The 55,937-nt window shown below is 41.0% G+C and carries 67 protein-coding genes, 1 tRNA gene and 1 pseudogene (2 of these 69 running past the window's edge); 59 read left to right on the top strand and 10 right to left on the bottom strand.

From position 1 onward, the window contains the following. From IGI77_RS09355 to dcm, 12 genes are all read left to right on the top strand, one after another. Nucleotides 1-260: the 3' portion of a DUF1351 domain-containing protein gene (locus IGI77_RS09355; RefSeq protein ID WP_438769913.1), read on the top strand. 655 nt of this gene lie to the left of the window's left edge; only the last 260 of its 915 coding nucleotides appear in the window; the start codon falls outside the window, past its left edge; the stop codon is at nt 258-260. Next, a complete protein-coding gene (locus tag IGI77_RS09350) occupies nt 260-970 on the top strand; it encodes a putative HNHc nuclease (protein ID WP_438769912.1) in 711 nt (236 codons plus the stop codon). The genes IGI77_RS09355 and IGI77_RS09350 overlap by 1 nt, the downstream gene beginning before the upstream one ends. Nucleotides 971-974: 4 nt before the next feature. Then, complete coding sequence (locus IGI77_RS09345; RefSeq protein WP_438769911.1) at nt 975-1,793, top strand: helix-turn-helix domain-containing protein; 819 nt, start codon at nt 975-977, stop codon at nt 1,791-1,793. Continuing rightward, complete coding sequence (locus IGI77_RS09340) at nt 1,765-2,085, top strand: hypothetical protein (protein WP_438769910.1); 321 nt, start codon at nt 1,765-1,767, stop codon at nt 2,083-2,085. The genes IGI77_RS09345 and IGI77_RS09340 overlap by 29 nt, the downstream gene beginning before the upstream one ends. Continuing rightward, nucleotides 2,078-2,386: a hypothetical protein gene (locus IGI77_RS09335; RefSeq protein WP_438755380.1), complete on the top strand. Its 309-nt coding sequence runs from the start codon at nt 2,078-2,080 to the stop codon at nt 2,384-2,386. Before IGI77_RS09340 ends, IGI77_RS09335 begins: the two co-directional genes overlap by 8 nt. A 225-nt stretch (nt 2,387-2,611) precedes the next feature. Further along, nucleotides 2,612-2,935 (top strand): hypothetical protein, encoded by a 324-nt coding sequence (locus IGI77_RS09330; RefSeq protein WP_438769908.1) that lies wholly within the window; start codon nt 2,612-2,614, stop codon nt 2,933-2,935. After that, complete coding sequence (locus tag IGI77_RS09325) at nt 2,923-3,048, top strand: hypothetical protein (RefSeq protein WP_325815863.1); 126 nt, start codon at nt 2,923-2,925, stop codon at nt 3,046-3,048. The genes IGI77_RS09330 and IGI77_RS09325 overlap by 13 nt, the downstream gene beginning before the upstream one ends. Next, nucleotides 3,045-3,188: a hypothetical protein gene (locus tag IGI77_RS09320; protein WP_271812165.1), complete on the top strand. Its 144-nt coding sequence runs from the start codon at nt 3,045-3,047 to the stop codon at nt 3,186-3,188. Before IGI77_RS09325 ends, IGI77_RS09320 begins: the two co-directional genes overlap by 4 nt. Continuing rightward, complete coding sequence (gene xerA / locus IGI77_RS09315) at nt 3,185-4,183, top strand: site-specific tyrosine recombinase/integron integrase (RefSeq protein WP_438769907.1); 999 nt, start codon at nt 3,185-3,187, stop codon at nt 4,181-4,183. The genes IGI77_RS09320 and xerA overlap by 4 nt, the downstream gene beginning before the upstream one ends. Before the next feature lie 35 nt (nt 4,184-4,218). Next, nucleotides 4,219-4,404 (top strand): hypothetical protein, encoded by a 186-nt coding sequence (locus IGI77_RS09310; protein ID WP_086333157.1) that lies wholly within the window; start codon nt 4,219-4,221, stop codon nt 4,402-4,404. A 22-nt stretch (nt 4,405-4,426) separates the two neighbouring features. Continuing rightward, on the top strand, nt 4,427-4,660 hold the full coding sequence (locus tag IGI77_RS09305; protein ID WP_086333158.1) for a hypothetical protein: 234 nt from the start codon (nt 4,427-4,429) through the stop codon (nt 4,658-4,660). Nucleotides 4,661-4,706: 46 nt separating this feature from the next. After that, the gene (gene dcm, locus IGI77_RS09300) at nt 4,707-5,627 is read left to right on the top strand and encodes a DNA (cytosine-5-)-methyltransferase (RefSeq protein ID WP_086333159.1); all 921 of its coding nucleotides are present in this window, start codon (nt 4,707-4,709) and stop codon (nt 5,625-5,627) included. A 277-nt stretch (nt 5,628-5,904) separates the two neighbouring features. Here the strand turns inward: dcm and IGI77_RS09295 are convergent, their stop codons facing one another. Beyond that, complete coding sequence (locus IGI77_RS09295) at nt 5,905-6,543, bottom strand: CPBP family glutamic-type intramembrane protease (RefSeq protein WP_429966699.1); 639 nt, start codon at nt 6,541-6,543, stop codon at nt 5,905-5,907. Between the two features lie 220 nt (nt 6,544-6,763). Here IGI77_RS09295 and IGI77_RS09290 point away from each other — a divergent pair, with 220 nt between their 5' ends. The 3 genes from IGI77_RS09290 to IGI77_RS09280 are packed head-to-tail and all read left to right on the top strand — an operon-like array spanning nt 6,764 to nt 7,797. Further along, complete coding sequence (locus tag IGI77_RS09290) at nt 6,764-7,033, top strand: hypothetical protein (RefSeq protein WP_128432940.1); 270 nt, start codon at nt 6,764-6,766, stop codon at nt 7,031-7,033. Beyond that, on the top strand, nt 7,005-7,322 hold the full coding sequence (locus IGI77_RS09285) for a hypothetical protein (protein ID WP_429966698.1): 318 nt from the start codon (nt 7,005-7,007) through the stop codon (nt 7,320-7,322). Before IGI77_RS09290 ends, IGI77_RS09285 begins: the two co-directional genes overlap by 29 nt. Nucleotide 7,323: 1 nt before the next feature. Next, entirely contained in the window at nt 7,324-7,797 is a 474-nt protein-coding gene (locus IGI77_RS09280) for a YopX family protein (RefSeq protein WP_422705318.1), read from the top strand. Between the two features lie 74 nt (nt 7,798-7,871). Here IGI77_RS09280 and IGI77_RS09275 read toward each other — a convergent pair whose 3' ends face one another. Beyond that, entirely contained in the window at nt 7,872-8,072 is a 201-nt protein-coding gene (locus IGI77_RS09275; protein ID WP_438769906.1) for a KTSC domain-containing protein, read from the bottom strand. 547 nt (nt 8,073-8,619) lie between these two features. Here IGI77_RS09275 and IGI77_RS09270 point away from each other — a divergent pair. The 32 genes from IGI77_RS09270 (at nt 8,620) to IGI77_RS09115 (ending at nt 37,106) form a co-directional block, all read left to right on the top strand. Then, nucleotides 8,620-9,036 carry an ArpU family phage packaging/lysis transcriptional regulator gene (locus tag IGI77_RS09270; RefSeq protein WP_413156152.1) on the top strand — a complete coding sequence of 139 codons (417 nt, stop codon included), beginning with the start codon at nt 8,620-8,622 and terminating at the stop codon, nt 9,034-9,036. Nucleotides 9,037-9,459: 423 nt separating this feature from the next. Next, nucleotides 9,460-9,532 (top strand) — tRNA-Ile (locus IGI77_RS09265). A 136-nt stretch (nt 9,533-9,668) separates the two neighbouring features. After that, a complete protein-coding gene (locus tag IGI77_RS09260; RefSeq protein ID WP_413156153.1) occupies nt 9,669-10,190 on the top strand; it encodes a ParB N-terminal domain-containing protein in 522 nt (173 codons plus the stop codon). A 5-nt stretch (nt 10,191-10,195) separates the two neighbouring features. Further along, complete coding sequence (locus IGI77_RS09255; RefSeq protein WP_429966697.1) at nt 10,196-11,221, top strand: DNA cytosine methyltransferase; 1,026 nt, start codon at nt 10,196-10,198, stop codon at nt 11,219-11,221. Nucleotides 11,222-11,356: 135 nt separating this feature from the next. Next, nucleotides 11,357-11,563, top strand: a complete 207-nt coding sequence (locus IGI77_RS09250) for a hypothetical protein (RefSeq protein ID WP_438769905.1) — start codon at nt 11,357-11,359, stop codon at nt 11,561-11,563. 45 nt (nt 11,564-11,608) lie between these two features. Next, entirely contained in the window at nt 11,609-12,505 is an 897-nt protein-coding gene (terS, locus tag IGI77_RS09245; RefSeq protein ID WP_438769904.1) for a phage terminase small subunit, read from the top strand. Next, nucleotides 12,480-13,775, top strand: coding sequence for a PBSX family phage terminase large subunit (locus IGI77_RS09240; protein WP_438769903.1), 1,296 nt, complete (start codon nt 12,480-12,482; stop codon nt 13,773-13,775). The genes terS and IGI77_RS09240 overlap by 26 nt, the downstream gene beginning before the upstream one ends. Before the next feature lie 14 nt (nt 13,776-13,789). Next, nucleotides 13,790-15,328, top strand: a complete 1,539-nt coding sequence (locus tag IGI77_RS09235) for a phage portal protein (protein WP_438769901.1) — start codon at nt 13,790-13,792, stop codon at nt 15,326-15,328. 4 nt (nt 15,329-15,332) lie between these two features. Continuing rightward, the gene (locus IGI77_RS09230) at nt 15,333-16,481 is read left to right on the top strand and encodes a phage minor capsid protein (RefSeq protein WP_413156160.1); all 1,149 of its coding nucleotides are present in this window, start codon (nt 15,333-15,335) and stop codon (nt 16,479-16,481) included. A gap of 537 nt (nt 16,482-17,018) precedes the next feature. Beyond that, nucleotides 17,019-17,609, top strand: a complete 591-nt coding sequence (locus IGI77_RS09225; protein WP_074932830.1) for a phage scaffolding protein — start codon at nt 17,019-17,021, stop codon at nt 17,607-17,609. A gap of 13 nt (nt 17,610-17,622) precedes the next feature. Beyond that, nucleotides 17,623-18,510 (top strand): capsid protein, encoded by an 888-nt coding sequence (locus IGI77_RS09220; RefSeq protein WP_074932828.1) that lies wholly within the window; start codon nt 17,623-17,625, stop codon nt 18,508-18,510. 56 nt (nt 18,511-18,566) lie between these two features. Next, nucleotides 18,567-18,671, top strand: coding sequence for a HeH/LEM domain-containing protein (locus IGI77_RS09215; RefSeq protein WP_101699006.1), 105 nt, complete (start codon nt 18,567-18,569; stop codon nt 18,669-18,671). Between the two features lie 29 nt (nt 18,672-18,700). Then, the gene (locus IGI77_RS09210) at nt 18,701-19,156 is read left to right on the top strand and encodes a hypothetical protein (RefSeq protein WP_413156161.1); all 456 of its coding nucleotides are present in this window, start codon (nt 18,701-18,703) and stop codon (nt 19,154-19,156) included. Continuing rightward, nucleotides 19,153-19,488 carry a putative minor capsid protein gene (locus IGI77_RS09205; protein WP_413156162.1) on the top strand — a complete coding sequence of 112 codons (336 nt, stop codon included), beginning with the start codon at nt 19,153-19,155 and terminating at the stop codon, nt 19,486-19,488. Before IGI77_RS09210 ends, IGI77_RS09205 begins: the two co-directional genes overlap by 4 nt. Continuing rightward, nucleotides 19,488-19,853 carry a minor capsid protein gene (locus IGI77_RS09200; protein ID WP_434233507.1) on the top strand — a complete coding sequence of 122 codons (366 nt, stop codon included), beginning with the start codon at nt 19,488-19,490 and terminating at the stop codon, nt 19,851-19,853. Before IGI77_RS09205 ends, IGI77_RS09200 begins: the two co-directional genes overlap by 1 nt. Beyond that, nucleotides 19,853-20,251, top strand: a complete 399-nt coding sequence (locus IGI77_RS09195; protein ID WP_434233505.1) for a phage tail terminator protein — start codon at nt 19,853-19,855, stop codon at nt 20,249-20,251. Before IGI77_RS09200 ends, IGI77_RS09195 begins: the two co-directional genes overlap by 1 nt. Continuing rightward, complete coding sequence (locus tag IGI77_RS09190; RefSeq protein WP_438769900.1) at nt 20,252-20,770, top strand: phage tail tube protein; 519 nt, start codon at nt 20,252-20,254, stop codon at nt 20,768-20,770. A gap of 54 nt (nt 20,771-20,824) precedes the next feature. Further along, nucleotides 20,825-21,205, top strand: a complete 381-nt coding sequence (locus tag IGI77_RS09185; protein ID WP_438769899.1) for a hypothetical protein — start codon at nt 20,825-20,827, stop codon at nt 21,203-21,205. Nucleotides 21,206-21,209: 4 nt separating this feature from the next. Then, a complete protein-coding gene (locus IGI77_RS09180) occupies nt 21,210-21,791 on the top strand; it encodes a Gp15 family bacteriophage protein (protein ID WP_270290199.1) in 582 nt (193 codons plus the stop codon). Continuing rightward, nucleotides 21,778-26,508 carry a tape measure protein gene (locus IGI77_RS09175; RefSeq protein ID WP_438769898.1) on the top strand — a complete coding sequence of 1,577 codons (4,731 nt, stop codon included), beginning with the start codon at nt 21,778-21,780 and terminating at the stop codon, nt 26,506-26,508. Before IGI77_RS09180 ends, IGI77_RS09175 begins: the two co-directional genes overlap by 14 nt. After that, complete coding sequence (locus tag IGI77_RS09170) at nt 26,505-27,263, top strand: phage tail protein (RefSeq protein ID WP_438769897.1); 759 nt, start codon at nt 26,505-26,507, stop codon at nt 27,261-27,263. The genes IGI77_RS09175 and IGI77_RS09170 overlap by 4 nt, the downstream gene beginning before the upstream one ends. Further along, complete coding sequence (locus IGI77_RS09165) at nt 27,260-30,445, top strand: phage tail spike protein (RefSeq protein WP_438769896.1); 3,186 nt, start codon at nt 27,260-27,262, stop codon at nt 30,443-30,445. The genes IGI77_RS09170 and IGI77_RS09165 overlap by 4 nt, the downstream gene beginning before the upstream one ends. Next, complete coding sequence (locus IGI77_RS09160) at nt 30,442-30,882, top strand: DUF1617 family protein (RefSeq protein ID WP_438769895.1); 441 nt, start codon at nt 30,442-30,444, stop codon at nt 30,880-30,882. Before IGI77_RS09165 ends, IGI77_RS09160 begins: the two co-directional genes overlap by 4 nt. Then, a complete protein-coding gene (locus tag IGI77_RS09155; RefSeq protein ID WP_016612289.1) occupies nt 30,869-31,090 on the top strand; it encodes a hypothetical protein in 222 nt (73 codons plus the stop codon). The genes IGI77_RS09160 and IGI77_RS09155 overlap by 14 nt, the downstream gene beginning before the upstream one ends. Nucleotides 31,091-31,103: 13 nt before the next feature. Continuing rightward, nucleotides 31,104-32,525 carry a BppU family phage baseplate upper protein gene (locus IGI77_RS09150; protein ID WP_016612290.1) on the top strand — a complete coding sequence of 474 codons (1,422 nt, stop codon included), beginning with the start codon at nt 31,104-31,106 and terminating at the stop codon, nt 32,523-32,525. A gap of 5 nt (nt 32,526-32,530) precedes the next feature. Continuing rightward, nucleotides 32,531-32,845 (top strand): hypothetical protein, encoded by a 315-nt coding sequence (locus IGI77_RS09145; protein WP_438769894.1) that lies wholly within the window; start codon nt 32,531-32,533, stop codon nt 32,843-32,845. Then, entirely contained in the window at nt 32,838-32,975 is a 138-nt protein-coding gene (locus IGI77_RS09140; protein ID WP_016612292.1) for an XkdX family protein, read from the top strand. The genes IGI77_RS09145 and IGI77_RS09140 overlap by 8 nt, the downstream gene beginning before the upstream one ends. 79 nt (nt 32,976-33,054) lie before the next feature. Then, on the top strand, nt 33,055-33,501 hold the full coding sequence (locus tag IGI77_RS09135) for a phage holin family protein (protein WP_438769893.1): 447 nt from the start codon (nt 33,055-33,057) through the stop codon (nt 33,499-33,501). Nucleotides 33,502-33,536: 35 nt separating this feature from the next. Further along, nucleotides 33,537-33,800, top strand: a complete 264-nt coding sequence (locus IGI77_RS09130) for a DUF6275 family protein (protein ID WP_016612294.1) — start codon at nt 33,537-33,539, stop codon at nt 33,798-33,800. Nucleotides 33,801-33,820: 20 nt separating this feature from the next. Continuing rightward, a complete protein-coding gene (locus IGI77_RS09125; RefSeq protein ID WP_438769892.1) occupies nt 33,821-34,858 on the top strand; it encodes an N-acetylmuramoyl-L-alanine amidase in 1,038 nt (345 codons plus the stop codon). Between the two features lie 94 nt (nt 34,859-34,952). Then, nucleotides 34,953-35,954: an N-acetylmuramoyl-L-alanine amidase gene (locus IGI77_RS09120; protein WP_438769891.1), complete on the top strand. Its 1,002-nt coding sequence runs from the start codon at nt 34,953-34,955 to the stop codon at nt 35,952-35,954. A 195-nt stretch (nt 35,955-36,149) separates the two neighbouring features. Next, nucleotides 36,150-37,106, top strand: coding sequence for a hypothetical protein (locus IGI77_RS09115; RefSeq protein WP_016612297.1), 957 nt, complete (start codon nt 36,150-36,152; stop codon nt 37,104-37,106). 177 nt (nt 37,107-37,283) lie between these two features. On the opposite strand, the gene IGI77_RS09110 is transcribed toward IGI77_RS09115, so the two are convergent. The 5 genes and pseudogenes from IGI77_RS09110 to IGI77_RS09090 all read right to left on the bottom strand — a co-directional run bounded on the left by IGI77_RS09110 (nt 37,284) and on the right by IGI77_RS09090 (nt 40,739). Continuing rightward, nucleotides 37,284-37,811 carry a DUF308 domain-containing protein gene (locus IGI77_RS09110; protein ID WP_016612299.1) on the bottom strand — a complete coding sequence of 176 codons (528 nt, stop codon included), beginning with the start codon at nt 37,809-37,811 and terminating at the stop codon, nt 37,284-37,286. A 105-nt stretch (nt 37,812-37,916) separates the two neighbouring features. Then, nucleotides 37,917-38,318 (bottom strand): VOC family protein, encoded by a 402-nt coding sequence (locus tag IGI77_RS09105; protein ID WP_016612300.1) that lies wholly within the window; start codon nt 38,316-38,318, stop codon nt 37,917-37,919. 799 nt (nt 38,319-39,117) lie between these two features. Then, a pseudogene (locus tag IGI77_RS09100) lies at nt 39,118-39,329 on the bottom strand (hypothetical protein). 40 nt (nt 39,330-39,369) lie between these two features. Next, the gene (locus tag IGI77_RS09095) at nt 39,370-39,639 is read right to left on the bottom strand and encodes a hypothetical protein (RefSeq protein ID WP_016612302.1); all 270 of its coding nucleotides are present in this window, start codon (nt 39,637-39,639) and stop codon (nt 39,370-39,372) included. Nucleotides 39,640-39,989: 350 nt separating this feature from the next. Further along, on the bottom strand, nt 39,990-40,739 hold the full coding sequence (locus tag IGI77_RS09090) for a peptidylprolyl isomerase (protein WP_010748413.1): 750 nt from the start codon (nt 40,737-40,739) through the stop codon (nt 39,990-39,992). 182 nt (nt 40,740-40,921) lie between these two features. Between IGI77_RS09090 and IGI77_RS09085 the strand changes: the two genes are divergently transcribed. Both IGI77_RS09085 and IGI77_RS09080 read left to right on the top strand, forming a co-directional pair. After that, nucleotides 40,922-42,013 carry a DUF871 domain-containing protein gene (locus IGI77_RS09085; RefSeq protein ID WP_060791964.1) on the top strand — a complete coding sequence of 364 codons (1,092 nt, stop codon included), beginning with the start codon at nt 40,922-40,924 and terminating at the stop codon, nt 42,011-42,013. Nucleotides 42,014-42,191: 178 nt separating this feature from the next. Then, on the top strand, nt 42,192-43,142 hold the full coding sequence (locus IGI77_RS09080; protein WP_231435259.1) for an alpha/beta hydrolase: 951 nt from the start codon (nt 42,192-42,194) through the stop codon (nt 43,140-43,142). Nucleotides 43,143-43,192: 50 nt separating this feature from the next. On the opposite strand, the gene gap is transcribed toward IGI77_RS09080, so the two are convergent. Then, nucleotides 43,193-44,203: a type I glyceraldehyde-3-phosphate dehydrogenase gene (gap, locus tag IGI77_RS09075; protein ID WP_005226174.1), complete on the bottom strand. Its 1,011-nt coding sequence runs from the start codon at nt 44,201-44,203 to the stop codon at nt 43,193-43,195. A 248-nt stretch (nt 44,204-44,451) separates the two neighbouring features. Between gap and obgE the strand changes: the two genes are divergently transcribed. The 7 genes from obgE (at nt 44,452) to IGI77_RS09040 (ending at nt 51,745) form a co-directional block, all read left to right on the top strand. Continuing rightward, nucleotides 44,452-45,765 (top strand): GTPase ObgE, encoded by a 1,314-nt coding sequence (gene obgE / locus IGI77_RS09070; protein WP_005226173.1) that lies wholly within the window; start codon nt 44,452-44,454, stop codon nt 45,763-45,765. 180 nt (nt 45,766-45,945) lie between these two features. Beyond that, entirely contained in the window at nt 45,946-46,521 is a 576-nt protein-coding gene (locus IGI77_RS09065) for a DUF456 domain-containing protein (RefSeq protein WP_010748409.1), read from the top strand. A gap of 72 nt (nt 46,522-46,593) precedes the next feature. Beyond that, a complete protein-coding gene (gene rnz, locus IGI77_RS09060) occupies nt 46,594-47,550 on the top strand; it encodes a ribonuclease Z (RefSeq protein ID WP_034857404.1) in 957 nt (318 codons plus the stop codon). Next, entirely contained in the window at nt 47,534-48,322 is a 789-nt protein-coding gene (locus IGI77_RS09055; RefSeq protein ID WP_438769890.1) for an SDR family NAD(P)-dependent oxidoreductase, read from the top strand. Before rnz ends, IGI77_RS09055 begins: the two co-directional genes overlap by 17 nt. A 12-nt stretch (nt 48,323-48,334) precedes the next feature. Further along, nucleotides 48,335-48,772, top strand: a complete 438-nt coding sequence (locus IGI77_RS09050) for a lipopolysaccharide assembly protein LapA domain-containing protein (protein WP_015509760.1) — start codon at nt 48,335-48,337, stop codon at nt 48,770-48,772. A 148-nt stretch (nt 48,773-48,920) separates the two neighbouring features. Then, nucleotides 48,921-51,221, top strand: coding sequence for a single-stranded-DNA-specific exonuclease RecJ (gene recJ / locus IGI77_RS09045; RefSeq protein WP_438769889.1), 2,301 nt, complete (start codon nt 48,921-48,923; stop codon nt 51,219-51,221). 11 nt (nt 51,222-51,232) lie between these two features. After that, complete coding sequence (locus IGI77_RS09040; protein WP_005226167.1) at nt 51,233-51,745, top strand: adenine phosphoribosyltransferase; 513 nt, start codon at nt 51,233-51,235, stop codon at nt 51,743-51,745. A 76-nt stretch (nt 51,746-51,821) separates the two neighbouring features. Here the strand turns inward: IGI77_RS09040 and IGI77_RS09035 are convergent, their stop codons facing one another. Together IGI77_RS09035 and lexA are read right to left on the bottom strand one after the other, a co-directional pair. Then, entirely contained in the window at nt 51,822-52,034 is a 213-nt protein-coding gene (locus IGI77_RS09035) for a hypothetical protein (protein WP_005236082.1), read from the bottom strand. A 129-nt stretch (nt 52,035-52,163) separates the two neighbouring features. Further along, a complete protein-coding gene (lexA, locus tag IGI77_RS09030) occupies nt 52,164-52,784 on the bottom strand; it encodes a transcriptional repressor LexA (RefSeq protein ID WP_005226165.1) in 621 nt (206 codons plus the stop codon). Nucleotides 52,785-52,920: 136 nt separating this feature from the next. Here lexA and IGI77_RS09025 point away from each other — a divergent pair, with 136 nt between their 5' ends. The 3 genes from IGI77_RS09025 to IGI77_RS09015 form a co-directional block, all read left to right on the top strand. Next, nucleotides 52,921-53,160 (top strand): DUF896 family protein, encoded by a 240-nt coding sequence (locus IGI77_RS09025; protein WP_005226164.1) that lies wholly within the window; start codon nt 52,921-52,923, stop codon nt 53,158-53,160. A gap of 100 nt (nt 53,161-53,260) precedes the next feature. After that, nucleotides 53,261-55,258 (top strand): transketolase, encoded by a 1,998-nt coding sequence (tkt, locus tag IGI77_RS09020; RefSeq protein WP_438769888.1) that lies wholly within the window; start codon nt 53,261-53,263, stop codon nt 55,256-55,258. 381 nt (nt 55,259-55,639) lie between these two features. Next, nucleotides 55,640-55,937, top strand: the start of a protein-coding gene (locus IGI77_RS09015) for a hypothetical protein (RefSeq protein WP_438769887.1). Its footprint extends 710 nt past the window's final position; the window shows 298 of its 1,008 coding nt (coding positions 1-298); the start codon lies at nt 55,640-55,642; its stop codon lies off the right edge, out of view.

Here is a 55,937-nt window from a genome sequence, read left to right as displayed (position 1 = left end):
AGCAAGTAGTAGCAGAAAAACAACGACGCCTCGCGGCGGCGGCAAAGGTTATTCAGGAAGTGGAACAAAATGAGCCTGTTCGCTCAGTGAGACACGATGAAGAAACTGGTGAGATTCTTGAGAATTCAGTTGAAAAAAATGAAATAGTTAAAGATGGAAAAACTGTGACATTAAAACTTAGAGGAACCGATGATCAATTCTTTTTGTTAAATAAAAGCATTGTTGAGTTTGGGATTGAAGTCGTTAAAGTGAGCGAATAATGCTTGGAAAGGTTGTTTATCACGAAAATAAGCGCTTGATGCTTGAGTTTGAAGAAGAAATCAATCCGGAATTTTTGAAATTACTTGCTCGAGAAAAAGAGAACTTAGTGGAAGTCAAATTGATCGATAATGAGCCGAAGTCTGCCAAGCAGAATGCTTTGGCTCATGCGTTGATCAAGGATATTGCAAAGCATCAGGAATTGCCATTGCACAAGGCGAAGCAGATGATGAAAGATTTGTACAAAGAAGGGCATGGGATCGAATTTAGCCACGCTGAAGCGTCAATGACTGAAATGAACCGATGGATCGAATTCTTGATTGAACAAGTATTAAGCGAAGGGATTCCGCTTCCCAAACGTTATGACTATCTGCTCGAGTACGAAAAATTCTTTTACTTTTGCTGCAAGTACCGCAGGTGTTGTATATGTGGGAAGCCACATGCTCAAATTCATCATGTAAAAGCGGTAGGGAAGAGAAAACGAAATAAGGTCGATCACCGGCTGTTTCCTTTTTCGAGTCTATGCTGGGTGCATCACAATATCGCTCATACGATTGGAGAGATCCAGTTAATAACCGAGTTTTTGATTTCCCCAGTTTATTTAGACAGAGAAGCATTGATCAAGATTGGAATCATGTCTAACGCCCAAATTATCAGTTTTGATCAAAAATATGAAGATGAAGAATTATTCAGGAAAACATTTAAGGAGTGATAGTGTGACAAGCCACAGAGGATATTTTGCCATCATTCCAGCAAACGTTCGGTATGATCAGCGGTTAAAAGCTAATACGAAGCTACTTTATGGTGAAATAACAGCTTTATGTAACGAAAGAGGGTTCTGTTGGGCAACAAATGATTACTTTGCTGATCTGTATGGTGTCAGCAAGGAAACAGTCAGTAGGTGGATCAGTCAGTTAATAAAATTTGGTTATCTGAAGAGGGAAATAGTTTTTAAAGATGGTACAAAAGAGATTACTCATAGATACCTACGGATAAATCATCACCCTATTGACGAAAATGTCAATACGTACCCTCAAAAAGATCAAGAACCTATTGATCAAAACGTCAATCACCCTATTGACCAAAAAGTCAAAGATAATAGTACATCTATTAATAATACAATTAATAATACAAATGAATATATAAGAGATTTGCCGACTTCGAAAAAACCGAAGTCTCAGCCAACCCGTCATAAATACGGTGAGTATAAAAATGTTCTCCTGAGTGACGACCAAATGAAGAAACTCAAATCGGAATTTCCAAACGATTGGGACCAACGAATAGATCGAGTTTCTGAGTACTGTGAAGTCACAGGAAAGACGTACAAGAATTATTTAGCCACAATCAGAGCATGGGCGAAGAAGGACAAACAGCCGAACAATCAAGTTGTTCGGAAAGAACAAATATTTACGAGAAAAGAAACATTGCCAGAATGGGCAGCCGAACCAATTGATTATTCTAGGAATAAGCCGAAAGTGACTGATGAAGATCGGAGGAGATTCTTAAATGTCTCAGACAGAGAAGAGGGATTTTAGCAAGCCTGTCAAGCTTATTCATAATCTCTTGCCCAAAGAACAGCAAAATTTGATGGAGTTCCCATTGGATTCTATGATTGGGTACGTTGAGGAGACTGGTGATACTGAGGGTAAAGGTGCTGAAGCAAATTTTCGAACATTTATGTTGCTATACCGTCATTGGTTAATCTCAGAAAAAAAAGTACCAACGGATTTTTTTGGCAATAGTTTTGTTCAAGCGACCACAGATGAACTATGGGATGAGGCTCAGCGAGTATACAAGAAGTTAAAAGGGGAGAAAACAGATGGATAAAAAAAATCGTAAACGACGGCGTGAGAAACTCTATCGTTTAGTTGCTTTAGCCGAGCATCCTGATTTTGAAACTAATCCAAATATAAGAGCGGAGTGGAAACGTCTCAAGGGTGGCAACGATTATCCTTCACCCAATACGGCAAATGTTCAAGTAGAAGTGCTATTCCAGGGAGATGTTATTTTCACAGGTAATAGGGAAGAGGTCCGAAAAGAATTTGGAATGAGTCACTCGAATATGAGCAGGAAGTTGCGGGAGAATCGACCTGACCGAAAAAAGCGGTATTACCGGATAAAGGATTAATTCAAAAGGTGTCCCACCCTAACATAGGAGGTGTCCCACCTAGTGCCTACAAAGAAAAAACGCCCTAGATATGCGCTGGATGATCACACAATAGAGAAGCTTGAGTGGTTATGTAAGCAGCATCAGAAGCGTGCAGGAAAACAGAAAGTGTATCCAAAGGATACTTTGACCGAACTCATAAACAACGATTATCAAATCAGGAAACGATTTGGATAGGAGGAGCGCATGTTAACCAAACAGCAAAAAACACTTTATCGACGTAAAATGATTTTTATCATCGGGGATCGATCTGTTGAGGAGATCCCCAAAAACGAGTTGAAACAAGTTCAACGAATCGGAAATTTGATCGGATCGCCAATTATGGACCATTCAAAACCATTAGAGCCAATCGATTTTTACACATTTACCTACGTAGATTATATGAGTTTGATTGATGAGGGCTACAGTGTGAAAGCAATTGTCAATGCATTAGGTATCAGTAAATATCGATGGATGCAATGGCGGTTAGAGAATGCGCCAAAGGAGGAAGAAGTTGAATGTCCCAAGTAGTGAATGATATGTTGGATGGATTTATTTGCCAGACGTGTGGCAGTTTTGTCGACGGAGAAGCACCTGGCTATCCAAGAGACTGTGAGGACTGTGAAAGTGAGGCAGATGAATGAATCTATTTTTGCTCTTCTTAGGAATTATCGTTCTTACTAGCGTTTACAATCTTGCCGAGGAGCGAGAGCATCGAAACAAAGCAGTTCACGCCATCGTGATTTTGGTCACATTAGTGATTATGTGGAGCTTGATACGATGAACACAAAAGAATCATTGATTAAATGGGTCGTAGCAGATATGGAAAATGACATCGATGGGGAGAAGTTGAGAAAGCTACAAATCATCTTAACGATGCGCTTGGACCATTTTGAACTAACTAAGCCTTCAAGAGAGCTCGTTTTGTATGACGAGACATCGGACGTCGCCGCATATCGTCAATTTGTGGTCTCAAAGAAGATTCAGGGGCTTTCAGACGGAACTTTGAATCTGTACATGCAAACAATCAATCTCTTTATGAGGACGCTTAGAAAGCCATATAAAGATATCACCACAAATGACATTCGATTGTTCATTGCAAATCGTGAAATGACTGACAAAGTCTCGAAAGGGACATTGGCGAGAGAGCGTGGTTGCATCATACGATTTTTCCGATGGTTGTATGTTGAAGAATATATCCCTCGTGATCCGGGAATACGAGTAGAGATGATAAAGGTGCCGAAACGACGCAAGCAAGAATTCAGCGAACTTGAAGTTGAAAAGCTGAGAAGCGCGGCAAACAATACAAAAGAAACGTTAATTGTTGAGCTGCTCCTGAGTACAGGCTGTCGTGTATCGGAATTGGTTTCATTGGATTTTAGTGACTATGACCAAGAAAACGATTCGATCGAAGTGATTGGAAAAGGCGGCAAACAAAGAATTTTGTACTTTAATGCAAAAGCAAAGTTGGCGTTGAATCATTACTTGAGGGAAGTTCCTCACATCACTGGTCCATTATTTTATGGACAGACAAAAGGAAAAAAGATGACTTCAGCAGGTGTCCAGAAGTTGGTGAAGCGAATAGGTGAGCGTGCGGGTGTTTTTAATGTACACCCTCATCGATTTAGGAGGACAGCTGCAACTCTTGCGAGAAGGCATGGCATGCCGATAGAGCTTGTATCTAGATTCCTTGGTCATGAAAATATTGAAACGACGATGGCCTATTCGATGATCGATGATGAGGAAGTTAAAAATTCACATCAAAAATTTGTGAGTTGAGAATTGGAAGAGATAACGGAATAGGAGGAAAAAATATGAGATACAGTCAAATGGATCATAAAAAAATGTGGGTAGAAAAGTTGGAAAGAGATTTGTCAGAACTCGAATCATTAGGGTATAGCAAAGAATCTGAAGTGTATAAATCCGCTGTAAAACGGACTGACAAAGCCCGAAAAGATCTTAATAATTCACTTAATTTAGTCACTGATGGGAAGAAATAGAAAACTAGAAAGGAATTTATTCATGAGATCGAAAAAAGAGCAGCACCATTTTGACGAGGGATATTTTTCGGCAATGAGAGACGCAATGTCACTTGATATAGAACATTATGGCAATGGTGCAGGGGCAGAACTAATACAAGAATTTAATTTGAGACGTTCCGATTTTTTGAAGTATTTTGAAGCTGAAGATATTCAATTTATAGATAACTATGTTGAAGAAGGATCAAGGCGATATAAAGAAATTTGGTTATCATAATTGTTCTTCTATCCCACCAAAATAATCAACCGGAGGAGTGAAGCCAGTGCTTCAGATTTTAGAACTGTTCGGAGGGATTGGCAGCCCTCGGATTGCATTAAGAAATTTAGGGATACCGACTAAGTCAATAGACTACGTTGAAATCGATCAGAAAGCCGTTGATAGTTACAATGCTATCTTTGCAAACGAGTTACCGTTTAGTACTCAGTCAGTTGTTAATTGGAACCTTAAGCCAGATATTTTGATTCACGGATCGCCTTGCCAGGATGTATCTATTGCTGGTCATCAAAAAGGTGCTGATGAGGGATCGGAAACTAGATCTAGCTTGATGTGGGAAACAATTAAAATCATAGCTGATATGGGTATGTGGAAACCAAGGATTGTGATTTGGGAGAATGTCAAAGGTGTATTGTACAAACACATGCGAAAGAATTTCAATCGGTATCTCGATGAAATGGAAAAACTAGGGTATTCGAATTCATTTGAATTGTTAGACGCAAGAGATTTCGGTCTACCGCAAGCAAGGCAAAGGGTATTTACGATTTCAGTTCTTAATCAAGAACCTTTTAACTTTCAAATTTTGAATCGTAAACCTATGAAAGATATCAAAGAGTTTTTGCTTAATAACGACCAGGTTGATCCAATCTACAACGTAACGCAGCCTAGTGTCTTATCCGTTATCGGAAAAAAAGGAATCAAACGTGCAACAGTGATTCAAGATTATGCTTACACGATAACAACTCGACAGGATCGTACACCAGCACAAGTTATTGACTGTGGGAAAGAACGTTATAGATATCTTACTGAACTGGAGTGCTGGCGACTACAAGGTTATTCAGACGATGATTACTTTGCTGCTGCTTCGACCGTTGAGAGAAACGGAAGATTTCGAATGCCAATGTATAAGCAGGCCGGGAATAGTATTCCAGTTGGTATCTTTGAAAGTCTGTTTGAAACACTAATTTAGTTAGGTATCCACCAAAATTGTGGAATTAAAAAAAACTACCCTAAAAGAGTAGCAACAGAATCATAAATTATTTTTTTTGGAATCTGAAATTCCGTGTTTAACTGCCAATCTGATGATTCCATAAAGCATAAATCCTATAAAAATATACCAAATAAAAGCTAAAAAAGTTCCCAAAGCAATACCTCCTTTTAGGTATTGTAACATATTTATATTTTACCAAGTCAGTTATCCGACGAAATAAAAAAGCCAGCCCTAATTAGGCTGGATAGTATGAATATTAACCGAAATAAAAAGCTAACAAAATAGCAGTGAAATCAAATATTAAATGAGTTGCATAACTGGTAACTATAGAATTACTCTTAATAGCAGCTTGGTTAAAGAGAATCCTTGCCGCTCCTTGTATTAATAAGATATGACCTAATGTATGGATAATATTACCATTATCATAAGTGGAATAATGTATTAGCCCAAATATGATCGCTGACAATATGCTGGCAATTGGAAGACGAAATTTGCTGGAGAAAATGGATAAAATGAAAATAGAAAAGAGTTCTTCACCCAATATCATTATTGGCAAAATAAGAAAAAGTAAAGGCTGAACAGCTTCTGTAGCAGAATTTCCTTTGAGATCCCATTTCAATACATGTTCTAATATCACAGAGACAATGAAACTCAAAATCAGATTTAAAAAGAAGTACAGAAGGAAGTTTTTAATTGGTGCAGTGGGTTTAGAAAAAAGGGACTTTATACTACCCGGCCCATAAACATAGCGAAAAGCAATAAAACCTGTGACTGTCAGTGCAAGTATACTGACTATTGATGGTCCCCATAACAGTCCCCAAAGGCCTAATAAAACTATAAGAGTACCTACTATTACTTTTTTTAATTCTAAATTTCGATTTAATAATTTATCCATTTTTATAGCTCCTAATAAGTTATTGTGAAACAAAATTCAATATACTCTTAAAAATAAAATAAACAATATTATTTTATTTCCGAGCTTAAAAAAAACGCTTTAATGAGAGTAAATTTATCTAATTATACTTTAATTGCCAGTATAGAGGAAATAATAAAGTTTAAAAAAATATAAAAGGGAATTCCGTAATCGTCAGCGATAAATGAATGGAGGAATAAACATGGAGAGGGCCTTTGGTTATAGTCAAATGAGATTCAACTACATTACTGATTATGCTAACAGTATTGCAGAAAGTGCAGTACAGATGGAAATGGCATGGCAAAACAGGAAAAATTTTAGAGATGATGTTGATTTGGAAAAATGGTTAAAAGGACAAGCAGAAGACATTGAAAGAAAAGTTAGTGAGTTATCTACTTACCTTAGACCTTTAGATGCTTTCTATGAAAAACAGGAGGGATCAGATGTTAGGATTATTCAAGAAAAAAATTGAGTACGTTGAAGTCGAAAGAAATAATTTTGATGCATATGACAAGGCCATATTAGGAGGAAACTTACGCATAACATTGGGATATTGCCGCTTATACGAGTATTCAGGGCTAGTGATAACCATTTACGTACTCATCAGTACGTCTCACAAAGACACCGCTGATTTTTGGCGGAAAAGTCTTGAAAGTCAAGGGCTGGGACAGTGCGATAACATAAATTGTTTCAAGAAAGTTATGCATTTAAAAGAATTTGATGACTTCATTTCTGAGACGTTTGATAAACAGGAGGGATAAGATGGTACCAAAATTTAGAGGTAAAAGAAAAGACAATGGAGAGTGGGTTGTAGGAGTTCCGATTCCAAATAGCTTTTGCAACGTGGTCCACATGATTCCTATTATTTTGACAGACAAAGTAGCCTATCCGCCAGAAAGACTACATGAATATTTAATTGAAATAGTGCCTGAAACGCTTGGGCAATCCACTGGCTTGAAAGACAAGAACGACGTGGAGATTTTCGAGGGAGATGTTCTTTTGCACACAAGTTCATCCGTTAATTACAGTGATACTTACTGGCATAGCTATGTACAAGCATACCGAATAGATAACGGAGCGTTTAGAATTAAAGGCAAGCATATTTATGATACAGATTTGATGAGTGCTAGAAGAAGAATAGAGGTAGTAGGAAATATTTATCAACATCAAAAATTGTTAGAAAAAGAATACTTTAGCACATCTGATGGCGTTGTGGTGCAAGCCAATGAAAACTAGTCATGCAATCATGTTGATACTGCTGACAATCGCAGGTCTAAGTTGGCTATCCTATACAATAGCAGAAAAAGGATTTAGATTTTGTTATATGGATGAATCCTTTTGATTCGTGATAGAGCGGAATATATTGAAGCAGATTCCAATAATACCCGAAGTTCTGCTTCTGATACGCTATGGTACTGGTACACAGAACCATCTTTGAATTCTACTTCGAGAGTATACGTAAACCACTTGATACACTTTATTTTGTCGCAAAAGTAATAAATATGCTCCATAAATGAACTCCTTTTAGGTTTATTTCTACTCTAGTATTTTATCAAAGATATGAAAAACAATAAAATATTGTGTTAATTGGAAATAAATATGGAGAGCTGTGTTTTTTCTGCTTGATAGTTTTCTTATAAGGGGAAGATACCATATGACACGTTAGATATTGATAGGTCTGTGGCAATAAAAAAGTCGGTTTCACCGACTATTCTTATACCTACACTTATGGGGAATAGCTATGTATCCTAGCGAGGTTTGATAGAAGTAGCAAAATATTAGTGGGTTTTTTCTGCCTCGTTAGGAGAAGGCTAGTAATTATCGAATAAATGTTATCGTCTAAATACCCATGTCTTTGAAAGGAGATTCGATACTAGCCTTCAGATACAGGCTACTATATTTAAATAACGTATTTCAAACAGATTAAGAAAGCTTAATCTATAACGGATGATTTCTTAAGAAATCTAGGGAATAAAAAAAGTCGGATCCTCCGACTTCTCCTTGAACCTATTGATACATGACTTAAATGAATTATAACAAATCGGAGGGATACGCGCTATGACCTTAGTTCCAGAAATCAATAAGAAAGAGACGAAGAAGAATGCACGAGCTGTCTTATCTCAATACCGACGATTAAACCGAATTGCAGAACGTGCGCCCATCGATCTGAAATCGCCCATTATTACTGATATGCCCAGAAGTGGGGCGCAAAATGGATCACAAGATGCTTTTCTGGAGTGGATAGACGCTGAAATTGAAAGAGACGCAATTGTCGCTGCGCTGGCCAAGCTTGGATTAGTGAGTAGGCAAATACTTTACTATTCATTTTGCGATCTCGAGAAGCGGTCAAATTACGAAATCGGTAAACTTATTGGCGGGTATAGCGACAAGAATGTTGAAAAGCTAAAAGCAATCGCTCTTGTCGAGTTTGCGGATGCTTACAAAAAAGGAACACTAATAGCTCTGAAAAAATAGGGTTTTTGTAGGGAAAGTGTAGGGTTTTTTGACAAAAATCCATGATATTATGGTAACGTCGAAAGATTAAGAGATGTGGTTATTGGGCTACTCACATAACTCATAAACCGAAAGGGGGCTAATCCCCTCGTCGTTTTATTCTTCTTTGACAGAAAGACGGTAAAACTAAAACGAATGGAGTTGAGAACGCTCCTTATCTTCATTCGCCGTCTTTTCTTATGTCACTGTGGCGGAAGTAGGAGACGCAACGGTCAATGGTGAAAAACCTCGTGAGAACCTAGTAAGTTCTTGTGTGTGGCGCAATCCCACTCCAGTGACATAACGCATTTGAAACATTAGGTTGATTTCGCATACTAGTTAAGTCGGACGTAATATGATCGGACTGATAATCCGAACCACCCTAATTGTATTCTCTGTAAGACGTGACGTGTAGCTCAGTGGTGAGAGCGTTTGGTGGATAGCCAAAAGGTCGCCGGTTCGAGTCCGGTCTCGTCAATTAATTAGCCGATTAGCGGAAACTAATCCGGCGAGCGACCTAGTATCGTGTATATAAAATGATCATTGCTAGGGATGATTGTGATACGTGACGAAGTCACTCTCTACGAGTGACTTTTTTGTTTTGGGAGGAAATTATGAAAATATCTAAGATGAAACTAGCCGATCTGAGAGCAGCGGATTACAATCCTCGAGTTGATCTCGTGCCAGGAATGGATGAGTACGAAAAACTGAAAAATTCCCTACTAGAATTTGGATTCGTTGACCCTCCGATATTCAATGAACGTACCGGTAATCTGATAGGTGGACATCAGCGTGTAGCTGTTGCTAAAGATATAGGCTTATTTAACGAGATAGAGGTTTCGATAGTAGATTTGTCCATAGAAAAAGAAAAACAGCTCAATCTTGCTCTAAACAAAGTTTCGGGGAAATGGGATGATGAAGCACTTGTTGCTCTTTTATCAGAAATGGATGCTGATCAAATTAGTTTAAGCGGATTTGATAACGATGAAGCGAATCAATTGATCAAGTCATTTAATGAAATCCCTCAAGATGCACTGGGCGATTTTAATAATACTGAAATTGACATTAAGGATTTTTCAGGGGAAGAATTTGATTGTCAATGTCCTAAGTGTGGTTTTAGATTTGACCAGGAGTGAAAAAAATGAACGAATGGAATTGGTCCTTAGATAAAATAAATGAAATTAAGAAAAATGGTCTCAGAGTCGTATCGTGTTTCAGCTGTGGGGGCGGATCCACACTAGGCTATAAGTTGGTTGGTTTCGAGGTAATTGGGAATGTTGAAATCGATCCAGCCATGATGAAACTTTATAAAAAGAACCATAATCCTAAATATCCCTTTGAAATGCCAATCCAGGAATTCAATAGACTACCGATTTCGAAAATACCGAAAGAGTTTTTCAACATAGATATCTTAGATGGATCACCACCATGCTCCACATTCTCTGTCTCAGGGAAACGAGAACAGAAATGGGGCGGAGCATTTTCTTTTCGTGAAGGACAAGCAAAGCAGCGTCTGGATGATCTGTTTTTTGATTTTATCGAAACTGCAGATAGGCTTCAGCCGAAAGTTATCGTGGCGGAAAACGTTGTCGGTCTTATACTTGGGAAAGCAAGAGGCTATGTGTCAGCAATCATCGAAGCGTTTGATGAGATCGGCTATACAACACAATTATTTAAATTGAACGCTGCGACGATGGGGGTACCACAAAAACGTGAACGCGTATTTTTTGTATGTCATCGAAAAGAATTGATTTATCCTAAATTGAAGCTAGAATTCTCTGAACCGCCAATAACATATGGTAGGATTCGAACTGGAAAAGGCCGATCTATTTCTCAAGAATCTGAAACGTATAAACGCTGGAAGAAGCGACGTCCGAAAGATCGTAACTTCGGGGATATCATGAAAAGAGAAGTAGGAAGGGACACAAATTTCAGTACGATGATATTCAAAGATCAGCTAGTCCCTAACACGATTACAGCATCATCAATGTATTTGCGAGATGACATCCCTGAGTTTATTTCCAATGACGATATTATCAGAATCCAAACCTTCCCATATGATTATGATTTCATGGACCAGAACGTTCAATATGTTTGTGGGATGAGCGTCCCGCCGATCATGATGAAGAAAATCGCTGAACAAATCTATTTACAATGGCTGAAATAAAAAAGAGGCCGGTGCGCTAACACCGACCCATCAACGAGAACTATAAGCCCCCGAAGATACAGAGAATGCCCACGCGTGGTCTTTCGATACCCTCTGTATCTTTTAGCATTATATCTAATGCGGAGGGCTTAAACAATGGGAACACAAGATCGTGAAATGGAATATTTGATTCAAAAGGCGTTAGACGAGCAAGAATCCATCGAAGAGTACAAAAAAATAATTCGTGTGGCTTTAGGAAAGTGGCTCAATAATCTAAAATCAGGTGAAATAAAATTAAACTCAATCAGTGATCTTAAGGTACTCATAGAAGCTGATTTAATGCTGAAACAAATTGAAAAATGAGAAAACAAAACTCAACCTAAATTGATTGCGAGGTGGTGTGCATGGATGGCTAGAAAAAGGGATCCCAAACGTGACAAAGCGTTTGAGTTGTTTAAAAAATCAAATGGGACAGTCACTAACAGAGAGATCGCTAAACAGTTAGACGTGCCGGAAAAGACGATTTCAGCTTGGAAATCTCGTGATAAGTGGAATGCAGTACTACAAAACGAAGAATGTGGTACTGCAAAAGATGATTGTAGTACTACAAATAAAGGTGGCGCTCCGCCAGGTAACAAAAACGCAAAAGGGAACCGAGGGAATAGTCGGGCGTCACCGCCTGAGAGAAACAAGAATGCATTAAAAACTGGTGAATACGAAACGATATTTGAGGATTTTTTATCTGACGAAGAAAAGGAAATTTACTCAAGCTTGAGTGATGATCCTTTTTTTGTTTTGTCTGAAGAAATCAAGTTGTTGAAAATTAGACAACGACGCATGATGCAACGCATCAAAGATGCTGAGGACGGTCTTAATCAGGAAGAAATTGAAAGATTACAGCAGCTGCGAAAGGTCAAGGAGCCGACTGTTGTTGACGGTAAAGTGGTTACTATCAAGCGAGAAGTTCTAAAAGATGTTCAAGTATCAAGGAAAGAGTTTCGTAAGATAGATAATATTTTAGCTATTGAGGAAGCTCTAACACGCATCAGTAACCAGCTGATAAAATCCATCAAGCAACTGAACGAGTTGTCATTATCAGGTGGAAAAGCTGCATTATTGGAAGAACAAAAACGGAAGATGACCTTTGAAGCAGATATCCTTGAAAACAAAGCTGCTAAATTGGTACTTAAACAAGGTGAACAAAGTAAAGTGCAAGGTCTTATTGATATTGGCCAAGCGCTTATTGGTCCTATAGAAGAAGCTGAGGAGAATGACACCGATGAGTCAGTTGAAATTATCGACTAAGCAAAAACAGAATATTTTTCAACCACTCAAAGGGATTCGAATGGAATTGAACGAGGGAACGATTCGTTCAGGCAAGACCATGTCAGATGCACAGAAAATGGCGTTGATCTATGCAGGACATCCTGATACGAATCATCTTGTACTCGCTTATAACCAGGAACAAGCCTACAGAATGTTTATGGATTGCGAAGGATTTGGACTTGAACATATCTTTGCCAGCTGTGCAGAGATTCGACACGATGAGCACGGCGACCACTTATGGATCAATCTTCCGACAGGAGAAAAACGGATCTATTACAAAGGTGGCGGCAAAGTAAATGCGGTCGGTGCCATTACTGGGATGTCATTTGGGACTGTCACATTCTTAGAGTTTAATCTTCTGAATAAGGCGGTTATCGAAGAAGCTTTTCGTCGGACCAAGGCTTCTAGCTTTCGGTACCACCTTGCAGAACAAAACCCACCGGCGCCAAATCATCCGAATCTTGAAACACTGAAGCCATTTATTGAAACGGGTTCTTACAAGTTTCGGCATTGGCGGCCACAAGATAATCCAATTTTAACGAAACGATCATTAAAAGAATGGGAAGCAGAGTGTAAGGTCTCTGACTATCTCTACAAACGTGACTGGTTAGGCGATCGTGTGATGCCTGAGGGCGTAATCTATTCAATGTTTAACGAAGATACCCATATGACAAAAGAAATCATAGGCAAGCCTATAGAAGTGTTCTTCAGTGCCGATGGTGGTCAAAGCGATGCGACAACTTGTTCCTTAAACCTCGTCACATGGAAAGATGGAAAGTATTTTCTCTATCGAATGGCCAACTTTTATCATAGTGGCGCTGATACTGGTGTCACAAAAGCAATGAGTGAGTATGCCAAGGAAATCAAGCACTTTAAGGAATGGTGTTATAAAGAATGGTCGTGGTTGCCAAAGCATTCAAAATTTTTTGTCGATCCGGCCTGTAAGTCATTGAGTGAGGAATTACGTGTTTTGGGTATTGTCACTACAAAAGCAGATAACAATTCAAAAGATAAAGTAACGAGTAACGGCACCAAAATTGAAATAGGGATTGAACGCATGCAAAGCGCCTTATCAAAAGGACGCTTTTTTCTTTACGATCATGAAGACAAATATGGCCATTATTATTTTATCAAGGAACTAGGGATGTATGTCCGTAATGATAACGGCTACCCGGTTGATAAAAACAACCATGCTCTGGATGAATGTCGGTACGCAATTAATTACTTTACAAAACGCTATGTTCTTTAGTAGGAGGTGGTCCAGTGTCATTTTGGCAGTCAATAAAAAGAGTATTTGGAAAGGGGGCGGTTGCGATAGGGGCGAAAAAAGAGCTACAAAGTATCTTAGATCATCCTAAGATTCAAATGAGCCGAGAAGAGTATGATCGTATTCAAAGCAGCTTACTTTATTACCAAGGTTACACCCATTGTGATTCTGATCAGAGAGCAAAGGCAAATATCAATATGGCCCGCAAGGTTGCTTCTGAGTATGCGAAAGTGATGTTTAATGAACAGGCAGAAATCACGATCGGAAAAGATGATAAATCAAAAAAATATGATGAAGCCAGTGCTTGGATAGAGTCTGTGTTTCAGCATAATGACTTCAAGCGTAATCTCAGTAAGTATCTTGAACCAGCAATGGCTCTTGGTGGCTTAGTTGTGCGACCTTATTTCAATGATCAATCGGGACAAATTGAGTTCTCATGGGCGCTACCTGATGCATTTTACCCATTGGAGAGTAGCACCAATAAAATCAGTCAGTGTGCAATTTCGTTTAAAACCATCAAAACGGAAGGCTCCAAAACATTCTTTTACACGCTACTTGAGTTTCACCAATGGATCGATGGAGAGTATTGGGTAATAAATGAGCTTTATGAAAGTGAAAAATATAATGTTCTAGGGATGCAGGTATCGTTAAAAACTTTGGAACAATATGCAGAGTTAGATCCATCGAGGCATGGGGAAGAAATTGAACGTCCGATCTTCTCTTACTTCAAGACAGCTGGTTTTAATAATATCAACCCATACTCACCACTTGGTGTTGGTGTTTACGACAACTGCAAGCGGACGCTCGATCGACTAAACAAAGCGTTGGATGCGTTTGACCATGAAATTGACGTGGGAAAGAGAAGAGCTGCCTTTCCTGAATCTATGCTAAGTGGAATTCCTGACAAGGGAACAGGCGAAACGAAATTAACCTTTGATAAAGATGATGACTTCTATGTCATTGTCCCTGGTACGAACCCTGATGAATTTAAAATTACTGATTTAACGCATGATATTCGAACAGAACAATACATCGGAGCAATTAATCATCGCTTACGACTTCTAGAAATGGAAGTGGGGCTGTCGACTGGTACGTTCGTTTTCGATGGTGCTGGTGTACGTACGACGAACAAGACTGCAACCGAGGTTATTAGTGAGAACTCGCAGACGTATCAATCAAGAAACCAACAAACAACCGAACTAGAAGAATTTATTCGGGATGTGGTGCTGGCGCTGTGTGAGCTTGGCCGAGCCACAGAAGTTGATGCGCAACCATTGTTTAGTGGAGAACCTCCAAATCGTGAGGATATTGGCGTTAACTTTGATGATGGCATCTTCTTAGATAAAAAGTCAGAATCTGATTATTATCGTGAACTGAAAAATGATGGCCTGATTCCCGGATGGTTAACTTTAGCTAAAATAATGAAGTTGCCTGAAAGTAAGGCAAAAGATCTTTATCGACAAGCGCAATTGGATGTGGTCGATGAAACTACTGGAAAAATACGTGATTCTGGATACGAAGCCTTCGAGGAGTGATTGAATGGCGATTACGCTAAAGCAATTAGAGATTGAGGCTTCGTACGTCGAAGATGCTTATATGGCGATGGAAGATGAAATCATGAAGATGCTTGTGCGCCAGTTAAATAAGCCAACCAGCACACCGCTCACAGAAGACAATACATTCCGTTGGAAGATTGAAAAGATGCAGCAATTAAATTTGTTGAATCAGCAATCGCTGCAGCAGCTGGTCAATGAAACAAGTCAGTATTCTTATGATCAATTACGTAAGATTATCGTGGACATGGGCTTTGAGGTCGTTTCGGATCTCGACAAGAATTTATCTAAGCAAACAGGAAACGAACCGCCACCAAAGACTGAAATCGATAATGTGATGGAGTCATATTTCAACCAACAGTGGCGTGATCTCGACAACCATGTCAATCAAACGCTGATCGACACCAATTACCCTGACAATCCACTAGCTAAGATGTATCAGCAAGTTCTCAACGATACAGTAGCCAAAATCATCGGTGGTGCTAAAACGCCACAGCAGGCGCTTAGAGAATCGATCTATGCGATGGTGGAAAAAGGTGTGATGACGACCTTTGTCGACAAGGCAGGGCGTGAATGGAGCCTTGAGCGCTATGTTCGGATGGTTTTAAAAGCAACCACTCACCGTGTCTATCAGGATCTGCGACTTAAGCGAGGCTTAGAGCATGGCATCGTCACTGCTTTAATGAGTAGCCATGTGGCTGCAAGACCACAATGTGCCCATATTCAAGGTGGATGGGTGTTACTTGTCCGCACTGAAGATGCACCGGAAGAGTTACGCAACATCCCATCCATCTATGATCATGGATACGGTGAGCCTGATGGCACACAAGGGATAAACTGTAGGCATCAATTGTATATCCAAATCTATGATCCTAATATTGACGTCCATATGAAACAATATGACCCCAAACAAGCGATTGAAAATGCGGACTTGGTTGCCAAGCAGCGCCGCATGGAAGTCGCTATTCGTCGTGCAAAAAGACAACTGAATGCCGCAATAACGATTGACAATAAAGAAGATGTCCAGCATTTCAAACAGCTGATCAGACGACGACAAGGAGCGTTGCGAATATTTATCAGTGAGCATGATCAATTGTTACGCCGAGATTATTCAAGAGAACAAGTCTATACCTAAACTCCAAAACTGAAAGCTAGTTGTGGAAGCTAATCATCTGTATGTGTTTTTTGAAAGTATTAATTGCAATGCTTCTTCTGAATCATCCAATCCGTGCCAAGTTACAAATCCTTTTGATAAGGAAAAAATGTATATTTTATCAGTCTTATTTGTCTTGCTAACAAGCTGGCTCTTTAGGTCATTTACTCTAAGAGACGTAGCAATGATGAAACTCGTTTTTGTTATGGCGAAATAATCGTCCCCGAAAGAATCTAAATAATTATATAGACTCTCATAATTTTGTTTATCATCTAATACTAAAGAAATGTTGTAGACATAGGTAATCATAGTCTCACCGTCCTTTTTTCACTATACCTAAATGATATACGAAAATAAATAAAAGTTAAATGAAAAATATACTGTGAATTAGAGTCATCATAGCGATGCCTATTTATTTTGTCCTGAACATGACATAAAACTATTCGATTTACCGAGTGATCGGTATAACTCGCACTCTAACTGGTACCAACCAGAATAAAAAGGAACGGAGAATGAATTATGGAATGGATCAAAGAAATTTTGTCAAAACACGTCGGAGAGGATGGGAAGTTTGATTTAGACGGGGCAACAAAGGAAATTAAGTCAGAATTTCCAAAGAATGCAGTGCCAAAAGCTGATTTTAACGATAAGTCTCAAAAGTTGAAAACGGCTAACGAGGATTTAACTGCCGCAAATGTGCTTGTTGAGCAGTTGAAAGCATCGAACAGTGGCAACGAAGATTTGCAAAAGCAAATTGATGACTATAAAAATCAGTTAGAAACTGTGACCGCTGAACGACTAGCAGATCGTAAGAACGCTGCAATCGAATTAGCTTTAACACAAGCTGGAGCTAAGAACATTACAGCTGTGAAAGCTTTGTTGAAGACAGATGAGTTGGAAATTACTGACGAAGGTGTCAAAGGATTAGATGAAAAAGTAGCTGCATTGAAAAAAGATGAAGGCTATTTGTTTCAAACGAATGATCCTACACCGCAGCCGAAGAAAAAGCAATTTGTGGCTGCTGGGAATACAGGTGGTGGCGAACCACCTAAAGAAAAAAGCTGGAAAGATAATCTAGCCGAGAATATCGCAAAAACAAAAAATAATTAGGAGAGTGGTTTAAATGCCAGTAATTTTAGACAGTAAAGATTTAGCGAAAATCGACAAGGAATTTTCTGCCGAGTCGCAAGTATGGGAAGTATTGACGCAAGGGGCAAAAGATATCACAGAAGAGGATTTTGTGGGGACTCATGAAGTACGTGTAAATGAAATGCAAGGATTTACTGCTGCTGATTATAAGCGGAATAAAGAAAACGAACGGAACAATATTTCAGTTGAGAAATCAACTTTAAAATTGGAAAAGGAACGTTGGATGGGCTACGATATGGATCGCTTGGATCAATCGGAAAATGCAGCGTATCAAGTAGGTGCTGTCATTGAAGAGCACACTCGACTGGTTACTATTCCAGAGAAAGATCAAACCGCTGTTGCTCGTTTACTTGAAGCCGGATTTGACACTTCTGACAATGTTTACAAAGGAAAAACGGTCAAAGAAACAATCACTAAATCTAACATTTTAGATAGTTTCGATGATGCTGAAGCGTACATGACTGATACAGAAGTCATTGGGCAGTTTGTGGCGTTTATGTCTAGTGATGCATACAAAGCATTGAAGAATGCAGATGGCGTCTCTAAGACTTTTACTACCAATACTGTTCAATTCAACGGTATCGATCGACGTGTTGAAATGCTGGACGGCACGAATATCATCATTCAAAAGGTTGCTAAAAATCGATTGCAGGTCGATGAAGACAAGCATATTAACTTCATTATGACGCCTATCACCGTTGCTAAGCCAATCGAGAAGTACAATACGATTGATTTGGTTCCTGCTGACCAGGATCGTGGTGGTTACCGTGACACCATCAAAGGGTTGGACTATTACGACTGCTTGGTACTTAAGAAGGCACGTCCTGCGATCTATATATCTTATGATGACCCAAAAGCGTAACCCCGGAAGAACCGGGGAAGTCTGGGGTAGAAGGTAAATCAATTGTTATCGATGACATGAAAGTTGATGAGCTTAAAGCCGAGTTAGACCGTCTCGGGATTGAGTACCCGGCTGCTGCCAAGAAACCAGAATTAATTGAGCTGTTAAAAGAGAGTGAATAATCGCTCTCTTTTTTCATGGAGGTGAAACCATGGAGCGATTACGTAGAAAGCCGTTGAATGAAATCTTTGACGATCAGGAAAGCATCGAGTCTTGTGGCTATTTGTCTCTTAAAGAATACAAACGCTTGGTAGACAAAGAAACGGAACTGACTGAAAAAGATTTCCGAAAGCTTCTTAGGAGAGCCAGTGCATTGTTGGACATCCAAACGAGACGTTTCTATCAACGCAATGATCTCGAATCAGATATTCCAATGCGGCGCAACGCTTTTAAATTGGCTGTTGCCTATCAAATCGAGTACATGCATGAAGCGGATGCCACGACCACGTTTGGCATGCAGGAGCCTGACAGTTGGTCCATCGGACGCATGAGTGTTTCTAAGAGTAAAGGTGGTTCATCATCCACACATGAAACGCCTTTGCTTTCTGGGGACGCCATGATGCAATTGTCAGGAACTGGGCTACTATATCGTGGGGTGAGTAGATGAGAATGCCACCAAAACGATTTTTTCCCCATGCAATGATCTATCGGAAAAAAATTGGTATAACCACAAGAGGCGAGCCAATTCTTGAGGATGAGCTTGTAATTGAGAATATCCGCTTTGATGACACGGTTAAGTTTGAGCCACGCGACATCGATGGGAAAGTACAAACGCCCAATGCATTGATCTCTATGGTCAAGAAATACACTGGACCATTACCGATGTTTGCTGTTGCAGATCAAATTGAGATCTTTGGCAAACAGTACACGATCGCAAAGGTCATTCCGTTGATTGCCGATTCACCTGATCCATTTGGCTATGAGATCGAGGTGGTCTGATGTCTGGGATCAAGATTGACATTGAATTGTCTGGTGTCCGATCAAAGCTTAGTGAAGATAACCTTAAACTTGGTCAGTTGAACATGGCCAACCGAATGCTACAAACCATGAACGAAACTGTGGTGCCGTGGGATACCATGCATTTACGCGACAGTGGTCACGTTTCCGGAAGAGGTGATCAGCTAGTGTGGGATGTTCCTTATGCTGGCCCTCAATATTATGGAGGTCGTAAACATCAAACAACTGGTGCTTGGATTCCATTTGTGAATAAACAGCCCGGCACCGGTCCTTTTTGGGATGAAGCCGCGAAACCGCTATTCATGAGTGACTGGTTACAGGCATTTAAGATTGGAGCGAAACTATAATGGATTTTATTGATCGGCTGCAGGAAGTAGCCAGCAAAATCGATGTACCAGTGATCATCCAAGCCATCGATCAGGAGGAGTCAATCCGGTTGGCACCTTTACCGGGAGGACGTACAGCGAAATCGTACATGAATGGCGACAAGGTCAAGGAATTGCCTTTTGAATTCCGATTTAAAACGAAAAGTTTTTCTGGCGATCGAATCATTTATCTATTGTCAGAGATCTTAGAAAATGTGACATCTATCCCATCTGAAAATGGTTCTTATCAATTCATGGCGTTGACGATTGCCAATGAACCTTTTTTACTTGGACAAGATGATCAAAAATTCTTTTATTATCGCTTAGTTGTACAAGCAAAACTTTATATCAAAAAACGAAAGCAGGAGAGTGAAGACTAAATGAAAAATGTAAACAGCGAGCGTGGCCATTTTATTGCGCCATTTACGAATATCAACACACCACCAACGGAATCAGCGTGGGTAGAGCTAGCAGACGGGATTGAAGATATTTCCGATGCGACGACAGAAACAACAGAAGAAAAAGCCTATTACAACGGCGTGAAAACAAACATGGTCAACAGTGTATCCGGTGCGTATAACATATCTGGTGACTATGATTCTGAAGATAAAGCGCAAGAAATGATTGCGGATATGAAGTACAAGACCGGTATTGGTCGAAAAGTTTGGCATCGAGTGGTAAGTGCCGACAAGACGAAACAATGGACTGGTCATGCGACAGTGACGGACATTGTGGCTGGTTCTGGTGCAGCGGATGCCACAGAAGACTTCTCTTGTACGATTACCTATGACGCAACACCAACTGAAGGTGTCCCGGGATCTGGGGGAAATAATGCAGATGCGGCGTTGAATTCGGCGCCAGTTAATGCCAAAGCAAACAAGAAAGAAGAAACCAAGTAAGAGGAGCGTTTAGCGCTTCTCTTTTTTACATACAAACAAATGGAGGAAACAAACATGGTAAAAATCCCAGTAAAAACAACCCAACTGCCGATTGAAATTGGCGAACATACATTTTACATCGACACATCGGAAAAAGGTGCAGAGGCATTTTGGAAATTGGTTGCAGGATATGCGGAAAAGTCCTCCAAAATCACGAAAAAGTTGGAAAAGGAACAGATTAAACCAGAAACAGCCAAAAAGAATGCACACGAAGCATTAGAAAAAGTGATCGAAGATCTTTTAGGTCCCGGCGCATTTGAAAAATTGTTTGAGCTTTCCCCTGACTATACGTTGATCTCCGAGTACTATATGGAGATTTGTTCAGCAATCGGAGAAGAAATAGGTGATCGAAAAAAACAATTCTTCGATAAAGTGCAACACTACTTAGAAGGTTAAATCAATGAAATTACAGTATCGATTAGAAGACACGGTGGAAATCGAAGGTGTAAGTTATCCGATCGATCTTTCTTTCGATACGGTACTTCGCCTTTTCGATTTATTAAAAGACCCGGGACTATCGGAGCCAGAAAAAATCCTTTTAGGCATCAATCTTTTGTTAGGTGTTTCATTTTTATATGACATCGAAACACAAAATACGATTTTTTTGTCGATCTTGGAGACGTTTGATATTTGGGAAAAGCCGAAACCACGATACGACAAGAAAGGCAACAAATTAAAACCAAAAATGAAAGAGATTGCGGATCAGCATTTCTCTTTTGATTACGATGCGCCAAATATCTACGCAGCCTTTTACCAAGCGTACGGAATCGATCTGTTTGATCAGCGAGGAAAAATGAGGTGGGAGAAATTTATTGCTTTGTTTGGCGGATTGCCGGATGAAACAAGATTCCGCCAAATCGTATCCATTCGGACGAAAAAAATGCCAACAGGAAAAGGGAACAAAGAAGCAAAGGATGAGCTTCGGAAATTGAAGAAACTCTATGCACTACCGAAAGAAGGTGAAGAAGATGAGCAGAAGTGATGGCAAGGTAACGATCGACATTATTGTCAATGGGAAACAAGTCACGAAAGAAATCGACACAGTCGAACAAGGTTTTTCCCGACTAGGTAAAAATGCCGACGATGTGATGAAAAAAGTCGGTTCTGATATGGGAACAAACACCGAATCAGGTGCCAAATCCGCTAATAAAGCGGTGGATTCGGTGGAAAAGACGGTTTCAGATCTAGGTAAGACGACTGAATCATCAACGTCCAAAGCAGGTAAATCAATCGGCGATAACTTTGATTCGGGATCTAAGGGAGCTAATCAAGCGACTGATAGTGTGGCCAAGACTGTTGCAGATCTAGCATCATCTGTCGAATCTTCTGCACCACATATGGGGCGTAGCATAAGTGAAACCTTCTTAAGTGCTGCTAAAGATTCAGAAGCATCTACGTACAAGATATCAAATGCGACAGGAGAAATGAGCGGAGCTGTTGAAGCCCATGCAACCCGAGCATCCAATTCAATAGCCAAAGGGTTTGAATCAGGAGCAAAAGATGCAAGCAATTCCACAGATGGGATTACTAAGTCTGTATCGAATATGGTTGGTTCAGTAGAAATAGCTATGCCAGGACTAGGTGGTGCAATCAGCGAGCCGTTTATTATAGGGTCGAAACATGCCACCGCATCAATGGATGCGATCAAACAATCCTCTGCTAAAATGGTGCCAGAAGTAAATCTGGCGGCAACAGCAGCTGGAAATAGCTTGTCTAGGCACTTAGAGGCTGCTGGGAAAGATGGCGCACGATCGATTGCAGATGCAGTTGCTATCATGAAAAAGGATCTGGGAGATCTCGGAGATAGTGCGGAACAGGTAGGAAATCAAACAGGCAATGCCTTTCATATTCCAGAACCGAAGGCGAAAAAACTAACCGGAACGATCGGACAATTAAGTGCCGCAATGTTAATCACGAAAGGTGCTACAGCAGCATTGTCTATGGCTAAAGGGTCATTGGACAGTGCTTTTGGTCGTATTGATACACTGAACAACTTCGAGAACACCATGACGCGATTGACTGGCAGCTCAGAAGAAGCAGCTGAGGGCATGGAAGGTGTGCGAGATGCGGTAGTTGGCACAAACTATATGCTTGATAGCGCTGCTCAGACGGTGCAACGATTGGTTATGCAAAATAAAGACCTTGAGAAATCTACGGAAAGCTACAAGGTTTGGGGTGACGCAGTAGCCTTCTATGGTGATGGATCTGCTGATGCGATGGATAACGTCATGGATGCGATGATCCAAATGCGCGCGACAGGCACAGTCAACATGGCACAGATGGACCGCATGGTGCGTCGTGGAGTTGATCCGTGGGAAATATATGCAGATGCCACAGGTCGTAGTGTCGGGGATGTACGTGATGCCATGCGCGATGGCGAGATGGGTGCTAATGAATTCTTTGATGCAGTAGAGCATGCGATGCGTGAAGGAGGTAATGAACTGGCTTCTGTTACCGGGATGGCCCAACAAGCAGGAGATACGTGGAAAGGCTCATTTGCGAACATGGCCACTGCCACTGCAAGGGGAACCGCAAGCATTATTCAATCTACTGATGAAGCATTTGGAGAAACTCGCTTTGGATCCATGAAAGAAAATGTCCAAGGGTTTGGGAAAACCTTTGAAGGTGTGTTAAACGGTGTAGCAGGTGTTATTCCGCCAGTTGTTTCAGCAATTGACACGATGGTAGGCGGGGTTATTGACCTTAAAGAATCATCGGTTATCTTGGCACCAGCGATTATTGGTGTAACCACTGCAATCGCAGGGTATATGGTCATCAAGAAAGCAGAGTTGTACACTCGCGGCTTTATTGCTTCAATTAAAACTTTAACTGGTGCTAAAACAGCTGCAGCTGCAGTTACTAAAACTTTAACTGTGGCGGAGAAAACACATTTAAGTGCTACGGCCAAAACAAAGGCTCTCATGGCAGGGTCGGCAGCTGGAACCAAAGCTTATACATTAGCTACCGGAGCTCTTACTGCGGCGAAGATGGCGCTAAAAATGGTTATGAATCCGCTCGGAGGGACCTTGACCTTGCTTGCTGGTGGTGCAGCGTGGTTAACCAAAAAATGGAATGACAACCGTAAAGCGGCAAAAGAGTTAGCAAGTGAAATTGATGGTTTAGGTGATGAATTTGACAGCCTTAACGATACTTCTGAATCAAATGCCAAAGCTTTTGAAGCACAAGGAAAAGTTATTGATTCAAATACCGAAAGGAACAAAGACCTAGCTGCAGAGTTAGAACGATTGACCGCAATAGAAGGAAAGTCAGCTGCTGAAAAGCAATTGATGGCCGACACCGTCGAAGAGTTAAATAGTTCAGTTGCTGGGTTGAATCTTGCCTATGATGAAGAATCGGGCCTGTTAAATGCCACAACCGAAGAAATTCAAAAACGCATTGAGGCTTCTAAAGGGATGGAAGAAGTCAATAGTCTGGTGGAACGTCAAAACCAATTGACACAAGAAGCTGCTGAATATGAGACGACCCTTAAGGAAGTTGCGAAAGAACGAGCAATGCTTGAATATGATGCTGCTGTATCAGGGGTCGATGGCAAGAAAGCTGTTCAGGAATCCCTAGCAGAATTGGATGCTAAAGAAGCAGAGGCTATGGGGAATCTCGAAGGCATTTATGCCGAAAAAGACCGACTTTCGGATGAAGAGCAAGCGAAAAGACTAGAAACATCTGAGGCTACCGCAGCAGCAAACGAAATGATGATCGTTTCTTATGCAAATTTGAGTGACAGTCAAAAGGCAGTAGTCGACGAGTTAAATAGTCAGCTAGATAGTTTTCAAAAGAAGAATGAGGATGTTTTCAAAGATGTGCCTGAAAAAGTAGAGTACGGCATGGGGCAGGCTAGGCAACATCTGAAAGATCACCTCACCTATCAAGCCGAACACGCTGACAATATGGAGAAATTGTGGGCTAGAGCCGGGGATGGTATGGATACAGGCTTGCTTGAGAAGATGGCAGAAGGCACGCCGGAGATGCGAGCTTTGGCTGCAGATATGGTCAATGCTTCTGAAGAGGAAATGTCGAAATTGTTAGAGGAATACGCCAAAATTGGTGAAAATGCACCGAAACAATTCGCCAAAACCCATGGCCTTGGAGAAGAAGATGTGCGGCTTGCTTCAAGAGAGTTAGCCAATGTATCTGTGGGTACTCTTCGGGATGAATTGGATAAAGCGGATTTGACCTCCGTCGGCAAAAAAATTCCTAAAGAAACCGCAGAAGGAATGGCTGAAGGTGAAGAACAAGTTGCAGAAGCGGCTGAGAATATCGCACAAGTTCCGGGACAAGTGATTGAAGAAACGATTGCTGAAACGAACTACGCAGAAATTACAGATCCACTTGCCAAGGGGACGTCAGACGGAATTTTGGCAGGGATCCAACCTGTTGAAGATGCATCGAAAGAACTAGCTGAAACGCCTGAGAAATTATTTGGTGAAGTGATCGATCAAGATGTTTTTGTCGCTCATGGTGAGACGCCGGGTAAAGGATACGTTGAAGGCATCGATCGAAGTAAGGAAGCAGTTCAGGCAAGTGCCGCCGAATTATCAGGTGTGCCACGAGAAGTCTTTGAAAAAGAAATGGATCCAGAAACGTTTAAAGGATTTGGCGTAAATATTGGGGAAGGTGCAGCTGGAGGGATAGATCAATCTGCCCCGCAAGTTGAAAACGCCACGAAGCAAATGGCTGAATTGGCAAACAAAGCTTTCCGTAAGGAAAATGATATCAACTCACCATCTGGTGTTTACCGAAAGTATGGTGGTAATATTACGACCGGTCTTGCCCAAGGAATCGAGCAAAATAGCAGCGCACCTGAACGAGCGATCGTACAGTTGGCCAAGAAATTAATGTCCTTACTAGATAAGGAGTTAAATGCCAATCAGATGGGCAAACAAATCGGGAAGCCGATGGTCGAAGGAATCGCCCAAGGGATTGATCAGAATTCTTCCAAAGTACTTAGTTCAATTGCCAAGATGACGGATGAAATGGTCAAAAAGTCCAAGAAGGCTGCAGAAGACGTCGTCAAGGAATTTGAAAAGATGGATCGTGATGTGGATCGAACTTTGCAGAACATGCCAAGGATCGCCGCAGCCACTATGCGTGAATCAAATCAAGCCTACCGTGAGGGGATGCGAGATGCGAATGACACAATCCGTGAAGGTGCTCAACGCATGCCAGATCAGATGAGTCATTTACCTGATCAGTTTTATCGCATCGGACAAAATTCTATGATCGGTTTAAATAACGGCTTGGTAGCTGGTCAAGCACAAGTTTTAAGTACTGCAGCTACGATTGCCAATCAAGTGGCCCAAACGATGCAGCGTGCCTTAGATATCAATTCGCCATCAAAAGTAATGGAAATGGATGTGGGACGTTGGATACCTGCTGGTATCGGTGAAGGGATTGAACGATTCAAGCATTTTGCACTAGATGCCATTGAGGACTTGGGCGCACAACTTGTTTTGCCGAATATCCAAGCTGAATCAGTGGCTATTGCTGGGAACGCAGGCTTTGGATTATCGTTGCCAGCGGTCAAGAGTGGATCGACAACCACCAACCAAACGATCCATAATACACCGCATATAGATATTCGTTTTGATGAGATCACAATCAATGATAATCGTGATATTGCTGAAATATCGGAGCTTCTGGCGGAACACACGGCAGATGAAATGAGGAGGAGATTAGAGTGACAAGTGGAGAACCTTATTTTGAATTTAATGGCCATAAGTCGATTGACAAGAACCTCTATCTCCTGAATGAGATGGAGTTGACAATTCCTGAATCAGATCTTCGATTTGACGAGGTGGACGGCCGGCAAGGCGCAATCATTTACGACAATGAACGAGAAAAAGATATTATCAAGACATTTCCCATGGAACTTAGAAAAGAAGCAGACAAGTCGCTTTTCCAACAAGTCAGAGAGATCACTCACTGGCTGAAGGAACCAAAGCGATACAGTCGGCTTCTTTTTTCTGAGGATCCGGAATACTTCTATGAGGGCATCTTTCACTCTCAAGTTCGTATTCTCGATCGATGGCGTGATCACTTTGACGTGGCATTGCCTTTTCGTTGTAAGCCAGTAATGTTTCGGCTTGATGGCCAAACTGCTGTTTCTATTTTATCCGGACGTACACTAGAAAATCCTGAATCGATTCCTTCACTGCCGATCATTCAATTTAGATATAGCGGCACGGCTGATGCGACCTTGACCATTAATGGAAGGCAGTTCCGTATTTTAAGAGCGGCCGGAGCTGGGTTGATTACGATTGACAGCGAACTAGGCACCGCTTATCGGGATGGAATAGCGAATATATCCAATGCAATCCTAATGCAATCTGATGGATATCATGTGCCTCAGTTGCAATCAGGCAATAATACTATTTCATTTACTACACAAATCACACAAATGATGATTACACCAAGATGGAGGTCGATGGCGATATGAGTGTGCCAATTCTTTACAATGAATCGAATAACGATTACAGCACGCTCGGTCTAGGTTTATTGAACGAAGCAAGCAGCGTGTTGGCTGTAAGGCATAGAAATCAATTTCCATATCTTACCTTCAACTATCCGATCAATGGCCAGCTATTTTCTCAGTTGAAAGAAGGGAAGAAAGTAGTTGTTGATGTTGGTCCGAGTACAAGATCAAAGCGTCAACGATTTGAAATCGTCCGGATCACCAAACCGCAAAATGGTCTTGTGTCGGTCTATTGCGAACACATTGCTTTGATCACTGAAAAAACTGCACTAAACAAAGGACAGAAGCACACCGCTATTTCGGCGCAAGAGGCGTTGAACCAGTGGCGTGCTCTTTTAGTTCCACAGCGTGATTTTACCGTGTTTACGGATCTGACAACGGTCACTGCAATGGATTTTTCCGAAGTTGGTCACTTTGAAAGTGCCGCTGAAGCTTTGGGTGGTAAAGAGGGCTCAATTCTTCAAAAGTATAATGGCGAATACATTTTCGACAATAACGAAATTCGCTTGATGCGAGAAGGTGGTAAGGAGACCGGAGTTGTTATTGCGTACGGTAAGAACTTAGTGGCTCTCGTTCAAGAAGAGACGATCGAGAGTACCTATACTTCGATTCGACCATATGCTCGAGCGAATGAAGAAGGGGCAAATGAATTGGTTCTTCCAGAAGTCATTATTGATGGTCCACACGTCAATAATTTTCCGGAACGACGTGTTCAGACAGTTGATCTAAGCAGCCGCAATCCTCAAACAGTCGCAGAGTTGCGCCAATTCGCCCAGTACTATATTTCGAGCAATCAAATTGGCGTTCCTAAAGTTAATCTGAAAGTGAAGTTTGCGGATCTATACAGCGCTACTGGTGAAGAGCAACATCGACTGCTTGAGCAATTGGAACTATACGACACCGTCACCGTGGCTTTTAACAAGCTAGGTGTCAAGGTCAATGCAAAGATCAATCAGACGGTTTGGAATGTGCTGTTAGATAAGTACGAATCGATTGAGATTGGCGATTCAAGAGCGACATTAGGGTCCAACCAAAAAGAACAGGATCGCGATCGTGAGGAACAAATCAATCGACCACCAATTATTGGACCCGGAAACATAGCAAATGTTCGACCTGGCACGATTACAAATCTAGTCGCGTATGGCGGCTTTAGCCAAGTGATCTTACATTGGGATATGCAAGGGCTAACGGTCAGAGAATATGAAATCTATGCCTCTCAAGAAAAAGGGTTTGTTCCGGGACCAAGTAATCTGTTGGGGACTACAAATGTGAATGCTTATACCCATGGAACAGAAACCAAGTTGCAATGGTATTATCGTGTTCGAGCAGTTAACCATCATGATGTTGCTGGTCCATTCTCAGATGAGGTATATGGTCAAACAGCCAATACAAAAGAACTGGATGAGCTAGAAGGAATCTTGGATGATTTGAATGATCGGATTCTTCCGGAACTGGATGAGCGGTTAACTGAGAATGATCAGATCCTTTATGAGTTGAAGGAGAACATTTTGCCGGATCTTGAAGGAAGGCTGAAAGATCTTGAAGTCGAAATGGATATACTCACCACTGTAAAGTTACCGGGACTTGAGCAGAAATTGATCGATAACGAGCTTGCTTTAAATGAATTGAATAATGTTTCTTTACCACTGTTGGATGATCGGTTGAAGTCAGCCGAACAAAATTTTCTTGATGCACAAAAACGAATCGATGATGCAATGGCAGATATTCGTGAGGTTGAGGATCTGCTTTCTGACTGGCAGTGGCAAGACACGGTTGAAATTGACGGCGGGAAAATTCGAGCCAATACGATCCAAGCGTTGTCTATCATGGCAGGAAGCATTACAACAACTCAGATTCAAGCAGGAAGCATTGTTGGGAATGATTTGGCCATAAATACAATTACAGCCAGAGAAATCAATGTCCAAACGATAACAGCAAACGAGCTTGCAACCAATGCAATTATCACAAGGCACATATCAACCAATGCGGTAACCGCGAATGAGATAGCCGCCAATACTATAGCTGCAGATAATATTTCCACAAATGCAATTATCGCTCGTCATATTTCTACTAGCGCAATCACGGCAGAAAAGATCAATACGAACGCAGTAACGGCCATAAAAATCAACGCAGGTGCTGTCACTGCTGAGAAAATTGCGACAAGTGCTGTGACAACAGTCAAGTTGAACGCCGAGGCGGTAACGGCTGCTAAAATCGCTGCCAATACAATCACAGCAGCGCAGATTGCATCCAATACCATTACGGCCAATCAGATTGCCACAGAAACGATCACAGCGAATCGAATTGCAACAAACGGTATCATTGCGCGCAATATTACGGCAGGATCGGTCGTCGCAGACAAATTGGCAACTGGATCAGTGACAGCAGTCAAAATAGCTGCTGGAGCCGTCACCGCTGATAAAATCGTCGCTCGAGCTGTGACTGCGGATAAATTAGCGACAAATGCCATTCAAGTTGGCTTTAACAACATGGGGAATAGCTTAAGGTTGACACCTACGACGTTGGCATTTTGGCAAAGCACCTCAGTGCGGTTTATGGAAATGACTGGTCTTCGTCTTGAATTTTTCACTGGTCAAAGCACACGTATTGGTGGTTTTGAGCGAAGCAGTATGAGTGGGCGGACTTGCGTCGCGTACTTTGCAAGAAACTCTTATAGCTTAGTGTTGGGACGAATAGTCAACTCCGCAGGAACGAGTGAACAAAGAATACCTGTGATGGAAATTCAAGGAAATAACGCTGCAATCCAGATGCACGCCAACATCAACATGAATAGATGGAGCATTACCAATCAATCCGATATCCGCTTGAAAGAAAACATCCAAGAAACTTCTGTTTCAGGCATAAAAGAAACAAAACGAATTCGCATGGTTGATTTTGATTGGAAACAAGACTATCGTCCAATTGACAAAGACACTCCGCCACCAACTACTCGTCAGTTTGGAATGATTGCCCAAGAGGTACCTTTCTTACAAGCAAACATTGATGGGGATAATCATTATTTGTCGATTGATATGAATAAACAAGTCAATCTTAATACGAAGACCAATCAAGAGTTGATCGCGATCGTTGAATGCCAAGAACAGCGTATTCAAAAATTAGAACGAGAAATGGAGAAAATCGCATGAAGATTACCCTAAAGAATTATGAACTAAGTGCTGCTCTTTTATTTATTCAAGAAATGGCGTTGAAAGCTGCAGATAGCCGCCATCGGTCAAAGTTTAAAAGTTCATTGATTGAAGCAGTCAAGGGGCTACAGGAATCAGAATTAGAATTATATGAGTTGTATGGGGAAAAAGACTCTGAAGGTCAATTGATCATAAATGAAGAAAAAACTGGTTATGAAATCAAAGCGGAAAATCGCCAACAATTCTATCAAGAAATGAATGTTCTATTAGATGAAGAGGTCGTGATCAAGAGTGGGTTATACGCCAAAAATTTCGAGAAGTTTGGACAAGTACTTGGCAACTATGACGGTGTCATCTCAGGTAAGGAAGCCGATATTTACGACCGCCTAATGGACGAATTTGAGAAACAGGAGGAAAAACAAGATGTTAAAGACTAACAAAAGCACTAGTGTAAATGGACAGGTAATGATTGACGAAACGATGGTTGTTTATCTATCGGCTTCGATCGATGAAGATAAAGGTGTGTCAACGTCACCATCAATCAGTATCCAAGAGCCCGATTTATACCAAAAAAACAAAAAGACTTGCCGTGATGGAATTCAAGAATTTTTAAAAGAACTGTGGGTTTTAGAAGACAAAGCTTGAAGGAGGACGGACGATGGAAAATCTCTACGTAACCAGTGAGATCACGTTAAACAAAACGGCGGAAAAACGTTCTTCTCCAGTACCGACCAACACAGAATTTTTTAGTTATGATCAGCGTGTTGCCAAAAAGACGATCAACTTTCAGTTTAAAGGTGAGCCGTTGGACCTATCAGAAGCGAATGTCATTTTAGGCTTTGATTTCGTGACTGCAGGTCAGTCAGTCATTTTTGAAAGTGCTGATGGCTCGATCAAAATTGAAGATTCTGCAGCCGGAAAAGTGAATGTGATGTTGCCAAATGACATCTATGCGTATTCCGGCTCAGTGATCATTTATGTGTTTGTCGAATTTTCCAATGGCCAATCATTAGATTATCCAGCAATTAGTACGGAGTTCCAAGAATCTTGGCTTGATGAGGACCTAGAAGAAATGACGCAGTTTTATGTGAAGCGTTTTGAAGATCTACGAGACCTAGTTTTGGAACAAGTCTCGGGGATCGATCACGATTTGACCGAATTTGAAAATCGAATTGAACAAATTGAATCAGACCTTGCGGCCTTTGATATAGATTCCCTAGCAAAGGAAATTGAAGAAGAGATTCGCACAACAGTAGAAGGCAGGCTCAGTGATATCGAGAAACGACTTGAAGCTGCGGATTTTGTCACAGAAGAAAATGTTGATCAATCGCTAGAGAAATTTATGTTTGGTGTTCCATTGGTCCGAGAACCACTGCTTGATTTAACTGGGAAAATCCGTGGGAGTATGAAAGAGAACCTCCATAGAATCGGTGGAAGTTTAACTACCTCTTTACCCAGCAGTGCAAATGGTGGGACGGAAGTCACTCAAGCGCAATACAATCGTATAGCCGTGAATGATGGAATTGATGTGAGTATTAGTGGCACTTCTTCAAATGGTCGTATGCAAGTTGTATTTACATGGGACATACTCGGTGATATGAAGCGACGGTTTCCTGAATTATTTGCTTTCTTTTCCCCAAAAACAGTACAAGAAGAATTAGCGGTAATTCAACCTTTTGTTAAAAATATTCAGTTCACAGCTTTTGCACATATCAATTCCAACACATCATATCCGATCATTGGGTATCGAAGAATGCCTGATAACACAGGATTTAACTGGGAGGAAATGGCAAGCCACGAGAGTACTTTCAACGATCAACTTACTTTTCCAATCGAGTTGATAACAAATCCAGCAATACCAGCGCATGTGGGGAAAGCAGCCGTGGTATTACGAGGACCTGAGCGACAAGCAACTAATCAAAGTGCGATTCGGGTTGCCTATGCCAAAGTAGACTATACGGTGGCGTTTAGTTTGGATAAGTTATTTATCCCTAAAACGATCAATCAGATGTCAAATCCAACTATTGATATGTTCAATCACTTAGCCCAGCGAGTAAACGAATTAGAAATGAAAGGATGATAAAAATGGACGGACACAAAGCAATCTACGACACAAGGAACTTACAAGATCTGCGGCCGCTATATACGCCGAAGGATCGCCCTGTATTTCATCCCTATACGGAAGTGGCACCGCCAATTGATCCGCATGTGGTGGTTATTGGTTTTGATTTTAATCGCCAACGTTGGAATGTGGTGAGTGCTGCAACACCAGAAGATGTTGAGGAGTTGCAAGAAACGACGGATACATTGGGCAGACAAGTTGTACAGCTGACGTTACAAAATCTTCAACTGTCACAACAAGTAAGAGAATTGACTCAAGGAGGGCAAAAAAATGCTTAATTTTGAGACGATTCAAGATTGGTACAATCGTGGCTGGATGACAGAAGATGACGTCAATCAGTTTCTGGCACTTGGTGCAATCACAGAGGAACAGGCAAATACAATTTTAGAGGGAGAAGGAAAGTCTTAAGGCTTCTCTTTTTCAATTTCGGAAAGTGAAGGTAATCGGTATGTTTTATTTTGTCAGTCTTTTTATAGGAGGAGATTTTATGGTTCATTTATTTGGAGGAAGTTTAGATGTCATTGATGTCTATTTAACCTTTGTCGTTATTGATTTGGTCGTAGGGTATTTTAAAGCCCTTAAGTCCCATAGTTGGATGTCTGCGGTGAATTTAGAGGGATTGTTTACGAAATTCATTACGTTTGCGACAATTTTTGCAGCTGCTTCTCTTGATAAAGTGGCGCCAATCATTGGGATTAGTTTACCAATCAACATTGCGCTTGTATGGACGATCTTACTTATTTTCTATGAGATTAGCAGCATTCTAGAAAATGCTTATGAATCAGGGGTCAAGGTTGGTTACTTGCAAAAGTGGCTTGCGGTTTTCAAGGAAAATGTACACAAAGAGTCAACGCCGCCAGACTATGGTGATGGCCAAAGCGAAACAGAAAAAACAATCTATCAGCACAAAGATCAGGATCAGTCGAAGGGCTGATCTTTTTCTATACCAAAATTTTAGGAGGATTTATCTTGGACCAGAAGAAATTTAGTGACAAATGTCGAGACCTAGTAGTCAGTTATACCAATGATCATTTGGATAAGAGTGATCAGAAAGAAATTACATCGGATGATGTGTTTATTGTCTGGCAAGTTAAGGTACTGCAGAACAACAAGGCGCTGTTAAGTACAAAGCTATTTGATGGGATATACTACGAGATCACCTACAACGGTGATAAAGACGAGTACTACTTTGATGCATATAAAAAGTGGGAAAACAAAGCTATTAAAGCTTAGAAATATAGGAGGAAAGCATTATGACAAAAATTGTAGATTTACGCGGCGATTCTAGAATTTTAGGACCGTCTAATCCAAATCGATCCGTGGCGGGCATCACTAAAATTGCTCGTCATCATTCAGCAACAGCGACAGGCGATGTGTGGGCATTCCAAAATCATTGGCGTAATGTAAATAAATGGGGGACTGGTGGCTATCACGAGATTATCCTGCGTGATGGATCAGTTCAGTTGATTTATCGGGATAATGTCACTACAAATGGTGTAGGTAATCATAACAGTTACACATATCACATTTGCCTAGTTGGCAGCGGATCATTTACTGCAGAACAAGAAAAATCCTTTGATGAGCGTGCACGAGCAGCCATGCAACGTTTCAATCTGAAAGCATCTGATGTGCTTGGTCATAACGAGTTTTCAGGACACACATCTAGTACTTGTCCAGGAATCAATATGGCGACTGTTCGAAGCCGACTTAGCGGTTCATCTGGATCGACCCCGACACCAAGCCCTGCTCCTACCTACAATGTGGAGCCTTGGAACAAGCGCCAAACAGTGAGCACCGACGTGCTAAATGTAAGAGCTGCGCAAAACACGAACTCTGCTATCATTAAAACGTTGCTACGTGGACAAACGTTCACCGCTACTCGTATCACTAGGAACGGTGAAAGCGTCAATGGGTTCACTACTTGGTTTGAGGTTGATGGTGCTGGTTGGGTATCTGGTGCTTTAGTTACTGAGGTTTCAAGTAATAATACAGCTTCAGCAGCACCGCCAGCTAACGTTTGGCATAGTCGTTCAGGAACCGTCACAGTGATCGCAGCTAAGGGAATCAATTTGCGAGGAACTTCTAGCGGAGATACAACTACACCGACTAATCTAGGCGTTCTTGCTTTGTTGGGACATGGTCAGCAAGTTAAATATGATCGTGTACTAGTCCAACGAAATGGGCATGCCTTTGTACGTCAACCTCGCTCTGGAGGATTTGGCTGGTTAGCTATTGGACCAACTAAGGATGGAAAAGTGACATCTTATTGGGTAAATGGAATCACACTTTAAACTATAAAAACGCATACAATGAACCATAAAAATTCAAAAAAATATGTAAAAATGATCTTAAGTAATAAAAATCATATTAGAGAGGAAGATTATTATGACAACAACGATTCAAGATTTACGAGGAGATGCAAGAATTCTAGGACCGTCAAATGCGAAACGAGATGTTTCAGTGGTGACAAATATTGCTCGCCATCACTCTGCAACGGACACTGGCGATGTATTTGTATTTCAAGAGTATTGGAACGGAACATTAGGTTGGGGAACGGGTGGTTATCATGAAATCATTCTCCGTGATGGCACGGTTCAATGGTGTTACTTCGATGACGATGTAACCAATGGCGTAGGTGGACACAATACACCGACCTATCATATTTGTTTAGTAGGGAACAGCTCATTTACTGAAGCACAAGAAAAAGCCTTTAATGAACGAGCGAAAGCAGCAATGGAACGATTTGGTTTAGGTGTTGAAAATGTCTTGGGTCATAACGAATTTAGTGGTCATGCTTCAAACATTTGCCCGGGCATCAACATGGATGTCGTAAGGGATATTCTTAACGGTGGTGATGGCAATATTCCAGAGCCAGACTATATTATGCAAGATTGGAACAAAGAGATGGTTGTTGCAGCTGATATTTTGAATGTACGTCAAGAGCCAAATACACAATCAGCAATATTGCTACAATTAACGAGAAGTCAAGTCTTCCAATCCGCACGTGTCACGATCAATGGTGAATTAGTAAATGGAATCAGACATTGGTATGAAGTTGATGGGAATGGATGGGTTTCAGGATCCTTAGTTGCGGAATCCTCTGTTGACAATGAGTGGATCGAACAAAGTGGTGAAGTGAAAGTTGCTATTTCTGGAGGCATTAATCTCCGAGGTCCTTCTGCGGGAGACGTAACAAACCCTACGAGTTTACCAATCATACGCCGAGTAGATTTAGGTGAAACAGTTGCATATGACAGAATACTGGTTCAGAAAAATGGTCATGCATTTGTCCGCCAATCTCTAAGCGAAGGTTACGCTTGGCTAGCTATTGGTTCAACTGCTAATAGTATAGTTACATCTTATTGGGTAAGTGGTATTGAAATTTAACGAAAAGTACAATCCCTTTTTAAGGGACTATACTTAAAAAATCATATTGAAATACGAACTAACGTTTGGTATAATTGCATCATAATCCTCAAACGATTATATCTGCTATAGGAAGTCTTAGAAAACGCTTGTTTTCGAGGCTTCCTTTTGGTTTAATTTAATTAGCAGATATAATTGAAAAGTAGGTATTATTTTATGGCAAACTATAATGAAACAGTAGTATCAGAAGAATTACCTGTAAAGTATATTGAAGATATTCAAATTAGGATATCCGGACAGCAAATGAATAAAGCAGAAGGATATAATCTTAGTGAGGTCTTAGCTACATTAAGTTCATTTGAGAATGCTTCGAAAAAGGTTTATTTGAGTCTGGTTGGGAAAAGTAAATTTTCGTATGAGGATAAAGAAGATTTTACAATAAGACTAATGGATGTAAGTGAAGGTTCATTTTTGTCTGAGTGTAAAATAATATATAGTAGTGTGATTATTCCTTTGGTTCCTGTAGTTGTAGAAAATAAAGAAGTAATCTGGAATACTGTCAAAGCCTCGTATGATTTTTTAAAAGCAAAACTATCGGCAAAGAGGGAGGGGAAGGAAGTGAGCGTAAATCAAACGGCTTCAGAACAAGGCGTTAATGTTTATGTTGATCGAAATACAGGTGATAATCTAACTATAAATGTATATCCCGGAATCCCTGAACAAGCATTAAAACTTGTTCCTGAATTTACTAGAATTTCTAAGCAGATTGATGGTCAAAAAGTTAATTCTATTGAGCTTTCAAGTAGTGAAAAATCAGAACAAAAAGATGTAATCTTCTTTGATCAGCAAGATAAAGAAATTTTCTCTAAAAGAACTTTTACTGAAGATCGTATTTTCTCGTTAAAGGGAAAGATAATTGACGGAGCGTATAGTAAGTTAAGTGGTCGGATTGAGGTCACAGAAACTGAAACAGATTTAGTTCAAGTTGGTAATTCTTATAGATTCACTGTAAATTCTAACTTAAGGTCAGAAGAAATTTGGAAACAAATGTTTCTTGAAGAGAGACCTTATTATTGTAAAAAAAGAGTCGAATATGATCCTTCATGCGAAGAGGTTTTAAAAATTTTGGAAATAATAATAGTTGATTGGGATGAAAACAAGTGGGTTTCTTAATTGAAAAATAGTAATTGCTATATTGTATAAATCGAAAAAAATGTTTATAGAGTGGAGAAATCCACTCTTTTTTTGTTTAATATTGTTTCTTTTAAAGAAAAAGCACAGCGTAATTTCGAACGCTGTGCAAATAAAAAAATATACTTGGGCTTAAAACTCGAACTGATTGATGATGACCTATTGTTTTAATTGAGATCGAAACATAAAGTATCCAATGACTTCTAGAATTCCCATTGCAATTAAGGTATAGCCAAATACTTGCAGAAGAATCAACAAACTTGCGAATGGATTAAATAGCAACAATGCACCACCTATAACAAGAATTACACTATAGATAATCCAAGCCACAGATTTGGTATTAAGACCTAGTACTAATTGAAAGGCCCCATTTGAAATAATGGATAAACCTAATAAGATTGGAAGAACAGATGCGATGGTATTCGCAAACAGAAGTACGACAAGGGCTAATACAAGTAAAAATATCCCACTAAATAGTCCTAATCCCCAGTGGCCAGAGTCTTTTCTCGATTTAAAATCTTCGAGAATATTAATTAGTCCGATCAACGTTAAGTACCCAGCAAGTACATACCCAATAAAATTGAAGAAACCAGCTGGATTAATTGCAATAATTATTCCAAAAATCACATAGATAATAGCTCGTAAAATTGCGTGACTCTTAAAATTTCTTTTTAATATAACTAACATAATAGACACCTCTTCTAGTTTTCTCAATTTTACATTTTCTTAAGGCAGAAAGCGAGTATTTAGTTGAATTATTATATAAATGGAAAAGCAAAATATATTTCTTATTCAGATTCGAACAGAAGGTGATTTTGCTACAATTTCGAGTTTGATACGATCCGGATCTTCAAAAAAAAATGCGTAATGCTTTTCTCCACCTGCATGAGGATAAGCGTCTGGATATAATTCAATCACTCCTGCTTTCAACAATTCAAGGCGCAATGAGTCAATTTCATACTTGCTTGGAGTTGAGAACGCAATATGGTTTAATCCAGTGCCTGTTCGGGAAAATTGTCTGCCGTTATACTTTTCACGGGTTTGAACAAATACGATATAGTAATCTTCATATTTATAGCTGAATCCCTGATCCCATTCTTGAAAATGTTGATAACCCAATTTTGGAAGTAGAAAATCGTAAAACTTTTTTGTTTTCTTCAAATTACTAACATTTATTTCTATATGATGTAACATACAATTTCCTCCTTTACAAAGAAGTTTTTCGTTCTTCGATTAATTGTCCTAATTCTTAGAGATTATTAATCAGTTTCTTTGTAATTGATTAATGATCTCGCATCATGCTTTCCAGATAGATAGTTTCAATGAACGTTGAACAAGAAAATTTATAATAAATAAATAGCCATCTATGGCGGGCTTATACATAGATCATATTCGTTTTACTTGCGGTAACCAAGTTTATCCTATAGATTAGTAGGTGCGTGCAATACTCTACGAGGAGTATTAGGCGGTAATGCTTGGGGAAGTGTGCCTAGTACTCTTCGATTTTTATATTCTATCATGATTACTATTTAATAGATATTATTGATTAGAAAACCGTCATAAATTTGTTGAGTTTGATAATAAAAGATTTAATATAGACTCATACCCAAAATGTTTATTTTTTCGTTTACTCTTTCGAGATCCACTTTATTAGCTAGGGTGGATTTTTTGTTGAAATAAAAACTATGTTCTTGTAGAATGAAATCATAGCCTTGACCGGGGCTATTTCATTTTATATCTTTTTTCAGGCCCACTCTCATTGAGGGTGGGTTATTTTTGATCAAAAGGTTTGAATAAATTTTAGATTGATCATATAATTAACTTACCATATAAAAAAACTTTTTTATCTGATTGTGCCACTCCTCCCCGGGGGTGGTTATTTTTTTGCAAAAAAAATGCACAACATATTCTCATATGCCGTGCAAGTGGAACTATGTTCCGCCATCATAGCAATCATCATATAATAATTTCCTGAATAGGCAAAGTAAAACGCTTAGCGAACATTGATAATTTCAAATTCAGGCATAACCCTCGTTTTACCAATTACCGAATACTTCCTAACTACAAATTGTTTCCTACTATATACTCACCAGCTACCAAAATCTGCATTCCTTCATGCACATCGGCTAAGAAGTTCAAACTATGCGAAGCAATCAAACAGTTCACTCTATCAAGCGAAAACCGCACCAATGGGACCTTGCTCATATTGAGTAATAAGATTCATATATCAAACCACTTTACTTAACTAATAGTCAACACTTCGTATTTCATCATAATGGACGAGAGTGTCGTCTAAATAAAATCCTAGATCATCGTAACCTTTCAGTGTTCCTGTAACATCAGGCATGAATTTATCATCGACAGTAAAGTTGGGCTGTATAGCTAGCTTCTTACTTTTTGTGATTGTTGCTTGTAAGAATTCATTTATTTCTTCTTCTGCCATTTCCGGCTTATCAGTGTAGGTGTACTTCATTTCTTTATCTATTCTTGCGATGTCGGCTGTATGCTCTGACAAGAAGAATCCTATCCACTTCTATTTTTTTCTGTCTTCATATGGTTTTACAACGCTCATATTTTGGTCCACCCTTAAGGGGATTATACGAACTTTCGTTCTCGTAGTAATGCAAACACGGAATTAAATTTTTGGTGATTGTTTTGGTGATTGCTAAATGAAAAACAAGAATAGGGAGAAAACTCTGAAAACCTCTTTAGTTGTAAATCATGTTATAAATTCTTGATTTGACGGGAATTTGAAACACTAAGTAAATAGGGAAAGATAGAAAAATAATATTAAATAGTTGGCGACCAAAAATAAAAGAAAACCGCTGAAATTCCCGAATATCGGAGACTTCAGCGGTTTTTTATTTATTCTTTGGCTTCTTGTAAGACCTTGATCGTTTCGATCTTCACTGGCTCAACTGGTTGAGAATTCTCACCATTGCCAGAGTCTTGGGTTTCTGCTTGCGCAATTTTATCTACGACATCCATGCCTTCGATCACTTGACCAAATACAGTATAGCTGCCGTCCAATCGTGGTGTTCCACCATTTTTGTAGGCTTCGATGATTTTTTCAGGATAGTGTTGGATCGCTAGACCGTCAGATACATCTTGATCATTTTGAACGATGTAGAATTGACTGCCTTGGCTGTTTGGCGCACTTGATTTTGCCATTGCTAATGCGCCTCGCAAGTGATAAAGCTGGTTGGAGTATTCTTCGCCGAATCCTTCGCCCCAAATGCTTTCTCCGCCAGTGCCATCACCATTAGGGTCGCCCCCTTGGATCATAAACTCTTCTACGACACGATGGAAAGTCAAGCCGTCATAATACCCATCTTTGGCATGGGTCAAAAAGTTTTCGACTGCTTTGGGCGCGATCTCTGGGAAAAGTTTGATTTTGATCGAGCCTTCTTCCGTTACCATTTCAACTAAAGCTTCATTCTCTTGCACATCCGTTGATAATTGCGGCAATTCCAGGGCATTCAAGTCAACAGATTCTGAGGTTGACGTGCTTTCTGCCGAATTGCTTGATGAGGGATCGGTGGTACTTGAACCTGTACAAGCAGCTAATAATAAAAGGCTAGCAGCTGCTGTCAGTGTGAATAGAATTTTTTTCATTCTTTCATTCCTTCCAGTTTTCTTATTGATAATCATAACAAAAAAGAGACATAGAAGAAAGCGCAGATTTTGTGGAATGTGAAAGAAACAGACGGAAAGGTGTAGACCACTTTTTAGATGTTTGCTATAATGAAAGAGGATTCATTATAATAAACGGATAGAATTTACAGGAGGTTTTTTTGATGGGAAAATTAGGGATATCGATTTATCCAGAGCGCTCAACGTTTGAAAAGGACAAAGCGTATCTAGACTTGGCACACAAATACGGCTTTAAACGGGTATTTACCAGTTTGCTGCAAATCAACGATGACAAAGAAAAAGTCTTGGCAGACTTTAAGCAAGTCGTAGATTATGCCAATCAGTTAGGAATGGAAGTCATGGTAGATATCAATCCTGGTTTATTCGAACAGTTAGGTATTTCTTATGATGATTTATCCTTCTTTGATGAGATGGGGGCTTACGGTGTTCGGTTAGATATTGGTTTCACTGGTTCAGAAGAAGCCAAAATGACCCGTAATCCTTACGGGATCAAAATCGAAATCAATATGAGCAGCGGCACGAGCTACGTGGATAACATCATGAGTTATTCACCTAATACTGAAAATTTACTCGGTTCGCATAACTTCTATCCTCATCGCTATTCAGGGTTAGGCTATGACCATTTTGTTTTTTGTTCGGAAAAATTCCGCAAATACAATTTAAATACGATGGCTTTCGTGAATTCTCACGAAGCTGATTTCGGTCCATGGCCAACACAAGATGGTTTATGCTCTTTGGAAGACCATCGTGATCTGCCACTAGCTACACAAGTCAAACATTTAGTGTTGACTGGTTTGATCGATGATATCTCTATTGGAAATGCCTATGCTTCAGAAGCAGAATTGGCAGCAATGGCTGAAGCGTTTCATGCTGATTATCCGACATTAAGAGTCGATGTCGTTGACGGAATCACTGAAGATGAACGAATTTGCCTCTTCGATAATCTGCATAGCTATCGAGGAGATCGCTCAGAGTACATCTTGCGTTCAACGATGACGCGGATCTATTATAAAGACAAGGAATTTCCACCTCATGATACCCGTGATATGGTAAGAGGGGATGTCTTGATCGATAATGCTGGCTATGGACAATACAAAGGTGAGACGCAAATCGCCTTGAAAGCAATGAAAAATGATGGTCGCGTCAATGTCGTTGGTAAGATCGCTGATGAGGAACTATTCTTATTAGAATTTTTGAAACCTTGGTCAAGTTTTAAATTGGTCGAAAATAACTAATTATCACGAGAAATCAACCATTGCCAACAAAGCGTGTTGGCAATGGTTTTCTTTTTGGGCGCTTGCAATTGACAAACACGAGCAAAAAACGGTAATTTATGTAGTGGGTTCTTTCCATGAAGAACGATGAAACTATAATAATATTATGTAAACTATATAACAAGAGGACGTGACAAGTGTGAAATTGCGCTGGAAGATTGCCATCGGAGTGGCTGTATTAGCAATTGCAGGATTAGGGTATGCAGGAAACTATTTTTACGATTATGCGGTGGTTCCTTCAGAAAAAGATTTTTTGGAAGGAGATACCCCAGGTACGGATGAAAATCAGACAGGAAATGAATCGCAAAATTGGTTTACAGATCCAGCAAATCGTGAGATGTGGCAGCTGACTTCTGAAGATGATTTAAAATTATCCGCCATTTATCTACCGGCGGAGGAGAAGAATCGAGGAAAAACGGCGATCATCGCGCATGGCTACATGGGGAATGCAGAAACGATGGCGGACTATGCTAAGATGTATCATGATTTAGGCTATAATGTCTTGGTTCCAGACGCTCGAGGGCATGGTCGAAGCGAAGGAGATTATATTGGTTTTGGGTGGCACGAACGTAAGGATTATCTGCAATGGATCGATGAAGTACTCGCAAAAAATGGTCCTGAAGAAACGATCACTTTGTATGGCATCAGTATGGGGGCTGCCACGGTAATGATGACCAGTGGGGAAGACTTGCCGAAAAATGTCACTTCTATCATTGAAGATTGTGGGTATACCAACGTCAATGAAGAATTGGGGTATCAACTCGATCAATTGTTTGGTCTACCTGCCTTTCCATTGATGAATGTCACTAGCCTTGTCACAAAAATCCGAGCGGGGTATTTCTTTGGTGAAGCAGATGCAGTCAAACAACTGCAAAAGAATACGCGTCCAATCTTTTTTATCCATGGCGATGCGGATACGTTTGTTCCTTATTCGATGCTGGAAATTTTGTATAACGCGACCGATGCACCAAAAGAAAAGTGGGTTGTTTCAGGTGCCGAGCATGCGAAAAGCTACAAAACAGATCCAGCGCTTTATAAAGAAAAAATTGCAGCTTTTTTGGACAAATACGATCACCCAGCAAGTGAATAAAAAAGTGCCGGTTCAAAAAAAGAACCGGCACTTTTTGCTTGACCCTTGGCTTATAAACGAGCAAATTCTTCTAGCAAACGAATCATTTGGCAAGTAAAGCCATATTCATTATCATACCAAGCGACGGTTTTCACCAGTTGGAAATCGCCAGCCGTGGTTACTTCTGTTTGTGTCGGATCAAAGATAGAACCTTGAGTGGTACCAATCACATCTCCAGAGACGATCTCACGGTCATCGTAACCGAATGACGGATTATCGACGGTGTGTTTTCTGATCGCTTCATTGACTTCATCGGCGGTTACTTTGGTTTTCAAAATTGAGACTAATTCTGTTAAAGAACCATCGACGACAGGAACCCGTTGGGCGTGTCCTTGTAATTTGCCATTTAATTCTGGGATAACTAGACCGATCGCTTTAGCAGCACCTGTCGAGTGAGGGATCGTGTTATCTGCAGCGGACCGAGCGGCTCTTAAGTTTCCGCCTTTTACCGGACCATCCAATAGCATTTGTGTAGAAGTATAGGCATGTACCGTCGTCATCGTACCAACTTCGATCCCGAATTCCTCATTTAAGAAGTAGGCCATCGGAGCTAAGCAGTTGGTCGTACAAGAACCTGCGGATATGATAGTATCCTCTGGTGTTAACGTGTCGGAGTTGACATTGTAAACGATCGTTTTCATATTACCAGCTGGTGCGGAGATAACGACTCGTTTGACACCCGCATCAAGATGGGCTTGTGCTTTTTCTGCAGAAGTGTAAAAACCCGTGCATTCTAAAACGATATCGACGCCATTTTCTTTTGCCCAAGGGATTTTGCTTGCGTCTGGTTCAGCGTACACACGGGTCTCTTTGCCATCGACAACGATAGCATTATCCGTTGCAGTAACAGTTCCAGGGTACGTGCCGTGGGTCGAGTCAAATTGCAATAAGTGTGCTAACATGACTGGACTCGTTAAATCATTGATTGCCACAACTTCAATATCGGCAGAAACTTCTTTGATCCTACGAAAAGCCAAACGTCCAATTCGTCCAAAACCATTGATTCCAACTTTTACTGTCATTTCTTGTTTCCTCCTTTGATTGTGTCTGGTACACTTAAAAGTTTGCTACGATTTCAAGTGACTGTCAAAGAATAACCCTTAAGAATTCGCGATTTCTTACGGAAACCCATGAGAAAAGATAGACAAAAGACGTTTCGGTCGTTACAATAAAATAGACTTTCTTATTAGAGAAATAGTAACCACTTAAGGTGAGATAACTGATAATCAAAAAGTATAGAAGGTAGTAAAAAAAGAATGGAGGACAAATAATGTCCATGTTTTTAGATCAAGTGACAATCGATGTCAAAGCAGGAAAAGGCGGCGACGGAATGGTTGCTTTTCGCCGAGAGAAATATGTCCCAGACGGCGGACCCGCAGGTGGTGACGGTGGACGTGGTGGTGATGTCATTTTAGTCGTAGACGAGGGTCTGCGTACATTAATGGATTTCCGTTTTAATCGTCATTTTAAAGCGCAACCCGGGGAAAACGGCATGAGTAAAGGAATGCACGGTCGTGGCTCAGATGATACCTACATCAAAGTACCACAGGGAACGACCGTTCGTGACGCTGAAACAGGTGCCTTATTAGGTGATTTGATTGAGCAAGGCCAAACATTAGTGATTGCTAAAGGTGGCCGTGGCGGCCGTGGCAACATTCGGTTTGCCTCTCCGAAAAACCCAGCCCCAGAATTAGCTGAGAATGGAGAACCTGGTCAAGAAAGAAAAATCGAGCTCGAATTAAAAGTTTTAGCAGATGTTGGTCTAGTTGGTTTCCCTTCAGTTGGGAAGTCTACATTACTCTCTGTGATTTCCTCTGCTCGACCAAAAATTGGTGCGTATCATTTTACCACGCTGGTACCAAATTTAGGTATGGTAACAACTACTGATGGCCGTAGTTTTGCGGTCGCTGATCTACCTGGTCTGATCGAAGGAGCCTCACAAGGGGTTGGTTTAGGGACTCAGTTTTTACGCCATATCGAACGGACCCGCGTCATTTTACATGTGATCGATATGAGTGGCATGGAAGGACGCGATCCATACGAGGACTATTTGTCCATCAACAATGAATTGTCGACCCATAACTTGCGCTTACTAGAGCGACCACAAATCATCGTTGCCAATAAGATGGATATGCCGGATGCTGAAGAAAACCTAGCCCTTTTCAAAGAGCAGCTGGCAAAAGAAAAAACGGATGAGTTCGCGGATGAACCAATGATTTTCCCCATCTCTGGTGTCACTCGTAAGGGAATCGATGCCTTGTTGAATGCGACAGCGGATCTATTGGAAGTCACTCCTGAGTTTCTTTTATACGATGAAGAAATGGAAGAAGATGTTGTTCATTATGGCTTCCAATCGGATGAACCAGAGTTCTCAATTGATCGCGATCCTGATGCAACTTGGATCTTGAGCGGTGAAAAAATCGAAAAACTATTCCAGATGACGAATTTTGATCATGATGAGACCGTGATGCGTTTTGCTCGTCAGCTGCGTGGTTTAGGTGTCGATGAAGCATTACGGGCGCGCGGTGCCAAAGACGGCGATATCGTTCGGATCGGCAACTTCGAGTTCGAGTTTGTCGAATAATCGTTTAAAAGAACATCATTTGCCTAAAAAATACCTTTTTAGCTGCAGTGCATTTGACTACCGATCATTGATTTTCACTAAGAAATCAATGATCGGTAGTCTTTTTGGTTTCTTTTTTCATTTAAATGATTTACTGTTAAAATAAAGAAGAGAACAAATAAACCAAAGGGAGCGATTTTTATGTCAAAACGTGTCATTGTAATGAATTTTGATGCCAGTGCCAAAGCGTACCAAGCCTTTTCGGAAGTGAAACGGATGCATATGGAACGGAAGATCAAAGGGGAACAAATGGCAGTTCTTACCCACACCAATGAAGGCGTGCATCAATTTAAAGTCGAGGACTTTCTCGATTTTACTGGGAACAATAAGACATCAACGGGTGGATTGATCGGGATGCTCGTTGGTGTGCTAGGCGGACCTTTAGGAATCATGCTGGGCTGGTTTGGTGGCAGTATGATCGGTGCTACTCGTGATGCAAAAGAGATCCAAAATGCGCAAATGCTTTTTGAACATGTCGGAAACCAAATTGGTGTTGGTGATACGGGGTTATTATTGATCGCAGATGAAGAAGACAATCGTCCTTTGAATCAATTGATCATGAATGAATTAGGCGGTGACATCACGCGCTTTGACTATGATGAAGTGGAAGCAGAGATTGAAACGGCTAAGAAAGTCGAAGAATCCACCAAAGCACGCGTTCAAGAAGACTGGAAAAACTCTCATAACGACGCAGAAGATCGCCAATCTGAGAAATAAAATCCACAAGCTTCAATTGCAACTTGATTTCTTTTCCGCTAAAATTGGAAAGAGATGAAAGGAAAGAAGCTTATGGAATTAGAATTTTTAGGAACAGGCGCGGGTGTGCCTGCGAAACATCGAAACGTGACCAGCATTGCGTTACGACTTTTAGATGAACGGAATGCCGTTTGGCTTTTTGATTGTGGCGAAGGGACGCAAATGCAGATTTTGCATTCTACGATTCGTCCACGAAAGATTGAAAAAATCTTTATCACTCATCTTCATGGTGACCATATCTATGGGTTGCCAGGATTGATCAGCAGCCGCTCCTTTCAAGGAGGCGACACGCCTCTAGAGATTTATGGACCCAAGGGGATCAAAGCATACGTTCAAACCGTTTTGCGGATTTCTCAGACCAAAGTCAGCTACCCCTTACATTTTTTCGAGATTGAAGAAGAAGGGATTCTTTTTAAAGATCAGCAATTTGAAGTATCGTGTCTGCGTCTTGATCATGGCATTGACAGTTTTGGTTATCGGATTGTTGAAGCAAGCCATCAAGGGGAATTGCAAGTGCAGGCTTTACTGGAACTTGGGTTGAAACCTGGGCCGCTCTTCGGTCGTTTGAAAAAAGGTGAAGTAGTTACCCTTGACGATGGACGTCAAATCAATGGGGCTGATTTCTTGGGCCAAGCGAAAAAAGGTCGGATCGTTGCGATATTAGGTGATACGCGTAAATGTCAAAACGCCGTACTGCTAGCAGAAGATGCGGATGTATTGGTGCATGAAAGTACCTTTAACAAAGAAGAAGCCAAGTTGGCTCGCGCTTATTTTCACTCGACGACGCGGCAAGCTGCCGAAGTGGCACAAGAAGCTCAAGCGAAGCGTTTGCTGTTGACCCATATCAGTGCGCGTTACGTTGGCAAAGATATTACAAATTTAGTAAATGAAGCAAAAGAAGTATTTCCGAATACGTTGATCGTCAAAGATTTTGATATTGTCGAGATCCCTTTTGCCGGAGAGGAAGAAACAGATGAATTTAGAGAATAAAGTTGTCGTTGTAACAGGTGGCTCTGCTGGACTTGGAGAACAAATCTGTTATGAAGCCGCAAAACGTGGTGCGATCGTCGTGACTTGTGCCCGAAGAACGAATCTGATTGGGAAAGTCAAAGAACAATGTATGGAATTAAGCGGCAAAGAAGCGTATGCGTTTCAATTGGATGTAGCAAATCCTGAAAGTGTGGAGCGCTTACTAGAAAAAATCAATGAAAAAGTTGGTAAGATCGATGTCTTCGTCAATAATGCTGGCTACGGGATCTTTCAAGAATTTACAGAGATGGACCCGGGGGTCATCCGAAATATGTTCGAAGTCAATGTGCTTGGCATGATGGTTTTGACCCAGCAAGTAGCGATCCAAATGGCTGAACAAAAGCATGGTCATATCATAAATGTTGCTTCGATCGCAGGTAAGATCGCTACGCCAAAAACGGCCGTCTACTCTGCAACAAAATTTGCTGTGCTCGGTTTTTCTAACGCATTACGTTTAGAACTAAAACCATTAGGGATCAACGTAACAACGGTCAATCCTGGACCGATCGAAACGGCATTCTTTGACCAAGCAGACCCAAGCGGTAGTTACTTATCGTCGGTGGGCAGCCTAGTGCTCGAACCGAACAAATTAGCGCAAACGATCGTCAAAGCGATGATCCATCCAAAACGAGAAATCAATCGCCCACATATTTTAGGCGCTGCTGCGAAACTATATACCCTGTTTCCTTCAATCGGCGATTATATGGCGGGAACGATGTTCAACAAAAAATAGGAGTTGAAGCCCATGAAAAATCAATGGCGTGTTATCGTTGGTATTTTACTGATTTTAGTGATCGTTTTATTTGCCGTTGCAAACAATATGACTGTCCCGATCAACTTTGGCTTCACAACGATTCAATCGCCACTGATCTTAGTCATTATTGGTTCTGCTTTGTTAGGCGCATTGATTTTGCTGCTGGTTTCCACAAGCGCAATGTTCCGCCAAAAAAAAGAACTAAAGCAATTGAGAAAAGAGCTTTCAGATTATCGTTCGAATAACGAGAAGGTTCTCCAAGAACAACGAGAAGCTTTGGAACGGGAATACACGAACAAGCAGGCGGAGTTAGCGGCAAGACAGCAGCAGCTCGATGATCAAGAAGCCCAGCTTTCCTCACGTGCTGCGGGTGCATCCACGCCGCCAACGATCAATGAGGAAATGAAGTCTTTTGAATCGCAAGCCTAAAAGAACGACGTTTCACAAAAAAAGAGTTTGCTAGTGCAAGATTTGCTGCAAGCTCTTTTTTTTTGTGTTGTAAAACGAGTGCTGTTTCTCTCGTTGTTTTTCTTTTTTGCATAAACTTTGCTATAATATCCTAGTTAGGAGTGATTTGGTGAAACGTGCAAATTTTCACTGGGTGCGTCCGCAAGAAAGCGAAACGACCCCAGTATTTAAAGAGCTGATCCAAGAAAGAAAGATCCCTGAGCGGATCGGCGCGTTGCTATGGCAGCGAAATATTCGAACAGCAGAGGCGCTCGATGCTTTTTTATCAACGGACCTGCAATATCTTCATGATCCGTTTTTATTTCATGATATGGCTAAAGCCGTGGAACGAATCCATGAAGCGATTTTAAATGGCGAACGAATCTTGATTTATGGTGATTACGATGCGGATGGGATTACGAGCACTACCGTGTTAAAGGAAACGTTGGAATTGCTAGGGGCGGAAGCTGAGTATTATTTGCCTAATCGTTTTACAGATGGATATGGGCCCAATCTAACTGTCTATCAAGATAAAATTGCAGCAGGGACGCAATTGATCATCACCGTCGACAATGGGGTGTCTGGTCATGAGGCGATTGCTTATGCTCAAGGACAAGGAGTTGACGTGATCGTCACAGATCACCATGAACTACCTGCAGAACTACCGGAGGCGTTTGCTATTGTCCATCCCCGTCACCCTCAAGGAAACTATCCTTTTGGTGATTTGGCTGGAGTCGGCGTTGCATTTAAAGTGGCTTGCGCTTTGTTAGAAGAAGTGCCAGTGGAATTGCTTGATCTTGTTGCGATTGGGACGATCGCTGATATGGTTTCTTTAACCGATGAGAATCGGCTATTAGTCAGCAACGGGTTGAAAATGATTCAGCAATCGGATCGCATCGGACTGAATGAGTTGCTGTCAGTCAGCGGTTTAAAAAAACAAACAGTCAACGAAACAGATATTGGCTTCGCCGTTGGACCACGGTTAAATGCGATCGGTCGTTTGGAGGACCCCAATCCGGCTGTTCGCTTGTTGACTACCTTCGATGAAGAAGAGGCAGTCAGCTTAGCGCAAACCTTAGATACGATCAATCAGCAGCGAAAAACCTTTGTTGAAGAAATCATGAAAGAAGCACAAGAAAAAATCGATCCTGCGAACCATGTTCATTTGGTGGTGGGAGATCATTGGCACGAAGGCGTTTTAGGGATCGTGGCAGGGCGAATCATGCAAAGTACAGGACAACCAGTGATCGTTTTGACCAAAAAAGAAAATGGCTTAGCCAAAGGGTCGGGAAGAAGCATTGCTGCGTTGAATCTGTTTGAAATGCTGTCGACGATGAAAGACATGTTTACTAGCTTTGGCGGCCATCATGCAGCAGTTGGATTAAGTATCCCCATCGATCATTTAGATATGCTGCAAGCCCAAATGAATCGTTACGTTGAAGAAAATGCCATTGACCTCAGTCAGGGCATCCCCTTAGCGATCGATGAGGAGCTACCGTTAACAGAAGTTTCGATCAGTTTTATTGAATCATTAAAAGTCTTAGCGCCTTTTGGAACGGACAACCCCTTACCGAAATTTTTATTTTCTAATCTGATGACTCAAAATGCTCGCCAGATTGGTTCAGAAAATCAGCATTTGAAGTTAGTGATGAGCGATGAGTCTAACACGCAGCTGGATGTCATTGGGTTTGGTTTTGGAAAAGATTTAGTAGCGTTTGAAAACGACCGCTTATCGATCGTTGGTCAGCTTTCCATCAATGAATGGAATGGCAACAAAAAACCGCAGCTCATGTTGGATGATTTTGCAGTGGAAGGGATTCAGCTATTTGATTATCGTTCGAAAAGAAGCCGCCAAGGTGTCTCTCTGGACAGTCAAACATTAGGCGTTCTTTTCAAGCAGAAACTTCCTCGGGAATTGCAAGGCTTTTGTGGGCAAACCACCATATTTGACTCAGTTACAGCTTTGGAAGATACTTTTCGTGCTGGTCAGTTCCAAGAGATTGCATTTTTAGATTGTCCTGCTGACCCTGCAGTGATCAAAGAGATCGTTCAAGCGCTCCAGGCATCAAGAGTTGCTTTTGTTTTCTACTCGACAGAAGATGCATATTTAGATGGGGTAGGGACAAGAGAGCAATACAGTCGTCTCTTTCAACTGATCAAACAGCAGCCTCGTTTGGACATTCGTTACAAACTAAAGATGGTCGCTGACTATCTAAAAATTCCACAAAAATTACTTATTTTCATGATTCAGGTGTTTTCTGAGCTGGAATTTGTTACAATACAAGATGGTGTTTTGAATAAAACTGCTGATCCTGTTTCCCGTCCATTGACGGAGAGTCATTTGTATCAGCAACGACAAAAACTGATCAAAACAGAAGAATTTTTATTAATGAGTGATTTATCAACCCTTCGTCAGTGGTTGACAGTCTAGGAGGAAAGAAAATGGATTTAAAAGAGTATATTGCTAGTATTCCTGATTATCCCCAAGAAGGAATTATTTTTCGGGACATCTCGCCATTGATGGCAGATGGAGAAGCGTATCGGTATGCGACACAACAAATCGTTGAGTATGCACAAGAAAAAGGCATCGATATGGTGGTAGGACCTGAAGCCCGCGGCTTTATCGTTGGTTGTCCAGTTGCCTATCAATTAGGTGTCGGCTTTGCCCCAGTACGTAAAAAAGGCAAATTGCCACGGGAAACGATTGAAGCAGAATATGAAAAAGAGTACGGTGTGGATGTCTTGACGCTGCACGCCGATGCCATCAAACCAGGTCAACGTGTCTTGATCTGTGATGATCTACTAGCAACTGGCGGAACGATCAAAGCAACGATCGAACTCGTAGAAAAACTAGGTGGCATCGTTGTTGGCTGTGCCTTCTTGATCGAACTGATGGATCTACATGGAAGAGACAAGATCCAAGGTGTCGAAATCAAGACGTTAATGGAATACTAAAAAAGCAGAAACAAAAAAGGACTCGCTGGAGTCCTTTTTTGTTTCTGCTGCCTTATGGGCGTATGTAGGGGAAGGATCATGGTTCATAACGATAAAAATCATGATCGTGATAATAATGGCGGTTACGTTTGCGCTCTGCTTGGCGGAATTTCTTTTCATCCCAAAGCATGAACCAAAGCATCATTAGAGGGCAAAAAATCAGAACAGCACTTAAAACGCCAAAATAGCCAATAACAATTCCCATCAATAATACCCACAACATAAAACCAAATCGACGAACTGCTTTCATCTCATTCACTCCTTAAATAATACGAACTTATGTTTGTATACTTATTATACGAATGTTTGTTCGCTTTGTAAAGAGGAAAGAAAAAAAATCTTCGTAAAAACGAAGATTTCCTAGTCAGCTCGTTGAGCATCAAAGCAGATGGCGATACAATCCAACAACCAATCCTAAAATCGTTACGTCAGGCAAAATGATTGGTTCTAAATAATCATTTTCTGGTTGTAAACGAATGTAATTCTTTTCTTTATAGAATCGTTTGCACGTAGCTTCGTCTTCATCTGTCATAGCAATCACGATATCGCCATTTTGAGCACTTTGTTGTTTACGAACGATTACTTGATCACCGTCGAGAATGCCAGCATTGATCATACTTTCTCCTCGGATCGTCAACATGAATAAACTTCCTGTGCTATTCGCTAAATCTGGCGGAATCGGAAAGAAATCGGATGCATCTTCCACGGCTAAAATCGGTTCTCCAGCAGTTACGACACCAAGCATCGGAATGGATGCTGGTTGAACATCGATTTTTTCAAGACCGGAAGCAGTTAATTCAATGGCTCTGGGTTTTGTAGGATCTCGTAAGATCAGCCCTTTTTTTTCAAGTCGGGACAAATGGCCATGAACAGTTGAGGTAGAAGATAACTGAACGGCTTCGCCAATTTCGCGAACAGTCGGCGGATAGCCTTTTTCAGTGACACGTGTATGAATGAACTTAAGAATCTCGATTTGTCGATTTTCTGTTCGTTTTGCCAAAACTGACACCTTCTTTCATTTGATAACCTTAGTGTACCATAGCTATATCGATTATTCAAACAAATGTTCGCTTTTTGTGCTATTGTTTTTGCTCGCTAGTTTGTAGTAAAATCAAGAGGGAAAAGGAGGAACAACTATGCTATCTCAAGAAAAATTAGCTCGAATCAATGAACTTGCCAACAAGAAAAAAACAGAAGGATTGACTGAGGCTGAGACCCACGAACAAAAAGTTCTGCGTGAAGAGTATTTAACCGCCTTTCGTGGAGGGATGCGACACCATATCGAAGGAATGAAAATCGTTGACCCTGAAGGTGCTGATGTGACACCAGAGAAGTTAAAAGAGATTCAAAAGAAAAAAGGTCTCCACGGCAGATAATTGTGAATTCCTTTTCATTGCTATTGAAATAAGCTTCTGAATCACGTATAATGAAAGATGTAATAAAGGTAAAAAAAACCTAAATTAGGAGGAACTACCATTGTTTGATAAAATCGATCAATTAGGAGTGAACACCCTTCGTACATTAAGTATCGAAGCCGTACAAAAAGCCAATTCAGGACATCCAGGATTACCGATGGGGGCAGCACCCATGGCCTATGCCTTGTGGACGAAACACTTGAAAGTCAATCCAACGACTTCTCGCAACTGGGTGGATCGTGACCGTTTTGTTTTGTCTGCTGGACACGGTTCGGCGTTATTGTACAGCTTGTTGCACGTGTCTGGTTACGATGTGACCATTGAGGATCTAAAAAACTTCCGTCAATGGGATAGCCGCACGCCAGGACATCCAGAAGTCGATCACACAGACGGCGTGGAAGCAACCACTGGACCTTTAGGACAAGGGATCGCCATGGCAGTCGGTATGGCGATGGCCGAAGCCCACTTGGCTGCAACCTACAATCGCGACAAGTATCAAGTCATCGATCACTATACCTACGCTTTATGTGGCGATGGCGACTTGATGGAAGGTGTTTCGCAAGAAGCTGCATCCATGGCTGGTCACATGAAATTAGACAAACTGATCGTCTTGTACGATTCAAATGACATCTCCCTAGATGGCCCAACTTCAAAAGCCTTTACAGAAAATGTCGGTGCGCGTTTTGAAGCGTATGGCTGGCAACACATTCTCGTTGAAGACGGCAATGATTTAGAAGCGATCTCGAAAGCGATCGACGAAGCAAAAGCTGAAAGCGACAAACCAACCTTGATCGAAATCAAGACTGTGATCGGATACGGTGCGCCAAATCAAGGCACCTCTGCCGTTCATGGTGCGCCGATCGGTGCCGAAGGCATTTCTGCAGCCAAAGCGATTTATGGTTGGGAATACCCAGAATTTACCGTACCTGAAGAAGTTGCCGCGCGCTTCAAAGAAACCATGATCGATGAAGGGCAAAAAGCTGAAGCAGCTTGGAACGAAACCTTCCGTGCCTATGAAGCAGCCTACCCAGAACTTGCTGCGCAATTCACACAAGCCTTTGCGGGTGAATTGCCAGCAGATTGGGATGCAGCATTACCAAGCTACGAAGTTGGCAGCTCACAAGCTAGTCGAGTATCCAGCAAAGAGATGATCCAAGCCTTATCCAAAGCCGTCCCTAGTCTCTGGGGTGGATCGGCTGACCTTTCTGGATCCAACAACACGATGGTGGCAGCAGAAAAAGACTTTGAACCTGGCCAATACGAAGGCCGCAACATTTGGTTTGGCGTCCGAGAATTTGCGATGGCGGCAGCGATGAACGGCATCCAATTGCATGGCGGTACGCGAATCTATGGCGGAACCTTCTTCGTCTTCGTTGATTACTTACGTCCAGCGGTGCGCTTGTCTGCGATCCAGCATGCACCTGTGATCTATGTCTTGACGCATGACTCCGTGGCTGTGGGAGAAGATGGACCGACGCATGAGCCAATCGAGCAATTAGCCAGCGTCCGTTGCATGCCAAATGTCCAAGTGATTCGTCCAGCAGACGGCAATGAAACCCGTGCTGCCTGGAAATTGGCCATGACAACAACGGATAAACCAACGGTCTTAGTCTTAAGCCGACAAAATCTACCAGTGATCGAAGGCACGCAAACCGGTGCGGATGAAAATGTCGCAAAAGGTGGTTACGTGATTTCAAAACAAGCTGGTGAAACACCAGCGGGGATTTTGATCGCCACAGGTTCTGAAGTGAATCTTGCGGTCCAAGCACAAGCTAAATTGGCAGAAGAAGGCATCGATGTATCGGTGGTCTCCTTACCAAGCTTTGATCTGTTTGAAGCACAAAGCTCAGAATACAAAGAAAGCGTCTTGCCAAAAGCAGTGAAGAAACGGGTAGCGATCGAAGCGGCTTCCCCATTTGGTTGGGAACGTTACACCGGTTGCCATGGAAAAGTGATCGCGATCGATCATTTCGGTGCATCCGCACCTGGTGACAAAGTCTTAGCGGAATTCGGCTTCAGTGTTGAGAATGTCGTGAATACTTTCAAATCAATCGATTAATTGATCGACAATCAATCAAAAATAGCACGTTCGAGAATCTTTTCGATTTTCGAGCGTGTTTTTTTGTCTGGAGCATGGTTAGAGAACCACAAGGGAGAGGAATGAGAAACGCAAGTCACCGATTCAACAGGGAAATACTTTCTATCGATGAGCCAATCGTCAGAGAGAAACTGGATCAAACAAATAATAAACGTCACTTTGTTGTATAAAATTGAATATATATGAATAAAAATGCTGGTTTTCGTTGTTGCAAGGCTGGTTCCTGTGTATAGTTAAAGAAAAGGAAACTAAACAATAAGAGCCAAGGAGAATGGCTCAAGAAAAGAGAACAGGGAAGAACGACTACTTGAAGAAAGAGGAATAAGGAGATGGGAAAACACGATGAAAAGGTTGAGGGTTAGTCACACGAACCGACGAAAGAAATGCGGCGTTATGAGTGGAAAAAAGAAAAAAACCATTCTTTTGGTAATACTACTGCTAAAGCTATTTTCACGAGACGTTTACGCAACAGAATTGAATGAAATTGCAACAGGTGATCAAGCAAACGTTGTGATACATACTGATTTTCTCAAGAGTGAAGTGACAAATCCGTCTATTTATCTCACCTATACGGCCGTTCCGTCAAGTGGAAGTGAGATAATTGATGTTCACGTTGAGATCAATGGGGCATACCATAGTC

Origin of the sequence: Enterococcus sp. DIV0213h (assembly GCF_051711285.1) — a bacterium.
GTDB classification, from domain to species: Bacteria; Bacillota; Bacilli; order Lactobacillales; family Enterococcaceae; genus Enterococcus_D; species Enterococcus_D casseliflavus.
The sequence above is the reverse complement of the archived record's forward strand: the minus strand, read 5'-3'. Positions and strand labels throughout refer to the sequence as shown.

Excerpts from the sequence above, each read along its gene's own strand:
- obgE (WP_005226173.1), top strand. The coding sequence starts at position 44,452 with ATGTCCATGTTTTTAGATCAAGTGACAATCGATGTCAAAGCAGGAAAA.
- IGI77_RS09220 (WP_074932828.1), top strand. The coding sequence starts at position 17,623 with ATGCCAGTAATTTTAGACAGTAAAGATTTAGCGAAAATCGACAAGGAA.
- IGI77_RS09065 (WP_010748409.1), top strand. The coding sequence starts at position 45,946 with ATGTCAAAACGTGTCATTGTAATGAATTTTGATGCCAGTGCCAAAGCG.
- IGI77_RS09205 (WP_413156162.1), top strand. The coding sequence starts at position 19,153 with ATGAGAATGCCACCAAAACGATTTTTTCCCCATGCAATGATCTATCGG.
- IGI77_RS09165 (WP_438769896.1), top strand. The coding sequence starts at position 27,260 with ATGAGTGTGCCAATTCTTTACAATGAATCGAATAACGATTACAGCACG.
- gap (WP_005226174.1), bottom strand. The coding sequence starts at position 44,203 with ATGACAGTAAAAGTTGGAATCAATGGTTTTGGACGAATTGGACGTTTG.
- IGI77_RS09280 (WP_422705318.1), top strand. The coding sequence starts at position 7,324 with ATGGTACCAAAATTTAGAGGTAAAAGAAAAGACAATGGAGAGTGGGTT.
- IGI77_RS09120 (WP_438769891.1), top strand. The coding sequence starts at position 34,953 with ATGACAACAACGATTCAAGATTTACGAGGAGATGCAAGAATTCTAGGA.
- IGI77_RS09200 (WP_434233507.1), top strand. The coding sequence starts at position 19,488 with ATGTCTGGGATCAAGATTGACATTGAATTGTCTGGTGTCCGATCAAAG.
- IGI77_RS09155 (WP_016612289.1), top strand. The coding sequence starts at position 30,869 with ATGTTAAAGACTAACAAAAGCACTAGTGTAAATGGACAGGTAATGATT.
- IGI77_RS09255 (WP_429966697.1), top strand. The coding sequence starts at position 10,196 with ATGAACGAATGGAATTGGTCCTTAGATAAAATAAATGAAATTAAGAAA.
- IGI77_RS09035 (WP_005236082.1), bottom strand. The coding sequence starts at position 52,034 with ATGAAAGCAGTTCGTCGATTTGGTTTTATGTTGTGGGTATTATTGATG.
- IGI77_RS09040 (WP_005226167.1), top strand. The coding sequence starts at position 51,233 with ATGGATTTAAAAGAGTATATTGCTAGTATTCCTGATTATCCCCAAGAA.
- IGI77_RS09330 (WP_438769908.1), top strand. The coding sequence starts at position 2,612 with ATGTTAACCAAACAGCAAAAAACACTTTATCGACGTAAAATGATTTTT.
- terS (WP_438769904.1), top strand. The coding sequence starts at position 11,609 with ATGGCTAGAAAAAGGGATCCCAAACGTGACAAAGCGTTTGAGTTGTTT.
- IGI77_RS09285 (WP_429966698.1), top strand. The coding sequence starts at position 7,005 with ATGTTAGGATTATTCAAGAAAAAAATTGAGTACGTTGAAGTCGAAAGA.
- IGI77_RS09125 (WP_438769892.1), top strand. The coding sequence starts at position 33,821 with ATGACAAAAATTGTAGATTTACGCGGCGATTCTAGAATTTTAGGACCG.
- IGI77_RS09225 (WP_074932830.1), top strand. The coding sequence starts at position 17,019 with ATGGAATGGATCAAAGAAATTTTGTCAAAACACGTCGGAGAGGATGGG.
- IGI77_RS09190 (WP_438769900.1), top strand. The coding sequence starts at position 20,252 with ATGAAAAATGTAAACAGCGAGCGTGGCCATTTTATTGCGCCATTTACG.
- IGI77_RS09215 (WP_101699006.1), top strand. The coding sequence starts at position 18,567 with ATGAAAGTTGATGAGCTTAAAGCCGAGTTAGACCGTCTCGGGATTGAG.
- IGI77_RS09140 (WP_016612292.1), top strand. The coding sequence starts at position 32,838 with ATGCTTAATTTTGAGACGATTCAAGATTGGTACAATCGTGGCTGGATG.
- IGI77_RS09210 (WP_413156161.1), top strand. The coding sequence starts at position 18,701 with ATGGAGCGATTACGTAGAAAGCCGTTGAATGAAATCTTTGACGATCAG.
- IGI77_RS09085 (WP_060791964.1), top strand. The coding sequence starts at position 40,922 with ATGGGAAAATTAGGGATATCGATTTATCCAGAGCGCTCAACGTTTGAA.
- IGI77_RS09340 (WP_438769910.1), top strand. The coding sequence starts at position 1,765 with ATGTCTCAGACAGAGAAGAGGGATTTTAGCAAGCCTGTCAAGCTTATT.
- IGI77_RS09145 (WP_438769894.1), top strand. The coding sequence starts at position 32,531 with ATGGACGGACACAAAGCAATCTACGACACAAGGAACTTACAAGATCTG.
- IGI77_RS09180 (WP_270290199.1), top strand. The coding sequence starts at position 21,210 with ATGAAATTACAGTATCGATTAGAAGACACGGTGGAAATCGAAGGTGTA.
- IGI77_RS09110 (WP_016612299.1), bottom strand. The coding sequence starts at position 37,811 with ATGTTAGTTATATTAAAAAGAAATTTTAAGAGTCACGCAATTTTACGA.
- IGI77_RS09105 (WP_016612300.1), bottom strand. The coding sequence starts at position 38,318 with ATGTTACATCATATAGAAATAAATGTTAGTAATTTGAAGAAAACAAAA.
- IGI77_RS09295 (WP_429966699.1), bottom strand. The coding sequence starts at position 6,543 with ATGGATAAATTATTAAATCGAAATTTAGAATTAAAAAAAGTAATAGTA.
- IGI77_RS09250 (WP_438769905.1), top strand. The coding sequence starts at position 11,357 with ATGGGAACACAAGATCGTGAAATGGAATATTTGATTCAAAAGGCGTTA.
- IGI77_RS09275 (WP_438769906.1), bottom strand. The coding sequence starts at position 8,072 with ATGGAGCATATTTATTACTTTTGCGACAAAATAAAGTGTATCAAGTGG.
- IGI77_RS09325 (WP_325815863.1), top strand. The coding sequence starts at position 2,923 with ATGTCCCAAGTAGTGAATGATATGTTGGATGGATTTATTTGCCAGACG.
- IGI77_RS09305 (WP_086333158.1), top strand. The coding sequence starts at position 4,427 with ATGAGATCGAAAAAAGAGCAGCACCATTTTGACGAGGGATATTTTTCG.
- rnz (WP_034857404.1), top strand. The coding sequence starts at position 46,594 with ATGGAATTAGAATTTTTAGGAACAGGCGCGGGTGTGCCTGCGAAACAT.
- IGI77_RS09335 (WP_438755380.1), top strand. The coding sequence starts at position 2,078 with ATGGATAAAAAAAATCGTAAACGACGGCGTGAGAAACTCTATCGTTTA.
- IGI77_RS09050 (WP_015509760.1), top strand. The coding sequence starts at position 48,335 with ATGAAAAATCAATGGCGTGTTATCGTTGGTATTTTACTGATTTTAGTG.
- IGI77_RS09195 (WP_434233505.1), top strand. The coding sequence starts at position 19,853 with ATGGATTTTATTGATCGGCTGCAGGAAGTAGCCAGCAAAATCGATGTA.
- IGI77_RS09350 (WP_438769912.1), top strand. The coding sequence starts at position 260 with ATGCTTGGAAAGGTTGTTTATCACGAAAATAAGCGCTTGATGCTTGAG.
- IGI77_RS09175 (WP_438769898.1), top strand. The coding sequence starts at position 21,778 with ATGAGCAGAAGTGATGGCAAGGTAACGATCGACATTATTGTCAATGGG.
- IGI77_RS09185 (WP_438769899.1), top strand. The coding sequence starts at position 20,825 with ATGGTAAAAATCCCAGTAAAAACAACCCAACTGCCGATTGAAATTGGC.
- IGI77_RS09115 (WP_016612297.1), top strand. The coding sequence starts at position 36,150 with ATGGCAAACTATAATGAAACAGTAGTATCAGAAGAATTACCTGTAAAG.
- IGI77_RS09320 (WP_271812165.1), top strand. The coding sequence starts at position 3,045 with ATGAATCTATTTTTGCTCTTCTTAGGAATTATCGTTCTTACTAGCGTT.
- IGI77_RS09025 (WP_005226164.1), top strand. The coding sequence starts at position 52,921 with ATGCTATCTCAAGAAAAATTAGCTCGAATCAATGAACTTGCCAACAAG.
- IGI77_RS09270 (WP_413156152.1), top strand. The coding sequence starts at position 8,620 with ATGACCTTAGTTCCAGAAATCAATAAGAAAGAGACGAAGAAGAATGCA.
- IGI77_RS09310 (WP_086333157.1), top strand. The coding sequence starts at position 4,219 with ATGAGATACAGTCAAATGGATCATAAAAAAATGTGGGTAGAAAAGTTG.
- IGI77_RS09055 (WP_438769890.1), top strand. The coding sequence starts at position 47,534 with ATGAATTTAGAGAATAAAGTTGTCGTTGTAACAGGTGGCTCTGCTGGA.
- IGI77_RS09150 (WP_016612290.1), top strand. The coding sequence starts at position 31,104 with ATGGAAAATCTCTACGTAACCAGTGAGATCACGTTAAACAAAACGGCG.
- IGI77_RS09090 (WP_010748413.1), bottom strand. The coding sequence starts at position 40,739 with ATGAAAAAAATTCTATTCACACTGACAGCAGCTGCTAGCCTTTTATTA.
- IGI77_RS09290 (WP_128432940.1), top strand. The coding sequence starts at position 6,764 with ATGGAGAGGGCCTTTGGTTATAGTCAAATGAGATTCAACTACATTACT.
- IGI77_RS09160 (WP_438769895.1), top strand. The coding sequence starts at position 30,442 with ATGAAGATTACCCTAAAGAATTATGAACTAAGTGCTGCTCTTTTATTT.
- IGI77_RS09260 (WP_413156153.1), top strand. The coding sequence starts at position 9,669 with ATGAAAATATCTAAGATGAAACTAGCCGATCTGAGAGCAGCGGATTAC.
- xerA (WP_438769907.1), top strand. The coding sequence starts at position 3,185 with ATGAACACAAAAGAATCATTGATTAAATGGGTCGTAGCAGATATGGAA.
- IGI77_RS09240 (WP_438769903.1), top strand. The coding sequence starts at position 12,480 with ATGAGTCAGTTGAAATTATCGACTAAGCAAAAACAGAATATTTTTCAA.
- IGI77_RS09135 (WP_438769893.1), top strand. The coding sequence starts at position 33,055 with ATGGTTCATTTATTTGGAGGAAGTTTAGATGTCATTGATGTCTATTTA.
- IGI77_RS09230 (WP_413156160.1), top strand. The coding sequence starts at position 15,333 with ATGGCGATTACGCTAAAGCAATTAGAGATTGAGGCTTCGTACGTCGAA.